This is a genomic window from Stenotrophomonas indicatrix (genome assembly GCF_002750975.1).
Taxonomy (GTDB): Bacteria; Pseudomonadota; Gammaproteobacteria; order Xanthomonadales; family Xanthomonadaceae; genus Stenotrophomonas; species Stenotrophomonas indicatrix.
The window spans coordinates 1,819,717-1,876,675 of sequence record NZ_PEJS01000001.1 but is presented as its reverse complement, the minus strand read 5'-3'; the positions used below and the strand labels follow the sequence as shown (position 1 = coordinate 1,876,675).

Here is a 56,959-nt window from a genome sequence, read left to right as displayed (position 1 = left end):
TCACCGTGGAGACCAACCGTGACTGATGCGCGCCGCATGGAAAGCACCGGGCACACGCTGTCCATCCGGGAGAAGCTCGGCTACAGCCTGGGCGACCTGGCCGCCAACCTGATCTTCCAGACGCTGATCACCTACCTCGCGTTCTTCTACACCGATGTGTACCGGCTGCCGCCCGCCACGGCCGCCACGATCATCTTCGTGATCGGCGTGCTCGGTGCCTTCGTGTTCACCCCGTTGATCGGCATCGCCGCCGATCGCACGGTCAGCCGCTGGGGCAAGTTCCGGCCGTGGATCCTGTGGACGGCGATTCCCTTCGGGCTGCTGTCACTGCTGGCCTTCAGCACCCCCGACCTGGCGCCGCGCGCCAAGGTCGTCTACGCCCTGGCCACGTACGGCCTGTTGATGCTCGTGTATGCGGCCAACAATCTGCCGTACTCGGCACTCAGTGGCGTGCTCACCGGCAGCATGGCCCAGCGCAACAGCCTGTCGGCCTACCGCTTCGTGGCGGTGATGATCGCGCAGTTCATCATCCAGGTCCTGCTGCTGCCGCTGGTGCTGATCCTCGGCGACGGCGACCGGGTGCTGGGCTTCGAGCGGGTCATGACGGTATTTGCGGTGGTGGGAACGGTGTTCTTCCTGATCACCTTCGCCACCACGCGCGAGCGCATCGTACCGGCGAAGGAACAGACTGCCGGGGTGCTGCAGGACCTGTCCGACCTGCTGCGCAACCGCCCGTGGAAGGTGATGCTGGCGCTGACCATCCTGGTCTTCATCAACCTGTCGCTGAAGGGCGGCACCTACGTCTACTACTTCCAGTACTACATGAGCGAGGCCGCCCTGGCGGGCTTTCTCGACACCTCCGGCTTCAACCGCTTCATCGGCGCCGTCAACGCGGCACTCAACGGCCTGGGCCTGGCCGGCTTTGCCTGGCCGAAGGATCCGGCAACATCGGCCTTCAGCCTGTTCAACGCCTGCGGCATCGTCTGCATGATCCTGGGCATCGGCGTATCGCGCCGCCTGGCCGACCGTTTCGGCAAGCGTGATGTCTTTGGCGGTGCCTTGCTGGTGTCCACCGTGTTCCTGCTGGTGTTCTATTTCTTCCCGCCCACGGCGGTTGCCGTGGCCTTCGCTGCCTTCATGCTGCACGGGTTCTGCTACGGCATCACCATCCCGCTGCTGTGGGCGATGATCGCCGACGTCGCCGACTACTCCGAATGGAAGAACCATCGCCGTGCCACCGCCATCGTCTTCTCGGCGATGCTGTGTGGCCTGAAGATCGGGCTCAGCATCGGTGGCGCGCTGGTCGCCGGCATCCTCGCCCATCACGGCTACCAGGCAGGCGCACCGCAACAGCCCGAAGCCGTGGTGGATGGTATCCGCCTGACGGTGAGTGTGTACTGCTCCCTGCCGTTCCTGGCTGCAGTAGCGCTGCTTTTCCTCTACGAGATCAACAAGCGCATGGAGACCCGCATCGAGCAGGACCTGCAGTCGCGGCGCCAGGGCAGCGATCTGCAGCAACTGGCAGCACACGCCATCTCCCAGCCCCTGGTAAGCCACATCTACACGGCCGACCCTTCGGCCCATGTGTTCGAGGGACGGCTGTACATCTATCCATCGCACGACATCGACAGCGGCGCCCCCTTCGACGATGAGGGCGGCCACTTCGGCATGCAGGACTACCACGTGCTGCGGATGGACACACCGGAGGGCGAGGCCACCGACTGCGGCGTGGCGCTGCATGTGCGCGACGTGCCCTGGGCCAGCCAGCAGATGTGGGCACCGGATGCCGCCTCCCGCGATGGCCGCTATTACCTGTACTTCCCGGCCAAGGACGACCACGGCATGTTCCGCATCGGCGTTGCGGCGGCGGATCGGCCGGAGGGCCCGTTCACTCCAGAACCCGAACCCATCAAGGGCGCGTACTCGATCGACCCGGCCGTGTTCGAGGACGACGACGGCACGCACTACCTCTGTTTCGGTGGCATCTGGGGTGGCCAGCTGCAGAAGTACCGCGACAACCGCTACGACCCGGCGCATGAAGAACCTGCCGGCGAGGCGCCGGCACTGGGCCCGCGTATCGGGCGACTGGATGCCGGCATGACCCGGCTTGCCGAACCCACCCGGGAGATCGTCATCCTGGACGAGCACGGGCAGCCGCTGCGCGCCGACGACCATGCCCGTCGCTTCTTCGAAGGACCGTGGCTGCACAAACACCAGGGCCGGTATTACCTGTCGTACTCCACTGGTGATACGCACCTGCTGTGCTATGCCACCAGCGACAGCCCGTACGGGCCGTTCACCTATCGCGGCGTGATCCTCACCCCCGTGGTGGGCTGGACCACCCATCACTCCATCTGTGCGTTCCAGGGGCGGTGGTACTTGTTCTATCACGACGCGTTGCTGTCCGGCGGGGTCACCCACCTGCGTTCGGTCAAGTGCACACCGCTGCACATGGAAGCAGACGGCAGCATCCGGACGATCCATCCCTATGGCACCTGAGCCGACTTTGCCCATGGATGATGCGCAGGCGGCGCTGCCTGCCGGCCCACTGCACTGGTTGCGCGCAGGCAGGCTGGAGGTCGCGCTCGCACCGGAAGCCGGTGGGCGCATCGCCCAACTACGCTGTGACGGTGTGGACTGGCTCGTCAGCGAACATGAAGTAGGGCAGGCGGGCATTGCGTGGGGGTGCTATCCCATGCTGCCCTGGGCCGGGCGCATCCGGCACGGGCGCTTCGCCTTCGACGGCAGGCCCTATCAGTTGCCGGTGAACTTCGGAATGCACGCCATCCATGGCGTCGGCTTCTCACGGCCCTGGCGCATCGACCGCCTTGAACCGGACGGCGCCTCGCTGTCGCTGGACCTGCCTGAGGACGCCTATTGGCCCTTCGGAGGCAAGGCATTGCAGCATCTCCTCGTGCAACCCGACCGCCTGAAGCTGCGCCTCGCAGTGCAGGCCGGTGCCATGGCAATGCCAGCCGTGCTTGGCTGGCATCCCTGGTTCCGCAAGCCGGATCGACTGCTGTTCGCACCCAGCGCGATGTACCCGCGCGACGGGGAGGGCATCGCCACCTTGCCCTGCGTGCAGCCAACGCAGGGGCCGTGGGATGACTGCTTCATCAACCAGGCCGAAGTGACGCTGGTTGCCGCCGGCCAGCGGCTGCGGCTGAGCGCCGACACCGATCACTGGGTGGTCTATGACGGGGCAGCGCACGCCACCTGCGTGGAGCCGCAGACCGGACCACCCGACGGATTCACGCTGGCGCCGACCCGGTTGCAGCCGGGACAACAGCTGGAACTGAACTTCGAACTGCGTTGGGAGATCGGCAACGATGGCGATCTCGCTGGCGTCGACGCCAGCTGATTACCTGTCCACAGCAGAACCCAAGAACTCCCCACGGCTGTTCCACCGCATCGAATGCCTGCCGGCCCTTCTGCTTTTCGCTTTCGCCGGGCATGGCCCGGCGCTACCCATCTTCGCTTTCGCCGGGCATGGCCCGGCGTCACCCATGCGTCGCGTCCGGTAGTGCCGGCCGCTGGCCGGCAACACGCGATCCGGCGCGCGCTTACAGCGCGCTCTGCGGGCGCACCTTCAGCAAGGAGGTACGCCATGTCGCGTGGCACGCACCGTTGGCTTCAATTGGCCGTGCCTACCCGGTCGGATCGGGATCAGGCCGTTCGTAGTCGTCGGGCGTAGCTTTGGGGTCATCACCATCATCGGGCATGTCGTGCTCCTTCCATGTCGCTTTGTCATTCCTGAGCCTGTCCGGGGTATGGCTCTTCGACGCATCGTCCGCGTCGGCGCCAGGGTTGAAAGGCAGGTCATCCCGCAGCTTCTTCTCGTTCACTGGAGTGTGCTCCTCGGGCGTGTTGACCAGCCTCTGCCAGTGAGCGTTAACGCTGCAACACAGACGGATGAAGGGCCGCCGCACGGCCCATCAACCCATGTGTGCAGCCTCGGCATGCGGCTGCGATGCAGCGCGCCTTGCCTCATTGACCTGTCGTTGACGCACAGATGTCAGACTCGCGCACAAAGGGGTGTCCGGGTGAATTGCAGGGGAGTGATCATCAGGAGAGCTGGCAATGCCGTTTCTCACTGACTCAACAGAAGTCGCCGTCGAGGGCGTCGGTGCAGCCCGGCGCATCGGCTGGATGCGCTTCGTGGGGAACGGCTTGGGCGCGCTTCCAATTGCCTCGATCATTCTGGAGCGTCAGGCGGATGCTGCCCCCTGGGTGCTGCTGTTGCTCAACGCCCTCGCATGGCCGGCGCTGGCGATGCTCCTGACACGTCGCGCCCGTGAGCCTGCAGCAGCGCAGTTCCGCTGCATGATCGTCGACTCTCTTTTTGGAGGCGCATGGATCGCCTTCATGGCCCTCAGCACGGTGCCCAGTGCGTTGTTTGCCGCGCTACTGGTGGCCGACAAGATCGCCGCCGGCGGCATCCGCCTGGCAACGAGGGCAACCCTGGCCCTGGTGGTCGGGTTCGCCGCCACCTGGCTTGCCCTGGGCCTGCCTTATCAACCCATCACCTCGCAGCGCACGGTTGTCCTCAGCCTGCCTTTCCTGTTCGTCTACGGCATCGGGTTGAGCGTGCTGAGCTGGCGGCTGGCGCGCCGGGTGAAATCACAGAATCGCCAACTGCAGCGCCTGAGCCGGATGGATCCGTTGGTTGAGCTGGCCAACCGCGGCTTCCTGATCCAGCGCGCCCAGCAGGTGCTGCAGACGGGGCAGCACCACGGCGGCGACGCGTGCCTGCTGATGCTTGATGTTGATGATTTCAAGCGGATCAATGACTCGCATGGCCATCGTGCCGGCGATGAGGTGCTTCGCCGCATCGCGGTAGTGCTGCGTCAGCTAGCCCAGCCGGGTGACATGCCAGCGCGTCTGGGCGGTGATGAGTTCGCCGTCCTGCTGCGCCAGCGGATACCGGCAGAGGCCATGGATGTGGCCGAGCAGATAAGGCACTACCTGCAGGAGCCGGGTGCCCCTGAAACAGCCGATATCCAGTTCAGCGTCAGTATCGGCATCGCCGCAGCGGCTGGCACGGGCAGCGCAGAAGATTGGTTGGCGAAGGCGGACAAGGCGCTCTATCACGCAAAACGGCACGGCAAGAACACCGCCAGCTACGCCGAGTAATCTGCACCGGGGCGGTGTACTGACCAGGTGTCTGTGAGGTAGTTGCCGATCCTGGGCGCTGCGCTGGTCGCGATAGACGCGCCTGGCGTTCCAGCCCGCGCCTGATCAGAGCAGCAGCAACGCCCCGATCAGCGCGGGCGGCATCACCAGCGCGCCGACACGCAGGAAGTCGAGCGCGCTGACATGCTCGCCTTCGCGGCGTAGCGCCACCAGCCACAGCATGGTAGCCAGCGAGCCGGTCACCGACAGGTTCGGGCCCAGGTCCACGCCGATCAGCAACGCCGCGCGCGTCTGCGCCGGCAGTTCGGCCATCTGGCCCAGCGAGCCCGCCGCCAGGCCCACCGGCAGATTGTTGGCCACGTTGCTGAGCAGTGCGGCTGCGCCTCCGGCCAGCCAGCCCGCCTGATGCGGCGAGGTCTGCGCCAACGCCTGCAGGTTGCTGGCCGCTGTCTGGATGACACCGGTCTGCGAAACCGCTTCAACCAGCACGAACAGGCCGGCCACCAGCGGCAGCACGCCCCAGGAGACGTGGCGCAACAGCGGCAGCGGGCTGCGGCGCTGGCGGATCGCCACCACCGCTACGCTCAGCGCGCCCGCACAGAACGTTGTCAGGCCCAATGGGCCGTTCAGTGCGGAGGTCACCAGCAGCACGGTGCCGGTGAACAACACACCCAGCGCACTCAGGCGGCCACCCTCGGTAAGCGGGCGATGCTCGGGCGATGCCGCCAACGGCTGGGCGATCTCGCGGCGATGCACCCAGCGCAGCACCAGATACGTGGCACCGATCGCGGCCAGCGAAGGCAGCGCGAACTGCGCCAGCCACTGCAGCAGCGGCGGCATGTGGTTGCCGTACACCACCAGGTTGGCCGGGTTGGAAATAGGCAGCACGAAGCTCGCCGCATTGGCGATGAACGCGCAGACAAACAGATAGGGCAGGGGGTTGGTGCGGGCCGCCTTGCACGCCGCATAGACCGCGGGCGTCAGCACCACCGCCGTGGCATCGTTGGACAGGAACACCGTCACCACCGTGCCGACCAGGAACACCAGGTCGAACAACCGCCGCCCCGAGCCGCCCGCATGCCGTACCGCATACAGCGCCAGCCAGTCGAACAGGCCCTCGCGCCGCGCCAGCTCGGCCAGCACCATCATGCCGACCAGGAACAGGTAGACATCCCGGCCTTCGGCAACCGCATGCCAGGTCGTGCCGAGCGACACCGCCCCAAGCAGCGGAAGCAGCGCGGCCGCGCCCAGCGCCCACACGTACTCCGGAATGCGGAACGGCCGGAACAGCAGGCCGACGGTGGCAACGGCCACGGCCGCCCAGATGATGAAGGGGGAACAGGAAGCGAGCATGGAGTGGGTGGGGTCTCAGCTGCACCGGCGCGAGCCAACAGCAACGCGCGCTAGAGCGATGGCAAGTGCGAGAAAGTCGGCATCATACCGTGCCGGCTGCAGTGCCGGCCCCGCCAGCAAAGGGCTGTATCAGAACCCGACGTGCGCCCGATTGAAGGCGCATGCCATTGATCGTGACGCGTCACGGTAATATCGATTCCGGACATCCGCATCGCAAGGGTAGTGCCGGCCGCTGGCCGGCAAGACGCCAAGTGGCGCCGCCTCAACTACGGCTCGGTGGCCGCTACAAATGTCGGTGGAACAGGGACGCAGTGGACATGCTCCCGCATCATTCTGTGTCCATTTGATTCAGAGCAAATTCACCCGCAATGCAGCGTAATCCGGCCACCCGCCACCGCTCTTGGCCACCGTCGTATGCAGATGACTTCAGTGATTCACAGGAGATCTTCCGGTGGCTAAATACCTGTGGGCAGGAATACTCCTGACATCACTGCTCCCGGTTTCGGGCGCGGCGTTATCCTCGACTCTTCCTCGTATCGCAGTCTATCGTGGCGATGCGGGATGCGATGACTGCTCTGAGACCGTTCGACGCTCGATCGAAAAATCGGGAAAGTACCAGGTGGAATACGTCGGGTCGGATGAGCCGCTGGATGTTACATCTGAAAATCTGAAGCGCTTCGATCTCTACATTCAACCTGGTGGAGGCCAGAATATTCCAGCTGCTCTTCGTGCTCTAGGCAAGCAGCGTTCGAACGCCATCAGGGAGTACGTCGATCAGGGCGGCCACTACCTTGGCTTATGCATGGGCGCGTATCTGGCGGACGCGAACAATCTAGCGCTGATTGACGAGGAGTTGGATAGTGCCGTCAACCGTCCTGGCTTCCCAGTGCATTCGATTGTCGACGATTCCGTTGCCGTGGAGTGGCTTGGGCATCAAGATCAAATATTCTTCCAGGACGGCCCCTATTTCCCTGAATCTCCCTCTCCTGGGTTCAAGGCGCTTGGGCACTACAAGAATGGCGATGTAAGCGCCGCCGCGTACCGCTATGGTTCGGGAAAAGTTGTTCTGACGGGTCCGCACCCTGAGGCCAGCCGAGCGTGGTTTGAACAAGCCGAAATTCCAGTCAACCAAATGCCAAGATCTGACGTGATGGGCAACATTCTGGCCGAGGCCCTGGCGCGATAGCGCTCATCACTCACACTCACTGCAACACGATGGACGTGCATATATATCCTGCATGCATTGGTCATATGCACTCCCGCGCTTCTTCCAGGATGGCCCGGAGGGTAGATTCCCCTGACAATCTGTCACGGAGTGACCCATGCAGACTCGCACGCGCCTTCGCACTCTGGTGCCCAGCTTCCCCTCCACACTGCTCTGGATAGCGGTCTCCCTCTGCGCCACGACCGCCATGGCCAACGAGCCACTGCAGATCGATTCGCAAGGCAGCTTCCTCGCTGGGGGCACGACCAAGAAGGAGTCTGGCACGTTCGATCCGTTGAAGCCCTCCAATCCGGATGGCCAGAGCTATCACGGCGATCACGTCTATGCCTTCTACCAGAAGCCGGTGAACGCGCGCACGTTGCCCATCGTGATGTGGCACGGTGCGGGCCAGTCTTCCAAGAGCTGGGAGACGACGGCCGATGGGCGTGAGGGCTTCCAGAACCTGTTCCTGCGTCGTCGTTTCGCTACCTACCTGATCGATCAACCACGGCGCGGCAAGGCCGGCCGAAGCATGGTCGAGGCGACGCTGAAGCCCGTGGCAGACGATCAGATGTGGTTCAACCAGTTTCGAATCGGCCTCTGGCCAAACTACTTCGCTGGCAGCCAGTTCCCGAAAGGGGAGGCCGCGCTTGACCAGTTCTTCCGTTCGGTCACGCCCAACACCGGCCCCTTCGACCTCGGCGTAGTGTCGGACGGGGTAGCCGCCGTGCTGCAGAAGACAGGGCCTGCGATCCTGTTTACCCATTCGCAGGCGGGTGGTCCTGGCTGGATGACGGCCATAAAAAGCCCCAACGTCCGCGCGATCGTCGCGTTCGAGCCTGGCAGCAGCTTCGTGTTCGCAAAGGACGATGCGCCGGCACCGATTCCCAGCGCGTTCGATACCGTCGCTCCCGCGCTGGTTTCGCCCGCGGAATTCAAGGCGCTGACCCGGATCCCGATTCTGGTGCTGTATGGCGACAACATCCCTGACAAGCCCGTTGACCTGCCGGCGCAGGACAGTTGGCGGGCCCGGTTGGAAATGGCCCGCGCCTGGCGTGATGCCGTCAATCGGCAGGGCGGTGATGTCACCCTGATCCATCTGCCGGAGATGGGAATCCGTGGCAACAGCCACTTCCTGTTCTCAGACCTCAACAACGTCCAGATCGCCGATCTTGTGAGTGAGTTCCTGCAGAAGAAGCATCTGGATCGTTGAGCCGGACCGCGCCCGTGCATGGATCGCGCCATGGAGTGTGGCGTCCTGGATGCTGCGCCGCTCGCCAATTCGTCATTCATATCATGCATGCATGAGTGATATCCGGCTGATGCTCTGTTTCCATGAGTGCACGGACGTTAGGTTTACTCCTGAACCCCGCCAACGTCGGCCCGCAACACGCGCCGTCAGGGGTAACGTACAAACCCGGAGCACTTGAATGAAGCACATCGTGCACGCCACGCTGTTGGCGATGTCTCTCGGCTTGGCAGCAGGCAACGCCTCCGCTGCCGACTACACGCTCAACCCCTTCCAACTGGCCTACGAAGGTGCGATCACGCGCAATGTGCCCAGTGAGGTCAACATTCACTCGGTGTCCTATCCGCTGAATGGAATCGAGATCGCGGCAAACTTCTACACGCCCGCCAATTTTGATGCCTCGCGGAAGTACCCGACCATCGTGGTTGCCCACCCCAATGGCGGGGTCAAAGAGCAGGTGGCCGGCCTGTACGCGCAACGCCTGGCCCAGCAGGGCTACATCGCCATTACCGCCGATGCGGCCTATCAGGGGGCAAGCGGTGGCCAGCCGCGCAGCGTGGACATGCCTTCCCACCGCATCGAGGACATCCACGGCATGGCGGACTTCATCAGTCGATTCCCCTGGGTGGACACCTCGCGCCTGGGCTTGCTCGGCATCTGTGGTGGCGGCGGCTACTCGCTGGCGGCCGCGCAGACCGACAAGCGCTTCAAGGCCGTCGCCACGATCAGCATGTTCAACTCTGGCCGAGTTCGCCGCAACGGTTATGCCGACTCGCAGCTGGACACCGTCCAGCAGCGCCTGCAGCAGGCTTCGCAGGCGCGCGCACAGCAGGCCGCCGGCGGCGAAGTGCTGTACTCCGGCGATGCCAACCTCAGCGACGAGCAGATCGCCAAGCTCCCCTTCGATCTGTATCGGCAGGGCTATGAGTACTACTGGAAGACGCATGCCCATCCCAATTCCACCTTCCGGTACACGACCAGCAGCCTGCTGGACCTGATGCGCTGGGACGCCACCAACCAGATCGAGCTGATCAACCAACCGCTGCTGATGATTGCCGGCAGCAAGGCGGACAGCCTTTACATGACCCAGGATGCCTTCGCCAAAGCAACCGGTACCATCGACAAGCAGCTGGTGCTGCTGGAGGGGGCCACGCACATCGAGACCTACTGGGTGCCGAAGTACGTGGATGCTGCCGTCGCCTCGCTCACCACGTTCTACACCCGGACGCTTGCACCATGACCACGCCTCGTAAATCACCCGCGCAGACGGCGCTGCTGGGCGCTGCATTGAGCGTGGCGGCACCGTTCGCCGGCGCCGGCGAAATGCCCATGCAGCAGATCACCCGGTCGGGAACACAATCGTCCGTTGCCGGTCCAGCAGAGACCTTCGTTGGCAAAGTACGCGTGGATCCGCTGTTCCCAGCGGACAAGGACGTGCAGGTCTCATCCGCATACGTCAGCTTCGAGCCGGGCGCGCGTTCGGCCTGGCACACCCATCCCGCCGGGCAGCGATTGGTGGTTACCTCCGGCGTTGGGCTGACCCAGGAATGGGGCAAGCCGGTGCAGCAGATACACGCCGGGGATGTGGTGGTGTGTCCGGCCGGGGTCAAGCATTGGCACGGCGCCGCGCCGCACAGCGCGATGACCCATCTCGCGGTAACCGGTGTGACCGATGGAAAATCGGTGGCCTGGCTGGAGCAGGTGAGTGATGACCAGTACCGCCAAGCGTCAGCAGGCATCGAGGCGCCCGTTGCCGGGCCGCTTTCGCCCAGGCAGCAGGCGATCCCGCTGATTGCGGCCGCTGCGGCCAGCAGTGACATGCCCCAGCTCAACGCCGCGTTGGTCCGGGGGCTGGATGCCGGCCTGACCGTGAGCGAGGCAAAGGAAGTGCTCGTGCAGCTGTATGCCTATGCGGGGTTCCCAAAGAGCCTCAACGCCTTGGGCGAACTGATGAACGTGGTGCGCAAACGCGAGGAGCAGGGTATCGCCACCGCACCCGGGAAGCCGCCCGCCGGGAAGGCCCCGGTAGGCGATGCACTGCGCGCCGTGGGTACCGCAAACCAGACGCGGATCTCCGGTGCCCCGGTGGCTGGCCCGGTCATGGACTTCGCGCCCATCATCAACCAGTTCCTGCAGACACATCTGTTCGGCGACATCTTCGAGCGCGACAACCTGGACTGGCAGAGCCGTGAACTTGCGACGGTTGGCGCGCTGGCGGCCATGCCTGGCGTGGAGGCGCAGTTGCGCTCGCACATGGCGGCCAGCCAGCGCGTGGGCCTCAGCCGCGCACAGTTGCAGCACCTGGCCCAGTTGCTCGCACATAGCGGATATGCGGCCGCATCTGACCGCGCAGTGCAGGCACTGGAACAGACCCCGGCACCTTCGCCATGACCGTGCCGCCGTTCAATCCCGATAGCGCAACGCATCACGCAGCACGGTGAACGCAGGCGATGACTGCCTGCGGCTGGGGTAATACAGGTGGTAGCCGGGGAAGGAGGGGCACCAGTCCTGCAGCACGTGGACCAGGGTGCCTGCCTGCACATGGGGGCGCACCAGATCCTCGGGCATGTACGCCAGCCCCAGGCCTTCCAGCGCAGCTCCCAGCCGCAGGGCGATGTTGTTGAACACCAACTGGCCTTCCACGCGTACTTTCAGCTCCTGGCCTTTCTTCTCGAACTCCCACGCGAAAATGCCACCGTGGGTCGGCAGGCGGATGGTGATGCAGTTGTGCCGGGTCAGGTCGTGCGGTGATTTCGGCTTCGGATGGCGCTGGAAATAGACGGGCGATCCGACCACGGCCATGCGCAGGTCGGGCCCAACACGCACGGCAATCATGTCCTTGGCCACCTGCTCACCCATGCGGATACCGGCGTCGAAGCCCTCGGCCACGATGTCGGTCAGCCCGTAGTCGACAATCACCTCGATGTTCAGGTCGGGATTGGCCGGCAGCAGCTTGCCCAGTACCGGCTGCATCACGGTGAGCGCAGCGTGCTCACCTGCAGTGATGCGGAGGCGACCGGCGGGTTTGTCGCGGTACGCGTTGAGCTGGGCAAGCTCGCTATCGATCTCCTCGAAGCGCGGTGCAATCACCCGCAGCAACTGCTCTCCGGCCTCGGTCGGCGAAACGCTGCGGGTGGTCCGCGCAAGCAGGCGTACGCCCAGGCGTTCTTCCAGCTGGCGCATCGATCGGCTGAGGGCGGGTTGGGACATACCCAGCTGGGCAGCAGCCCGGGTAAAACTGCGTTCCCGCGCCACCAGCGCGAACATGGCCAGCTGATCGTAATTCTCGACGCTCATTGATGCGCACCGGATATAAGCGATATCCGATTATGCCTCTGCAAGAATGTGTTTTGGGGGCGTAGATTGGCGCCATGACGATTCCAACCCCCAACCCTGGTCGCCGGGCAGTCGTCGCTGCCTTGGCTTCACTGCCGCTGGGATGTTCGGCCGCAGCGCCGCAGGAAGGCACGGCCGCTGGTCGATCAGGCGCACGGACAGTGGTTGCCTGCTTCTCACGTTCGGGCAACACCCGGGTGGTTGCCGGGCTCATTCATCGCAGCATGCCCAGCGACCTGTTCCAGGTAGCGCCTGCCATCGACTACCCGGCGGACTATCTTGAAACGGTAGCCAAGGCGCGACAGGAGCGCGACGACGGGGTAGAGCCTGCACTGCGCACCCGCATTGTCGACATTGATCGCTATGACACCGTGTACCTGGGCTTTCCAATCTGGGGCGAGACCGCGCCGCCGATCATTCGATCGCTGTTGTCGCAGCACGACATGAGTGGCAAGACCATCGTGCCGTTCATCACCCATGGCGGCTACGGCGTGGGCAGCAGCCTGCGCGTGCTCGCCCGCCATGCGCCCAACGCACGCATCCTGGAGGCATTCGTGATGCAGGCCGACCAGGAGCGCAAAACCATGGAGAGCGTCAACGCCTGGTTGGCCACTCCGCACACTGCCCGATGAGGATTCAACCATGAAGTTCCGTACCCTTGGACAAGGCCTTGAAGTTTCCGCCCTCGGCCTGGGCTGCATGGGCATGAGTTCGGCATATGGCCCGGCCGCCGACAAGCAGGAGATGATCGCGCTGATCCGCACGGCGGTGGAGCGCGGCATCACCCACTTCGACACGGCCGAAGCCTACGGCCCCTTTGCCAACGAAGAACTGGTGGGCGAGGCACTGGCACCCGTTCGCGACCAGGTGGTGATCGCCACCAAGTTCGGCTTCGACATCGACCCGGTCACCGGTGCCCGCGGCGCAGGCACCAACAGCCAGCCTGCACACATCCGGGCAGCTGTCGAAGCCAGCCTGAAGCGGCTGCGCACCGAGCGCATCGACCTGCTGTACCAGCACCGTGTTGACCCGGCGGTGCCCATCGAAGAGGTTGCCGATACCGTGAAGGCGCTCATTGCAGAGGGCAAGGTCGCGCATTTCGGCCTGTCCGAAGCGGGTGCGCAGACAATCCGCAGGGCGCATGCAGTGCAGCCGCTGACGGCTGTGCAGAGCGAGTACTCACTGTTCTGGCGTGAGCCCGAAGCAGAGCTGCTTCCCCTTCTTGAGGAACTGGGCATTGGCTTCGTACCCTTCAGCCCGCTGGGTGCGGGCTTCCTGACGGGAAAGATCGACGAGCACACGCAGTTCGATGCAACGGATTTCCGCAATGCGGTGCCGCGCTTCTCCGCCGAATCACGCCGGGCCAACATGGCGTTGGTGGACGTGGTGAAGGCGATGGCTGCAGGGAAGGGCGCCACGCCGGCCCAGGTCGCTTTGGCTTGGCTGCTGGCACAGCGACCGTGGATTTCGCCGATCCCGGGCACGACCAAGCGCCATCGGCTGGATGAGAATCTGGGCGCAGTGGATCTGGTGCTGGATAAGGACGACCTGGCGAAAATCGATAACGAAATGGCGCAGATCAGCATCAGTGGCGCACGTCTGCCGGAGGCCGCATTGAAGATGACCGGCAAGTAGGCATTCCTGCATCGCCTTGCAGCCGCACAGAGGACAGGGTGCAGGCCGTATCGCTGACACCTGTCACTTGTCCGGGCAATGCGTACCGCCAATAGTGAGCGCCACCGCCGCCTGCATGGCCGGCACTCACCGAAAGGACCTCCCGTGAACCTGCTGCAGCAACTCCTCTGGCAGACCCCCATCTGGGTCTGGGTGCTTCTGGCGTTCCTGGTCTCGCGCGGCATCGCGGCCATGCGGCCGGGGCAGACCTCGCTGCGGAAGCTGGCCATCGTGCCGGCGCTGTTCAGCGCCTGGGGCATCTGGTCGATCAGCCACCGCTATGGCGGCTTGCCGTTGGCGTGGGGCGAATGGCTGGCCGGCATCTGCGCGGGCGCAGCAGTGGGCTGGCTGCTGCTGCGCCGGGCAACGCTGACCGTAGACGCCTCCACGGGCATGCTGTGGCGCAGTGCCGACTACAGCCTGCTGCCACTGCTGCTGGTCACTTTCGTCATCAAGTACGGTTTTGAAACGGCGCTCGCCGTGGCGCCCGGCCTGAGCAGCAACGCGGGTTTCAGCGCCGCCTATCTCCTGCTGTCTGGCGGATTCACCGGCATCTTCATCGGCAAGTACTGTCGCTATCTGGCGGCGTCGCGCCGGGCAACGCCCAGCGGGATGCAGCCTGCGGGCTGAGTCCAGCCCAGGATGAGGGGGCGGTGCACGCGCTTCGGTCGTGCCCTCACCACATTCACCTCGCAGCAGCGAAAATGCAGCCTTGGGCGCGCTCCAGGGCGCACCGCTCACTGCCTGCAGGAACGCAACGATGTCCAACAACCCTTTCGGTGAATCCTCATGCGCTGCCGCAGCCAGCGGTTGCGTGGAGGTGCGCGGCGCGCGCGAGCACAACCTCAAGAATGTCGATGTCTCCATTCCGCGCAATGCACTGGTGGTGTTCTCCGGGGTGTCGGGGTCGGGTAAGTCGTCGTTGGCCTTCGGTACGGTCTTTGCCGAGGCGCAGCGGCGCTACTTCGAGTCCGTAGCGCCATACGCGCGGCGCCTGATCGACCAGGCGGGCGTACCCGATGTGGATGCCATCGACGGCCTGCCGCCGGCGGTGGCGTTGCAGCAGCAGCGCGGCGCCAGCAATGCACGTTCCTCGGTGGGCAGCGTGACCACGCTGTCCAGCCTGGTGCGCATGATGTACTCGCGCGCAGGGGCCTACCCGGCCAACCAGCCCATGCTGTACGCCGAGGACTTCTCGCCCAATACGCCGCAGGGCGCCTGCAGCACCTGCCACGGCCTGGGGCATGTGTACGAGGTGACCGAAGCGCTGATGGTTCCGGATCCGTCGCTGAGCATCCGTGAACGTGCCATCGCCTCCTGGCCGCCGGCATGGCATGGCCAGAACCTGCGCGACATCCTGGTCACGCTGGGCTACGACATCGACGTGCCGTGGAAGAAGCTGCCGAAGAAGGACCGCGACTGGATCCTGTTCACCGAGGAAACGCCAACCGTGCCGGTCTATGCCGGCTTCACGCCCGCAGAGACCCGTGCCGCACTGAAGCGCAAGCTGGAACCCAGCTACATGGGCACCTATACCGGTGCGCGCCGCTACGTGCTGCACACCTTTGCCAACACCCAGAGCGCACTGATGCGCAAGCGCGTTTCACGCTACATGGAAGGCAGGTTGTGCCCGGCCTGCCACGGAAAGCGCCTGAAGCCGGAAGCGCTTTCGGTCACCTTTGCCGGTGTGGATATCGGCGAGTTCATGCGGTTGCCGCTGGACCAGTTGGCGGACCTGCTGGGGCCCATCGCGCAGGGCGATTTCAGCGCGCACAGCCGCGGCGCGCGTACCAGCGGCAGCGCCACGAAACGCGATCGCACGCAGCGGGCTGCAAGCGGCCGCCCTGTCCATGCTGGGGCCCCCGACGTGCGGCTGACCTCGGCCCTGTCAGAAGAGAAGCGCTTGGCCGCGCAGCGGCTGGCAGGCGGCGTCATGGCGCGTGTACACCAGCTGCGAGGCCTGGGCCTGGGGTACCTCTCGCTGGATCGCGCCACGCCAACCCTGTCGGCCGGCGAACTGCAGCGCCTGCGGCTGGCCACGCAGCTCAGCTCGTTGCTGTTTGGCGTGCTGTACGTGCTTGATGAACCCTCGGCCGGCCTGCACCCCGCCGACAGCCAGGCGCTGTACGACGCGCTGGACCGGTTGCGCGACGGCGGAAACTCGGTGTTCGTTGTCGAACACGACCTGGAGCTGATGCGCCGCGCGCAGTGGCTGGTGGATGTTGGCCCGGAGGCGGGTGAGCACGGCGGGCGCGTTCTCTACAGTGGCGAGCCCGACGGCCTGCGAAAGGTCCAGGAGTCGCGCACCGCCCGGTATCTGTTCGACCAGGTGCCCGCGGCCGCCAGTCGGCAGCGCAGCGCCAGCAGCTGGCTGGAGCTGAAGGGCATCCACCGCCATAACCTGCAGGGTGTGGACGCGCAGGTGCCGCTGGGGTTGCTGACCGCAGTGACCGGCATTTCGGGGTCGGGCAAATCCAGCCTGATGGCGCAGGCACTGCCCGAGCTGGTGCTGCTGCACCTGGGGCATGAGCCCGAGGACAACAGCGCCGAGAGTGCGCCCACCGACGCGCCGACCGTGATCGAAGCGACCCGAGGCCGGTTGGCCGGCGATGTGGACGCCATCCAGCGGGTAGTGCAGGTGGACCAGAAGCCCATCGGCCGCACGCCACGCTCCAACCTGGCCACCTATACCGGCCTGTTCGACCACGTGCGCAAGCTGTTCGCCGCCACGCCCGCCGCGCGCCGCCGGCGTTTCGATGCCGGCCGTTTCTCGTTCAACGTGGCCAAGGGCCGATGCGAGACCTGCGAAGGCGAAGGTTTCGTCAGCGTCGAACTGCTGTTCATGCCCAGCGTCTATGCGCCGTGCCCCACCTGCCATGGCGCCCGCTACAACGAGGCGACGCTGAAGGTGCTGTGGAATGAGCGCAACATCGCCGAGGTCCTGCAGATGACGGTGGACCAGGCGCACACGTTCTTCATCGAGGAAGAGGCCATTGCCCGCCCGCTGCAACTGCTGCAGGAGATCGGCCTGGGCTATCTGAGGCTGGGCCAGCCAGCCACGGAGCTCTCAGGCGGCGAAGCACAGCGCATCAAACTGGCGACCGAGCTGCAGCGCAGCCAGCGCGGGCGCACGCTCTACGTACTGGACGAACCCACCACCGGCCTGCATGCATCGGACGCGGACAGGCTGCTGGTGCAGCTGCAGCGACTGGTGGACGCGGGCAATACGGTGGTGATGATCGAGCATGACATGCGCGCGGTCGTGCAGGCGGACTGGGTGATTGACGTTGGGCCTGGCGCAGGTGCTGCGGGCGGCACCATCGTGGCGAAGGGAACGCCGCAGCAGGTGGCGCGCGCCAAGGGCAGCAGGACGGCGCCGTTCCTTGCGCGCGAGCTGGGGCAGGGTGGGTGAGGCGTTGGCGTCGCCGGGGTTGTACTACTACCTCCGCACGCCACACCGCTCATCCTCAGGCACATCGCCAGCAAGCGTCAGTAGCAGCCGATCCTGCAGCGCAGGGTCCTGCACGCCAGACAGGACCTGCTCCAGATAGGTCAACGGCACCAGTGGCCACTGCAGCGTGGCCTGCAGGGGGTAGATCGCAGGCGCCCGATGCTCGGTACCCAGCGCAATCCGGATCAGCAGAAGCGGCGGCTGCCTCTCTACGTGCAGCACCGGCGCACCCTTGCACAGGATCTGGAAGGACGCCGAAGCGGGCGTCCCCTCCAGGAACTCGAAGCCCTCCCGTGCCCGCGCCTCTGCGAATCGAAGCGCGTGGCGTCGCAGCATCCAGAATGTCTCATCGGGTACATCACGGTACGCGAGCACTTCCGGCTCAACAGGCTCTGGCAAATGCATCTGTACGGCAACGACCAGCGCCAGAAAGAGCGCCCACATCACCCCGTGGCGCACCTTCATTTCAGGCCCCACCGAAGTGACCCTTCAGTCTGCAGGCTGCAGCCGTTCGCTTGCGTGGGCTGCGAGCCCCATGCCGGCCATGATCAGCCCTTCCATCACCCGGTCGCCGACGTACTGCTCCGGCTCGCCGTTCTGGCGGGTGCGTTCTGCCGCCAGCAGCACTTCCAGCACCACGCGCAGGCCCGTCAGCGAGCAGTCGGCATCGGCCAGCGCCATCTGCCGGCCGCGCAGCTGATGCCGCTCTGGCCAGGGCTGGCCGTTGGCGGCCACGCCCGAGCCGATGCTGTGCAGCAGCGCGATGAGGGTGTTGGGATCCACGGTAGGCCCGGCCGAGGGCGCCTCGTGGATGGGCTGTGGGGCGGGGGAGTAGGTCATGGCGGGGCTCCTTGCGTGCAGGCAGAAGCCGCCACCGATAAAGGTGGCGGACGATGCGTGGTTCGAAACCCGGCGTACGCTAAACCGGCGGGCACAAGGCCCCCACGCACCGCCCGCCATAGCCGGCAGACGGATTGCCAGCCGGCACCACGCGCGGTGGTGCCGGCTGGCAAGCGTAAACATCAGCGTACAACCGGGGTTTCGAAGCCCGACCACCGGTGTTCGGTGGCATGGCAAGGAATACGCCCGGTTGCGCGCGATGCCAATACAGTAAGGGCAATGCCGTCGCCGTTTTCGACGTTTTCAGAATCGTTGTATGGCGGGGAAGGGCGCTAGAGGCTTGGCCTGCAAGGCCGTCCCCGGCATCAAAAGTGCAGTTCTGCGTGCTGTCGGCATCCGCCTAGTCGGACTGAGGTCGAGGCGAATGCGACAGCGTTGTCCAGGATTTCCAGTCGTCAGTAGCCCTTCAATGCTGCTTTGGTCCGTTCCAGCCATGCGGCATTGTGGGCGCGCGCGTGGTGTGACCAATGCTGGGCATCGTCGATGATGCTGTCCAACAGGTCACGGGCTCGCTCGCGATCAGCGGGCTGCGGTTGTGCCATCAGCCACTCGGCGTACAGGCAGCGGGCGGCCGCATCGTTTCCGCATTCAACCGCACGCTCGAACGCGGCGCGGGTGCCAGTTGCTTGGGCGGCGGCCAGTGCCTGCGCATAGAGCAGGGTCTGTTCCGGCTTGCGGCGCACATCCGGATGGCGGGCGAACAGGCCGTCCAGCGTTTCGACTGCAAGCGCGGCGTGCCCGGACTCGAGGCGGGCACGCGCCAGACCAGTAAGGATGTAGGGGTCGTCACCCAGTGGCGAGCTGACCGCCTGCTCAAGCAGGGTCCTGGCTTCATCCGCTTGGCCTGCATCCAGCAGCGTCATGCCAAGACGAACCCGGTTCTGTACGGTGGGCGTTCGCGACAGCTCAGCGCGTGCGTTACGCAGGTCCTGGCCCGGGTCCATGAGCTGCTTTGCGGAGCGGATTGCCTGCCGCGCGCCGCGCGAATTGCGGGCTTCCGGGAAGTAGATCGCCAGGAAATAGACGACGCTGCCCAGCAGAGGGAACGAGAAGAGCAGGATCAGCCAGTAGAGGCTCTGGCCTGAGCGGATGGCGTGGACCGCGAAGTAGATGGCTGCCAGTACGTGGAGTCCGATTCCGATGTAGGGCATATTGGTGCCTGGTCCTTGTAAGGACTGGCACTATAGGGGGAGTGGGGTGGGGCGCCAATGGGGCGTTGATCGGTCGTGACGCGTCGCGGCACTTGGCTCGGGCCTTATCCGACCCAGAGCAGACCTGCTGGGTCTTGAAGGAGCTGGGTGATTCAAAGGAGGGGAAATGGAGTTTGAGAAGATCCGGTCAGTAGTCAGGCTCGCGGAATACGCGGTCGTCGACCGACCACCGCTTTGGGTGAAGGAAGACGGGCTGCGCGCACTTTCAGAAGAGCTTTTAGTCGGCCCATGGTTAGTCATGAGTGGCTTCGGCATCATCTGGAAACGTCTGCTCTGGATCTTCGTCCTTACGCTCATCTTCGTGATTGGACTCTTCCTTCTCGAGACGGCCTTCGATCCTGTCATGGTCCTCGCCGCGCTCGCGCTGAGCGTTGTTAGCGTCTACTTCGGCCTTCCTACTCGGACGGTCCTTGCTGGTGTCACCGCAAGGTCTATTGGAATGCTTGCAGGCGCTATCGAGGAATTCGTGAAGGATCAGGCGGAGTTGGAGCGTTTGTCCTCCGGGGTGCAACTCGTGAAAACGCAAACGACCGAGCGAATGGCGCGTTTCAACTGGTTTGTTGGCATCCTCTGGGGTGCCTTGTTTTGGCTTGTCACGGCACGCGTGCTTTCCCCGGCTATTTCGCCGGACACTTTGAAGGCGAGCATCTTCCCAGCCATTGCTGCCACAATCTCGTTCGCCGGGCTGTTTGTCGTCGCGGCCGGCCACGCCACTGCGGTACGGGTGGCCTATCAGATATTGGATTTCGCGCTGTTGGAGGTGAAGGGAAGGCTCGCGCACGGCGCCCTGGATCATTAAGCTTACGGTTAGCTGGATTAGCACTTCTTGGCCTACCTGGTCGAACTGCCACCCTGCACCGTCCCTACGACGCTGTTCAAAGCCAGAGCCTTGGGTAATCCCCCGCAGGTTGGCCGCAGCCAGAAGTGGAATTTTCTCGTAACCTAACCCGAGGAGATCCCATGAAGAAGTCGCGATTCATCGACAGTCAGCTTGCATCCACTCAGGTCGTACACGCATCGCCTGGCTCTATGCTGGGTGCAGTCATCTCTGTTAGTGAACGGCCTATGTCTACGTTATGTCGGCATTAGGATTCCTTGATCATCTAAGCCGAACGCAAGGGGAAAGGATGAGCACTTCATCAACCGAGGGGGAGAAGGCGGCCGCGGTCGTAATTTGCAGGGCGGCCGCATTTAGCGTAGCCAAAGAGGCTGGGCAGTTTTCCGCTTGGATTACGGGTGGCTGCGCTGCAGCCTTCGCCCTCGTGCTCTCCAATCCAGACGGCGTGACGCTCGTTGTGGGCAGCGGAGTTCTTCCGCTCTTGAACACCCTTGGCCTCAGCATAATGCTGGGCTTCTGGGTCAAATATCGCCTAATTAGCCACAATGCCGCTCGGGGCGCATACGAACAGGCTATTCAAACATTTGGCGACAAGATGCCGTCACACGTTGACCCTTTGCCACAAGGCGTCCAGCTCGCAATTGTCCATCTATTGCCTTGGCACCTGCGCCGCCGGATAAGGGGCGTCCTTGAGAAGCCTCTCGACATAGCCAGCCGGGATACTTTAATCCGTGCAGTTGAGTGGACTAAAACCCTCTGCATGGTCCAGGCCCTTGCAGTCGTGATCTGCGTCATTGTCACCGCGTGGGGGCCGATTTTTAGAACTGCCGGGGTGTAGGGGCTGCACCTTACGGGTGCGCCTCACACGCGCTGGCGCGACAACCGGCCCAAGGGCCGGTTAGATCTATGCGGTCGTGCGGATCAATCTTGATCATGCTGCGAGCTCGCCCTTGTCGGGGGAACGAACAGGGAGGCAAGAGCCGAGCCAGAGCCGCAGCCATTGCCAAGCAGAGCCAACGAAGCCAACAACGGCAGATATGGCATTTCGCATAATGTATAGACTGCGGCCTTATCGAAGCCCGTAGCAGCGGCCTGAGCTTTCTGGGGTAGGGCAAACCCAACGGCCAGGCACAGCGCCATGGCGGTTGCGGCCAACTTGCGCCATACCGCCTTTTCTTCTCGGCTGATTGCACGCGCCTCGCCGACGATCCCCAGGACACGCGCCAATGGAATTCCGCTTAATCCGGCGATGGTTGCGCAGACCACCGGGTCCGGTAACGCCCTTGCGTGCCTGTAATTGCTGATAGCTGAGCGGCCGACGCCAAGTGCCGCCGCCAGCTGGTTATCGCTACCTACGCCTGCTGCGACCTTGCACGCGTCGAGCAGCGAATTGATGTCCTGCATGTTCATGCCCCTTGACAGGCTCTGTTCAAGGGGAATATACATGCACCCGATGTTCATTGACCTTGAACATCCCCGCCACCGGCACCCCAAGGCCGCTGGCGGGTTCCTTGGGGGGGGGGTAGGGCCACACGATGCGCAATTCACCGATGCAACTACGCGAAGGATGGTACGTCGATCTTCCGAAGCGCCTGGACGTCTGCGATTACCCGTTCCGCGGCGACACGCATGCTCGATGCTGTCTCGATGAGGTTACGAAGGCCGCCACATTTATCCGGGTCGAACCGCGCCGGATCTTCGGCATACATGGCGAGAAAGTCGCCGGCGATGTCGTCAAACTGAATTTGAAGCGATTCCAGCCTACTCAGATCCATGATCGTGGCATCGTCCAGTACCGACTTGTCGAAACTCGCCCAATTATGGCGAGTTCGAAGCTTGGCACTCACATCAAGGGCCATCTTCACGTCGTCGAAGCCCCTACGTGCTGCCGCCGGGTCTCTGAAGCTTATGACGGCCCCCTCAACGCACACGTATGTAATCGCAGCATCGAGTATCAAGGAAAGGCGCGCATTTCGGGCTACTCGATCTCGCGCCTCCTGCCGCGCAACTTCATCGCGACGATGTCGGTTGGCCTCGTAGGCGAACCAGCACGCACCAAGGCCAACAACGCAAGTAGAGATGGCAGCCACCCAGTCGGCGGTGCTGCCGTTATCTGCAACAAGATCTACTCCACGCGGCGCGCCGAATCCGTACCAGCTAGCTGCCGCGCCAGCGGCAAATGTGCACGCGGAGATAAAAACAACGGGTACCACCCCGAATCTACGTTCCATGCCGCCCCCTGTGGCGCCTGTGCAATTGGACGGATTCTGTCATGACCGAGCCCCTTCTTGCATTCGCCTTGCTTGGAGCCATCGTGGCTGTGTCCATCGGCGGCGCAAAGCTCGTTTCGTGGCTGCTCGACCGGCGTGATTACACCGCCTCGCAGCGGTCACGCGAGGCCCAACTCATCGCACTCGCAAAGGTTGAGATTGCCGCCGCAAAGCGTGGCGATCTGCTGGCGGCTGCCCGCTTCGCTGAGCAGCAGGAGACCGTCCATGGCTGATTTCTTGCGCGATCCGCTGGTCGTCTATGTGGTTGGCGGCGTGCTGCTCACGGGGCTGTATTGGTCGCTGGTGTTCGCTCTGCGCCGGAAGGGTGGTTGCAATGGCCGGTGATCGCGCGGTGCTGGCCGGGTCGGGACTCCCCTCGTCTAACAGGGGAGTCAGTGAATTCAGGAACGCACAGGGAACCCTGATGGTCGGCATTGACTGGTTTTCCGCCTCCATCGACCTGCGCGCAGCGCTGGACGAACTCGCGTTCCGTGATGGCGACAGCTTTGAAGAGGTCCGCCAGTGGATTGAGTTCTCCCCGGACAACGCACGCATCGCGGCCCTGCAGGTGTTCTGCTGGTTCTTCGCTGGGCTCGGCCTTGAACTGGATGAAACCGTGGGCGGCGGTCGCTTCTACACGTGGCGAGTCAAGATCATGGACGCGGCTAAGAAGTTCGTCGGCATGATCGAACTCGGTGGCGAAGATTGCCGCCGCGCAGATGGCACGTATACCGCCCGCATTGAGCTAACCGGTGATGGATGCAAGGCGATAGGCGCAGCGCGCTGCGGCCATGCGCAGCGGTGGCTGGAGCTTCGAGCGAAGCTCGAAAGCTGCGGCGGAAGGATCACCCGCGTGGATGTGTGCGCCGATGACCTGGTGGGCAACTACCCCCTGCGCTTGGCACAGAAGTGGTACGCCGCTGGCGAGTTTGACAACCGTGGTCAGCGCCCTAAGGCGCAGCTGGTGGATGACTACGACAGCGGCGATGGCAAAACCTTCTACGTGGGCGGCAAGAAGTCCGAAAAGCAGCTGCGCGTCTATGAGAAGGGCAGGGAGCAGGGCGACAAGAGTTCGCCGTGGGTGCGCTACGAAGCGCAGTTCCGCAACTCCAATCGCAAGGAACTGCCGCTCGATATTCTGCGCGACCCAGCAACGTACCTGCTGGGCGCCTATCCGGTGCTGAGTTTTCTCAACTGCGTCGCCACCCGAATCGAAATCACGAAAGCAGCCGTTGAAGCCACGTGGAAGAGCGCACGTCGTCATCTGCGCCGCCAGTACGGCGCAACCCTGCGTTTCATCGTCAAGCATTGCCCCGACGCTGAGGCGTTGAAGGGCGTTATCGAATCCTGCACCTCGCCAAAGCTGCCGGGGTGGGCAACAGGGGACACAGCAGCGCATTGGCCCGAAATCGCGGCCGTACAACCAACCCAAGAGGGGTAACACATGAGCGTCAAGGTCACCGTCCTGAAGAACGAAATCGATGAACGCGGCGGCAGCTTCAAGAACGATGCTGGCGACAACGTCGAGTACACCACGCGCAAGCAGAAGGCCAAGCTCGAAACCGGTGGTTTCGCCTATCCGTTTGACGTGCGCCTGGACAAGGGCCAACCGGGCTACCCCGAGGGCGAGTACGAGCTCGACATCGAGTCCATGTTGCAGGTCAACAAGGGCGTCGCGTCGCTGAGCAAGTTCACCGTCCTGCGCATGCTGCCCAAGGCTGCACCGCGCGCCGCAGCGCAGGGCTAAGTCATGGCGCGGTACGTCTACGAATGCTTGCAGTTCAACCAGCAGACCGGTGAATGCGTGCAAGCCGCATTCGTGCCGCGCACCGACATTCCCGCCCTGACCACTGCCGAGGTGTCGGGAATCCTGTCCATGGTTGCGGTGTGTTTCGCCGTGGCGTGGGCATACAAGCAACTAGGCAGAACCATCCGCAACTAACGAAAGGGGAACACCATGGATCTCGACGCAACTGCTGCACTGACCGTTCTGGGCGGATTGTCCGCCGTCCTGGGCGCTATCGGCGCCGCCAAGCTGGCACCGGCCGCAATCTCGGTCGGCTTCAAGTGGCTGAAGGGTGCGATCTTCGGTTGATCGTTGTGACACGGGGCCGGGCAATCCGGCCCCTTTTTTCATGGGGGATTCGTGATGCTGGGTCTTTTCGTGCTGTGCGCTGGCACTGCCGCGCTGTACATCGCGTTCGGTGATTAGATGTTCCGCATACTCTTCGCGATCATGCTTGCTGCGCTGTATAGCGCTCCTACGTCGGCTCAGGTTGGCACCTGTTCGCCGAGCGCTGACGTTGCTTCGGATACCTGCCCCGATCAGGGGGCTGCTTACACCGCAGCGTGGGCGGCCGCTACAGATGAGGCTGGCCGTTCGAATGCCCTTGGCGGCCAGAAGTGGTCGCCATTGGTCGAGCCCGATGGCAGCGATAGCTATGTCGGCTTCGTCAGACCGTCTTCCGCTTCGACCGGACGCTATGCCTCTAAGAGGCGTTCTTTCACCGTCAAGTGCAGTGCTAGGCCGGAAGAATTTGGTTGGGAGGGTGGCACCACTGCGGGCTCCGTGAACGCCTGCCATAACGGTTGCATGTACTCCAGCGCTTTGGATCCCCAGGGCGTTGCGGGCGTCAGCTATGCGCCTACGGGCGGCGTTTGCACTAACGCTGATGCGCCAGAGCCCAAGCCTGCTGGCGACGGCGGTGGTGATGATGGCGGTGGTACCGGCGGGGAGACGGGTGGCGGTGACGGGGACGGCGGAGGTGATGGCGGCGGTGATGGAGATGGTGGCGGTGATGGCGGTGGTGGAGACGGCGAGGGCGGTGGTAATGGTGATGGTGACGGCGATAGTGACGGCGGTCAGGATGGCGACGGTGATGGTGATGGTGACGGCGAAAATCCGAGCCTTCCTGAGAACCCCTCGTATCCCGGTGACATTCCGATGCCCTACGCCGACCCGCCTATTCCGAGTAGCTACCTCGGCCAGTGGTCCAGCGGCCTCGGCGGCGGCTCCTGCCCTGCTGCAAAGACCATGACTGTAGGCGTTGGGTCCATCTCCACGCCCATTAGCTTCGAGTTCAAGCCTCTCTGTGATTTTGCACTGATGATCAGGGGGCTAGTCATCGCTTGCGCTGCTATTGCAGCCGCCATCATCGTTTCAGGAGTACGCAAGTAATGCCTTGGCTCGCCGCGTTTCTTACTCAACTCCTGGGCAACTCCCTTGCGCGTGTACTGACCGGCGCGGGTCTTGGTCTTGCCACAGCCGCAGCGCTCCTGCCGCTCGTCAAGGGCGCACTGAACCTCATTACGCAGAAGTGGTCGGGCATTTCAGCGGATCTAGCAAACGTGATGCTCATGGCCGGGGCAGGGGAGGCCATTACCATGATCGGCTCTGCCATCGTGACTAAGGTCGTCATTGATGCAGGCAAGGTCGCCATTCAGAAGGCAGCGTCCAAATGATGTATCTGATTTCGGGTCAGCCCGGCAATGGCAAGACCCTGCGCGCAATGTCCATGGCGCTTGAGTTCTACGAGCAGAACCAGCAGCAGGTGAAGGAAGGCAAGGCGCAGCCGCGCCGCTTCTTTACGAACATCGCGGGCGCAACGACTGAGGAAAGCTCAGATGCCCTCCCATGGATGGAAAAGCTGCCCGAGCACAACGACTGGACGCAGCTGCCGGATGGCTCATTCGTGATCTACGACGAAGCGCATTCCGATGGCAACACACAGGGTCTTGAGCGCTATGGCAGGCTGTTCCCGTCTACGGGCAAGCCGGGCGAATCCGATGACCCGCGCATTCGCGCAATGTCTACGCACCGGCATCGTGGCTTCGATCTTGTGTTCGTCACGCAATGGCCGAACAAGATCCACCACCAGGTGCGCACGCTTATCGGTTCGCACACACACATGAATCGTTCGTTCGGCATGCAGCGTGCTGGCGTGCTCACGTGGTCGCGTGTGCAGAGCGATCCTTACGATGAGAAGGTGCGCGACAAAGCCGAGGAAGAAATCTGGTCCTACCCGAAGGCGCTGTACAGCCGCTATCGCAGCGCTACGCTGCACACGGCCAGTCACAAGTTCAAGGTTCCTAAGAAGGTCTGGCAGGCGCTGTCTGTGACCATCGTGCTTATTCTCGGTGTCTGGATGATCTATGCGTTCATCATCAAGCCTTCTCCGACGCCCAAGAAGGTGGAGGAGGGGGCCGGTGCTTTGCCGGCGGCGGGAGCCCTGGCGCCCTTGGGCGCGGGCGGGCCGGCGGCACGGCCCCTCACCCGCGAAGAGTACGTAGAAAAACACAAGCCACGGATTGAGTTTCAACCGTGGTCCGCACCGGCCTTCGATGACCGTACCGTGCAATCTCAGCCTGAGCTGTACTGCATGGCCTCTGGAACCACCACCGAGGACACGACGTGTACCTGCGTAACAGAGCAGGGCACCAAGGCGAAGATCAGGTTGCCGGTGTGCCTTGCGATTGCACATGATGGTCCGGCCTACAATCCGTATCGCGCACCACGCCAGGAATCGGAGTCGAGTCAGGATCAATCAGCTCGTGGCATCGCTCAGTCCACACCATCGGGCTCGACTGAGCCATCGCCGCATGCACTGGTTGAGGTTGGGAAACGTCCTATGGGCACGTTCCCGGAAGCGCCGCCATATCCAGCCAGTTTCTGACTAGAATCGCTTGTCTGCCCCCGCAATTCCGCATGTTGAATTTGGAGATCTGGAATGAATGCTAGCGAACGGAAGCCAGAGCTATATTACGGAGATCTGGTTGTGGTCAGCAGCATGGTACGAGGAGAAGCTAATGCCTTGAATGGGCTGTCAACTTGGATTAGTGCTGGAAGCGGTGCAGCCTTTGTTGTTGTGCTTGGCTCAATGCCTGCTCTTGAGCGAATGATTGGGTCCGCAGTCAGCCATGTTCTTATTGCTTGTGGGGCAGCGATCCTCTTTGGAGGGCTTCAACGAATGACATTTGCGGCGATTTCATCCGAGCATGAAATGGAGAAATTGGTTCGAGAGAAATTTGGGGCGGATGGGCAGCAGAATCTCGGCGCTCGCAAAGATGAGGATGTGGAGAGGGTTGCTCTTAGGATTGCAGCATGGGCTCCTTTTCCGGAAAGGAAAGGCATTCGGAAATCAGCGGCACATACTTACGGAGCCCGTGCCAGCTGGCAGATGAGGCGGGGAATGGCCCACCGAACTCTGTGTCAACTCCAGGCAGGCTCCGTGTTCGTTGGCATGTCTAGCGCAGCGTTGCACTCGATGCTCTCTCTCGCCCCATAACGTTCCCAGCTTGAGGCGGCTTCAGGGGCACTGATCTTGCGGCGAAAGAACCCAGCCGCCCTCAGCACTCATCCACCGGTAGGGCTTTCCGGCAAAACATTGAACAGTGCTAGCCGGAAGTTCCCCACACCGAGAACCGGGCAGATTCTCCCAGCCACCTTCAATTCGACGGAAGAACATCCCATTGATACAGCGCAGATCCTGCGCCTTCTGGGCTGGTCGGACCTGCTGGCGCTCGGGAGAAGCCGATCGCGCCGAACTGACAGCCATTCGCGGCTCAGCCATCACCGTCGACGACTGCTTAGCGGTCTCGGTGGATTGCCGCACACCCTCGAAACGCTCACTCCAGGCACTGTTAGTGCGGCCAAGCGTAAGCACGCCGATAGTTGCAAGACTCACCAGAGTCAAGAATCCGGTGATCAGCCACGGGAAATTCCAGCGCTTCCGCTCAATCGGCGGAAGGTACTCAGGCCGTTCGCGCTCCATACGCCCCCCAATCACGTCCAGGCTACATTGTACCGGGGGTGTAGGGGCAGCGCCCCTACGGAAACGCCTCACATGCGCTGGCGCGGCCTCGGCCCACGACTCATGTAGACCACATTGGACGGCTCGGCGTCGGGACCGGATACACCCGCGCCCAACCGCCGTTCTCGGCGAATTCTGAGCACTTCGGCAAGGTAGATGACGCTGGATTTCGTTGTGGCACAAGCCTGTCGGGGCCGTACCGATCGGGCGGCCACCTCGGCTCGCTCATCAGCCATCATCAACCGCCATTCCCGTGCAATGTTGCAGGTCAGCGACCACCAGGCCATGTCGCAAGGCTCCAGCTGATGACCTTCGGGGGTGAACATATGGCCGCCCTGAAAGCCGAAACCGGCCCAAAGGCCGGTTAGATCTATGCGGTCGTGGGGATCAATCTTGATCATGCTGCGAGCTCATCCTTGTCGGGGGAACGAACAGGCAGGCAAGAGCCGAGCCAGAGCCGCAGCCATTGCCAAGCTGAGCCAACGAAGGTTGCGGACGACTGATACAGCATTTCGCATAATGTATATTATGTTCAAAGCAGACTGAGCATCGACTCCGCTACCAAGCCCGACCAATGGCACCCCGGACATCACCCGGGCCCCAACCCCTGCCATAGCTTCTCTGCACTCATGGTCGCTGGCGACCCAAAGGCATCCCGCCGCGTCCAGGCGACACATGCCCGCTCAAACAGTCGCACGCTCCAGTCTCCAATAGTCAGGCGTACCTCGCCGGACCAACGTTCAATTCTGAGGGAAACCCAAGCCCTCAGCCCTGCAGAATTCAACGCCGGCGGACCCGCGACCACTGTGACGCGTCACGTTAATTGCGCCCGCCAACCCGTCAATCGCGCCGCTCTGGAACGTCTTGTGATTGGAGCCGCCCTGGACCAGGCCGTGGACGCTGGCATTTCGCCAGCGGAGCCCGCACTCGACATGCGCAGCGCACGCAGTCCGCGCGCTCCTTGCAGACGCGATCCAAAATTCATCAGACGCAACAGGCTACTTCGCTGCACCCACGCTGTGCAGATCCCGACACAAACCTCCAACTTTTCCTACTTCAACTCTAGGAAAAGTCTCAAAAATCGAACGTTTTCGATGCTCGACGCGACAGCGGCGCCAGAATGAGTGCCACGCCACTGGGCGCTGACAACACTCCCGCGCATGAACGGATTCCCTGCACCGCGCCGGCTTCGCCTGGCCCTGCTTGATGACCATGACGTCGTCCGCCGCGGCACGGCCTTCCACCTGGGCAACGACAGCCGCTTCGAGATCGTCGCCAGCCACAGTGACAGCCAGGCGTTCGTGCAGGCGCTGCAGCAGCGTCATGCCGATGTGGCCATCATCGACATCACCCTGGCGCCCGGCGATATCAGCGGCACCGAGCTCGTCGAGCACCTGCGGCAGGCATTGCCGCGGGTAACGCTGCTGGGTTTTGCCGGACAGACCTCGGTGGCGATCATCAACCACCTGTTGGATGCCGGAATCAGCGGTTTTGTCGGCAAATCCGAGCCGTTGATTGAACTGTCCGACGCGGTCGTGCGCGTGGCCCAAGGGCTCTGCCGCATTCCACCGTCGTGCAAGCTGCTGACGCCCTGCGATGCACTTAGCCGCAACGAGCGCGAGGTCATCCGGCTGGTCCTGGATGGGCTGACCGTCTCGGAGATTGCCCTGCATCGGCACCGCAGCATCAAGACCGTCAGCACGCAGAAGATTGCCGCGCTGCGTAAGCTGGGGTTGCGTAATGACGCGGAGATCTTCGCGATACGGCAGCAGTTGGAGGCACTGTGACCGCGCTGTTCAAGCGTGGCCGCAGGTTCATGCTGCTGGCGCTGTTTACCCTGCTTCCCTGTACGTCCGCGGGCGACATCCAGCACGGAAAATGGACAGCGGGGCGCGTGGTCAGGGTGGCCGCGGCCCCCACGCTGCACCCTGCGCCCGAAGATGCTGCCGACCCCGAGGTGCTGCAGACGCTGGCGCATGGCTATGCCGCGCTCGTGGCCCGCCATTCCGGCCTGACCTTCGTCGAAGTCCCTTTTCCCAGCACCCTCGCCGCGATGGCCGCCGTCTGTGAGGGGCGGGCCGATCTTGTGCTGGCGATGGGTGCTGACGATGGGGCACGCCTGCCCTGCCCCAGCCTGGCGCCCTCGCGCAGTTTTCCTGGCGGTGCCAGCGTGCTCGCCGGCCGCATTGGCGAGCGCTTGCCGCGGCGGGTTGCCGATCTCGGCACGCTGCGCATCGCTGCGGTTGAAGGAGGCCCCTACCCTGTGTGGCTCGCACAGCATCACCCTGCACTGCCTGTGCTGCCGCACCCCAGCATGCGGGCGGCATTGGCTGCCGTGGATGCCGGCATTGCCGACGCTGCGATCGGCCTGGAATCCACTGCAGGCGCGATAGCACGACGTCACTTCTCCCACAGCCTGCGGTTGCAGACAGTGGATGCCGATCTTTCGACCCAGCTGCATCTGCTTGCCCGGCGCGAAGACCAGGCGCTGCTCGATCGTATCGAGGCGGCACTGGATGACATCACCATCGAAGAGCATGCCCAGTTGCTGCAGCGCTGGGCACGGCAGACGCTGCCGGCCGCGCTCGGCCAGAAGGTGCGCGAAGGCCTCGATGGCACCGTGCTCTGGCTGTTGCCAGCCGCAGCCCTGCTGCTGGCACTCCCGTTGCTGGCTGCACGCAGGCTGCGCCAGCAGCAGGGTCTTGATCAGAAGCAGGCGCAGATGACGGGCATGATCAGCCATGAGGTGCGTAATTCCGCCCAGGCGGTCATGGCGTCGATCGACCTGCTGGGCCAGGCGCCACTGCCAGCCGGGCAGCGCGAACTGGTAGCCGCTGCGGCCACCGCCAGCCAGACATTGCGCGGATTGCTCAACCGCACGCTGGACTTCTCCCGCCTGGCCAGCGGCACGTTCCGGCCAAAGCGGGTGCCCTGCAACGTCCCTGCGATCTGCACGCAGGCGCTGCAGGCCATTACGCCCCTCGCGCAGAAGAAGGCGCTCAGCCTGCAGCTCTGTGCACCGCAGGCGCCGTTGCCGATGCTGGCAACGGATCCGGACTGCCTGCGCCAGCTGCTCGACAACCTGCTCGGCAATGCCGTCAAGTTCACCGACGTAGGCGGCGTTGAACTGCGTCTGCAGCTGGATGCGTCCTCGAAGAACGCATCACTGTTGATAGAGGTCATCGACAGTGGCATCGGCATCGCGCCAGCGCAGATGAGCGCCCTGTTCGAGCCCTTCCGGCAGGCCGATGCAGGCAGGCAGCGCGGTGGCAGCGGCCTGGGCCTTTCCATCTGTCGCACGTTGGCCGAGGCCATGGGCGGCACCCTGGATGTCCATAGCGTGCATGGCCGTGGCAGCCGCTTCATTCTTCGCCTGCCCGTGCAGCAGGTGCAGGAAGATGCGCCGGCCACTGCCGCTGCGTCCGCCCTGCCCCGGCTGGCCGGCACGCGCATCCTGCTGGTGGAGGATCACGCGCTGACCCGACAGGTCATTGCCGCCCAGCTGCGGCGCTGGGGCGCGACGGTGCAGGAGGCTGCCAATGCCGAAGAGGCCTTGGCGGCCCAGATGCAGGCGCCCTGCCCGCTGGTGATGCTGGACATCGGTCTGCCGGGAATGGATGGGTGCGCGCTGGCCCGGCAATTGCGGCTGCATGAGGCAGAAGGCGCGCCGCGCGCCCGACTGATCGCGCTTTCCGCCTTCACTGGCGACGATCACACGCTGCGCTGCCAGGTTGCCGGCATCGACGCGGTATTGCTCAAGCCGTTGCAGGCCGATGCGCTGCTGCAGGCGCTGGGCCAGGCTGTGCCCCACCGTGCCTTCGAAAGCGCTGCCCGAGAACTGGTGGCCGCCTACGAAGAAGATATCGATCGCGAGCTGCAATGCCTGCACGAAGCGATCGTTCGTTGCGATGCCGCGCAGCTGCGCCATCATGCGCATCGCCTGCAGGGCGTGCTGCAGATGCTCAACGCGGGCGGCATGGATGCCCGTGCCGGCGAGCTATGGGAGCTGGGCGATCGCGTGCCGCCCGGCTGGGACGATGCGCGCCAGCTGCTGGCCGAGCTGCAGACGTGGCGCGGCTCCCGGGGTGCGGGAACCGCGCCGTCGCCCTGAATCAGGCGGCGTTGCGGCCTGCCTGGCGGCGGGTCAGGTCGTTGAAGCGACCCAGCGACATCAGGTGCTGGTGGATCAGCGCCAACCAGCCGTTGCGGTGCCATTCGATGACGGTCGCATCCGGCAGCGCAATGAACTTCTCGACGTCGACCACGAAGAAGCCATTGAGGTTGAACTCGCGACCATCGGGCAGGCGCACGGTTGCATTGCGCTCGACCAGCAGGCCGTTGTCGACCAGTGCCTTGGAGAAGGCCTGGGTCTGTTCGTGCTCGCGGGTGAACTGGCCGCAGAACTCAAGCGCCTGCTGCACCATCTCGGTGGCCTTGCCATCGACGAACAGCGGCTGGCCTTCTTCGCCGCCACGGACGATGCGCGGGCTGTCTTCGTCGATGCCGAGCAGGAAGTCATTGTCCGCGCCGGTGTCGATGAAGATGAAGGGATGGCGGCGCAGGTAGGCCGGGATGTAGGTCTCGTCGTCCCACAGGCCATCGGTGATGAACAGGTTGTCGGTGGTCACACCCACGGCGGCCATCGGCACCGCGCTCGGGCCTGCGAACAGGATCGGGAAGTGGTGCAGCGCCAGCGAGAATTCGCCCAGCACCAGCGGGATGGAGTTGCTGCTGGCAGCGAACTCGAGCTTGCCTGGCAGGATGCGCAGATCGGCGTGCAGGTCTGCCTGCAGCGGCACCGGGCGGGTGTAGAACAGGGGCGCGCTGCTCGGCGCAGCTTCGGTGGTGGTGTCGCTGGTGGTGGTCATCGTGGAAACCATGTCGATCATGCGCGCCTGCCATCCCGGGCGCGCCAGCGGGAACAACCTGAATCCCGCATTATCAACAAGGCAGGTGACAACGGCCACCCTGCGGCCGACTTATTTCAACTGCAACGGGTAGCGCTGCCACAGTACGTGGACCAGGAAGCCGGCCAGTTCGGTGTCGCGCGCACTGACCGCTGCGCGGATCTTGTCCAGCAGGACCATGTCGCTGCAATGCCGCACATCGGCGTGGTTGGCCTGGCCAGCGCGCCGTGCCCGATAGCGTGCAGCCCGCTGTGCGTCGCTCATTGCGTACCCGAACTTGGGCGGCCGACCGCGTTTGCGCGGCAGGGTCAGCTCCAGGGTTCCGGGATCATTGTCATCACGCATGGGCAGGGTGCGGGCGGCGGCAAGCAACGGGGGGTGCGCAATTTATCGTGAGGCATCACTTTAATCCAGCTTTTTCTGCAGTTTTGTTGCAATGCAATGCAGGCACGTGACGCACGGATGGCACCCATCCACGCATGGCGTGGGAAGTAGATCCACGCCATGCGTGGATAGACCCCCGCCAATGCAAAGGTCGGTAGATCCACGCCATGCGTGGATGACCCGCTCGCCAACACAAAAAAAGGGAGCCCGCGAACGGGCTCCCTGCATCCACCTTACGCTGCACGCACCGGCTCGTAGCCATGCAGGTGCGATTCGCTGCTGGCCCGTCCCTGGCTCAGCGAACGCAGCGAGGTCGTATACCCGACCAGCTGCGCCAGCGGCGCGAATCCGCTGACTTCGGCGCGACCGTCCTGGTCGTCGATGCGGGCAACGCGTCCATGGCGGCGATTCAGATCACCCACCACGTCCCCCACCGAGGCGGACGGCGAATGCACCGTCACCGCCATCACCGGCTCCAGCAGCTGCGTACCGCTGGCCGCCAACGCGGCCTTGATGCCCTCGCTGCCGGCCCGATGGAACGCCATCTCCGACGAATCCTTCGCGTGGGTCTGGCCATCCACCAGGCTGACTTCGATGCCGACTACCGGATGGCCCTGCGGGCCTTCCGACAGCGCGGCACGAACGCCCTTCTCCACCGCAGCGATGAAGTTGCGCGGCACCACGCCACCGACGATGCGGTCATTGAACACAACCTCACCGTCGTCGCGCGGCACCACATCCAGCACCACGTGCGCGAACTGGCCCTGGCCACCGGTCTGCTTGACCAGGCGGCCCACAACGCCTTCCACGGCACGCTGCGGCGTTTCCTGGTAAGCCACGCGTGGCGCGCCAATGCCGATGTCCAGCTTCCATTCGCTGCGCAGGCGCTCGACCATCACCTCCAGGTGCAGCTCGCCCATGCCCCAAGCCAGGGTTTCACCGGTCTCGCGATCGGTTTCCACCCGGAACGAGGGATCTTCCTGGGCCAGGCTTGCCAGGCCCTGTGCCAGCCGGATCAGGTCGGCCGCACGTGCCGGCTCCAACCGCCAGGCCAATACCGGGGCCTGTGCCTGGATGCTCTCCAGGCGCAGCGGCTGCCCTCGCCCGCTCAGCGTTTCACCGCTGACCGCATCCTTCCAGCCCAGCACCGCCACGATGTCGCCGGCCACGGCCTGCCCGATGTCCTGGGTCTGGTCGGCCTGCACGCGCACCAGCCGGCTGATGCGACGCCCTTGCGGGTGCTGCGAGCTGGCCACGTTGTCGCCTACCCTCAAGGTGCCCGAGTACAGCCGCACGAAGCTCAACGCACCGTGCTGCTGGTGGGTGATCTTGAACAGCAGGCCAGCCAGCGGACCGTCCGGGTCCGGCGGCAGCAGGACGTCGCCGCCCTCGCCTTCGGCAGTGACCGCAGGACGATCCAGCGGCGACGGCAGGTAATCGACCACCGCATCCAGCAGTGTTTCGATGCCCTTGTCCTTGAAGGCAGCACCCGCCAGCACCGGTACGCCGGCGCCCGCCAGCGTCGCGCGACGGATCGCTGCGCGCAGCGTCGCCGCGTCGATGTCACGGCCTTCCAGCCATGCCGTTGCCAGCACATCATCATGGTCGGCCACGGCTTCGACCAGCGCATTGCGCTGCGGTTGCCACTGCGCGCGCTCGGCCTCGCTCCATGCCGTCACCGTCGCCGCGCCCGCGTCCTGCCACTGCAGTACGCGGCCATCGACCAGGTCGACCCAGCCGTGGAAGTCGCCCTCACTGCCCAGCGGCACGCCCAGCGCCCACGGGCGCGCCCGCAGCTTGTCCTGCAGCTGCTCCAGCACGCGCTCGAACGAGGCACCGATGCGATCCATCTTGTTGACGAACGCAATCAACGGCACGCCATGCCGGCGCGCCTGGCGCCACACGGTTTCCGATTGCGGCTGCACGCCGTCCACGGCCGAGAACACGGCCACGGCACCGTCGAGCACGCGCAGCGAGCGCTCGACCTCGATGGCGAAGTCGATGTGGCCGGGCGTGTCGATCAGGGTCAGCTGGTGCAGCGGCAGATCGCGTGGCGCCCACTGTGCGTGCACGGCGGCCGCGCCGATGGTGATGCCACGTTCGCGCTCGATCGCCGAGAAGTCGGTGGTCGCGTTGCCGTCATGCACTTCGCCGACGCGGTGGATCTCGCCGGTCTTCCACAGAAGGCGTTCGGTAAGGGTGGTTTTGCCAGCGTCGATGTGGGCAATGATGCCGAGGTTGCGAAGACGCGACAGAGTCTGGGTGTTGGTGTTCATGAGAAAGGTTCCTGCTGGGCCAACTTCGGGGGCCGCACACGCTGGTTGGCAACGGCGTGTGCGGCTAGCGTTCGGTCTCGGCGATCTGGTGCATGGCACGTTCTCCTTGCGGTGGAGCGGGTTGAGGGATGGGGACGGAAACGAAAAGAGCGCCCCGGAGGGCGCTCTGTGGATGGTCCAGCGAAGGCCGCGATCAGCGGCCTCGTAGGGCTCCAGGCAGACACGCCCGTTCCGCGCTTGCGCGGGTCAGGGTGAAAAACTTCAGGAGCGGCATCCGGTTCATGCGGCGCATTCTAGACCTGTCAATCTGGCGCGCAAGTGAATATTGCGCACATGGATGGAACGATGAGGCGCAACGGGGCAGCAATCACCCAGGAACGATCATTCGCACCCATTGATCCGCCGCGCCTCACCCACCGTCGCGGCGTGATCCCCCGTCACCGACACCCAGTCCTTCAGCGGGAAGGCGGCATTGATCTCGCCTCGACGGGGCGTGTCGTGGATGGTCACTTCAGTCCAGGCGCCCACCGCACCCAGCTCGCTCAGGCGGGCAGCCTGGTCGTCATCGGTGCTGAAGGTGTCGCCCGGCTTGGACGGCTTTGCGTTGTTCACCGTGGCGGTCTTCAGTGCGCGCACGCGCAGCGCACCACTGGGCATGCGCTGGCTGATCACGTCGTAACGCTCAACGCCGTAGGCCCACGACCGCTCGGCCTGGCGGCGCACTTCACTGCCGTCATCGGCCACCTCGATCTTGCCATCCACCAGTCCACTGATCGAAGCGAGGCTGCCGTAGCCGGCCATCATCGCTTCGTAGCCGATCATCTGCCGCTTCTCCAGCGGCAGTTCGCTGGCCGCAGGCTTCATGCCCGGCAGCTTCAGATACGCCGACTTCTTGCAGAGCAGCAGCACGCTTTGATTGCCCCAGGCCATCAGCATCGCGCCACCGGTGTAGTAGTGCGTGGTGAAAAGATCGGAGGCGGCGCCGGCGCCCTTCGCATGGCGGATTTCGATCGAGGTCGCCTGATCAGCGACCTTGTCCAGCACAACCGTGCGGACGGGAGCGGCGTGCGCCGTGCACGATGCAGCAATGATCGAAGCCAGCAGTGTCGCGCGCGGGAGGATGTAGTTCATGGGGGTCATTCCGTTGAGAAAAACGAACCGACAATGATACGTCGCGCTGCGCAAGGAAGCTTTACTGCATCAGGTCACCACAACCAATGGCACACCGCGTCGCGGATGCTGCAGCACCACCACGTCCTGCTGGTAGACACGCTGCAGGTTGCCCTCGGTCAGCACGTGCGAAGGCGTGCCGTCAGCGGCCACCCTGCCCTGCTCCAGCAATACGATGCGATCGGAGTATCCGGCCGCCAGGTTGAGGTCATGCAGCACCACGATCACGCACGCACCGGCTTCGGCGCAGGCCCGTACGCTGCGCAGAGTGCGCTCCTGGTGGCGCAGATCCAAGGCAGCCGTAGGCTCATCCAGCAGCAGCAACGGCGTGTCCTGTGCCAGCACGCGCGCGAACGTGGTGCGCGCCGATTCGCCGCCGGACAACTGCTGCACTTCGCGCAGGCGCAGCGCCTGCAGTTCGGCAGCATCGATCGCCCGCTCCACCTGAGCCTCATCCACCTGCGGATCCGGCGGGTGCGGCAGGCGCCCCATCGCCACCACTTCCTCCACGCTGAAGGCGAAGCGCACGCCGTGCTCCTGCGGCATCACCGCACGTTCGCGCGCAAGCGGCCCGGCCCTGTAGTCGCGCAGCGGACGTCCATGCAGCTGCACATCGCCACCGTCGGCACGCAGATCGCCAGCCGCCACCCCCAGCAGGGTCGACTTGCCGGCACCGTTGGGCCCCACCAGCGCCGTCACCGTGCCCGGCTCGAATGCGAGGGTGATGCCATGCAGGATCTCGCGCTGCTGGCGACGCACCACCACATCGCGCAGTTGCAGGAAGGCGCTCATGCGGCCGCCTTGCGGCGCTGCTGCAGCACCAGCCAGAGGAAGAACGGCGCGCCCAGCGCGGCGGAGAACAGGCCCAGCGGAATCTCGGCAGGCGGGTCCAGGGTGCGCGCCGCAGTGTCGGCCACCACGATCAGCAGTGCACCCAGCAGCCCCGACAACGGCAGCAGCCAGCGGTGGCCAGGGCCAACCAGCAGGCGCGCCACGTGCGGCACCACCAGGCCGACGAAACTGATCGAGCCGGCGAACGCTACCGCAGCGCCGACCAGCAGCGCACTGAAGGCCACCAGCAGGCGCCGTGTGCGCGCCACGTCCAGCCCCAGATGCTGTGCCTGGCGCTCGCCGAGCGCCAGCATGTCCAGCGGCGTGGCCAGGCGATGCAGTGCGAACGCGCCGATGGCGAACAGCGGCAGCACCGCCACCACGTCGGCCCAGTTCGCGCGCGCCAGCGAGCCCATCTGCCAGAACACCAGCGATTGCAGCTCGCTTTCGTTGGCGATGTAGGTCAGGAAGCCGATCAGTGCCGAACAGAACGCGGCCATCGCAATGCCCACCAGCAACAGCGTGGCATTGCCACTGCCCTTGCCCGGCCGCGCCAGCGCGTAGGTCAGCCCGATCGCGGCGGCACCGCCGCCGAAGGCCGCCACCGGCACCAGCCAGCCGGCTGCACCCGCAGCGCCCAGCACGATCGCCGCCACGGCACCCAGCGCGGCGCCCTGGCTGACACCGACGATGCCCGGATCGGCCAGCGGATTGCCGAACAGTCCCTGCAGGCTGGCACCGGCCATCGCCAGCGCCGCGCCGACCATCGCCCCCAGCAACGCACGCGGAATGCGCAGCTGCCAGACCACGGCCAGGTCACGGCTGCTGACCGATTGCGGATCCAGCAGGCCCAGCTTCACCGCCAGCGCCTGCATCACTTCCAGCGGTGGCAAGCGCAGCGGCCCCACGGCGAACGACGCCAGCACCGCGCCCAGCAGCGCGAGCAGCGCAATCAACAACATCGTCCGCCCGCGACGGCGGCGTCGATCCGCAGGGCTCATGCCTTCGGCAGCGCCGCCAGCGCCTGCGCCAGGGCCAATGCACCCGCACCGGAACCGATGCTGGCGTACTTCAGCTGCGCATCCGGCATCACCCAGACCCGGTTGGCCTGTCCGGCCGGGGTCTGCTTCAGCGTCGGGTAGGCCTTCCACAGGCCTTCAGCGCCACCGAACAGCTGCAGGTCGTGCTCGGTCACCAGGATCACGTCCGGTGCCGCCGCGACCACGCCTTCGTTGCTCAGCTGCGAATAGTTGGCCACGCCGGCCTCGGTGCCGATGTTGAGGCCGCCGGCCAGGGCGATCAGCTTGGCCGATGCGCTGTCGGCACCGGCCACGGTGGGCGAACCGCCCGCTCCCGTCGCCGACACATGGATCACCCGCGGCGCATGCGCCAGGCCCTTGCCGATCGCGGCGGCCTCATCCAGCTGGCGCTGCACCTGCGTGGCCAGGGTCTGCCCTGCGTCGGCCACGCCGAGCACGGCGGCGATCTTGCGCACCTTGTCCGGCGCCGGCTGCAGGTCATCGATCACCACTGCAGGCTCGCCCACTTCGCGCAGCTTCTTTGCCAGTTCGGTGTGGCGACGCAGGCTGTTGCCGATGAACAGCGACCCCTGCAGGCTGAGAACCCCCTCCACGCCGGTCGTGCGGTTGAACAGGAACTGGTGCGGTGCGGCCAGGCCTGCCTCGGTGGTGGTGTTGGTCGGCGCGGCGAACACCTGCTTGCCCAGCCCCAGCGCCTCGATCACCGCGATGATGTCGTCACCGCCAGCAATGATCCGGCTGCTGTCACCCACCTCCACATCGGCGCCATCGTCGGAGTGTACCTTGCTCGGCAGCACCGCCTGCTGCCCCGGCAGTGTCGGCACGTCGCTGCCTGCCACCCGCTGCCAACCTGCGGGAAGTGCTCCCGCCTTGGCGGTGGCGGCCGCCGGTGCTGCTGCATCTGGGTTGCCGGCAGACGGCGGCGCTTTGTCGCCACAGGCGGCCAGCACCAATGAAACGGCAATCGGGAGCGCGCACTGGCGCAGGCGGGAAGCGATGTTCATGCAGATTCTCCTTGCTGGCAGGGCGGCGGGGTGCCGCCCTGCCCTGTGGCTTACGGCTGGCGCAGGCTGATGCGGGTGATGCGGTCACCCTTCGGATCTTCAGCGCCACGCGACTTGTTCACGGCGAAGACATTGCCCTTGCCATCGGCGCGGACGTGATTGGGGAAGGTGCCGCCATCGAGGTTGCCGACCACCTTGCCATCACGGTCGACGGCAGTGACGGTGCCGGCACCGCGATTGGTGACGTAGGCCAGGCCACTCTTCGCATCGAAGGCCACGTTCAGTGCGCCGGCGCCGACCGGCACGTCGTGCACGACCTTGCCGCTGGCCACGTCGACGATCAGCAGGTTGTCGGTGCCCTGCGAGGCCACGTAGAGGCGGTTGCGCTCGGCATCGAAGGCAACGCCCGAAGCGCTGATCGAATTGCCCAGATCGATGACCTTGTCGACCTTGCCGCTGGCCACATCGATCACCGCCGCTTCCGGCGTACCGATGCTGACCGTGAACAGCTTGCCGCTGGGCTCATCCAGCACCAGGCTCATCGGCACGAACTTCTCGTCGTCCACGCCGGAGGCCAGGGTGATCGGCTCCAGTGTCTTCAGCGTCTTCGCATCGAACACCGACAGATGGTCCTCACCGGCGGCCGAGGCGAACACCTTGCCGTGCGTGCTGTCGACCACCACGTCGCGGGCGTGCGGCACGGCGCCGACCGGGAACTGGTGGACCAGCGACAGATCCGCCTGGCGATAGACAGCCACGGTGTCCTGGCGGGTATTGCTGACCCAGACATTGCCATTGGCATCATCGACGCCCACGCCATACACCGCGAACACCGCACCGCTGGTGCTGCCCGGCACCTGCGCCGGGGTGATGGCCTTGGTCACCTTCAGCGACTTCGGGTCCAGTTTCAGCAGCTGCGACTGGGTGACCGGCGGGCGGCCGACGGCCGAGGTCACGAACACGGCATTGCTGGCAGCACTGTAGGCCGACTGGTACAGGCCCGGCACCAGCTTGTTGGACTGGGTGGCGAACTTCGCCTGGCCCGAAAGCGGCAGCTGCGGCGACACACGCAGCTTCAGCACGGCTGCGGCGGCCGGCTGGCTGGCGCGCACCACCACCGGATGGGTACCCGGCACGGCGTCGGCCGGAATGGCCAGCTGGGTCTTGAAGTTGCCATCGGCATCGACCACCACCGGCTGGCTGTTGAGCACGGTATCGCCACGCAGCAGGCTGACCTGCTGGCCCGGCACGAAGCCGCGGCCGGTGACATCGGCGGTGCTGCCGGGAACCACGTTCTCACCGCGTGAGACAACCTGGCCCTTGAAGGTAGCGCTGGCCGGCTGGTCGAACACCGGCTGTGCGCTGGCGGTCACTGCCAGCAGCAGGCCGGCGGCCAGGGAAGTGAGGCGGAAAGACGGACGGAATGACATGGAAGGCTCCTTGCACACGTAGGCCGCGCCTGGTGGCGCGGAATTCATCGGTTGCCTTGGCCGCTGCACATCGACAGTCCGCCTGGGTAGTGGGGTCGCACGGCACTGCCGTGCGAGGGGGTCATTCGGCGGCGTTGTCTCCACCGGCCGGCTGGCCGTCGGCGGCGCTGCGGTCGGTCACGCCATAAAGCTCGTGCAGCGCCGCGTGGAAGGACGCCGGCAGCATCGGGCCATGGCCCAGGCCTGGGAACTCGCGGTACTGCACGCTCAGCCCCGGCACCTTGCCCAAGCGCTCGGACAGCTGCATCGCCGCATCCGGAGTGGCGCCACCAATGCGGCGCAGATGCGCGACCACGCGCGGATTGCTCATGTCGCGCTTGCCACGGTCGCCGACGCGCTCGGCACCGCCCAGCATCAGCCACACCTTTGCTGGCTGGCCATGCACGTTCTGCACGAACTGCTGCTCGATGTCACCCAGCGGCGCACCCTGGCTCCACCACAATGACGGACTGGCACTGAGGTAGTACTGGAAGGCGGCCGGACGGGTGTACAGGCTGCTGAGCACGAACAGGCCGCCCAGCGAATGGCCCCACAGGGCCTGCTGCTGGCGATCGATGTTGACGCGGCGTTCCACTTCGGGCTTGATGCGACGCTCGATCATGTCCAGGAAGGCCGCTGCGCCGCCGCCGACAGCCTGCGTCCTGCCGCTTTCATCATCGGCGCGATCGATCCATGCGGTGTAGTCGCGGGTGCGCGACGCCGAATCAATGCGCAGGTCGTTGTCGTAGCCGATCAGCACCAGCACCGGCGGCGCCTTGCGTGCGGCCAGCTCGGCCAGCAGCGGCTGGTCCAGCACCATCGCCACGGCGTTGCCGTCCAGTGCGTACAGCACCGGCGATGGCGCCTTGGGGGCCTTGGCCGGAATCGCCACATTCACCCGCCAGCGGCGCTGCTGGTCGGGGCTGTCGATCACGAAACGCTCGAAGCGATAGCTGGCCGCCGGTGCATCAAGCACGGTCTGGCCCATCTTCTGCAGCGGATTGCGTTGCTGCGCGTATGCGTACGGGGTAGCCAGGAGCAGGCCCATCATCAAGGCGGCCAGGCCGGACAGCAGCGGGCCGCGGCGCGGAGGCAGGACGGAAGACTTCATCAGTGACGGCGAAAGCGGCACACGGCCACCGGTTCACAAGGGACCGCAGTCTACCTTAAACGCGAATGATTATCACATCGATCAAACGTCACGCTATGTATCACGCGCGCGACAATGCTTAAGCCAGCGCTTGCACCGGAAGTCCGGGTTCCTCTACTTTGCCTGCCATCGGGGCGCAGGAATCGCCCCGCCCTTGCGGGTGCCTGCCTGGCCCCTGCCCATCAGCTCCACAACCGCCATGGGATCGGATCCCATGATTGTGAGAACCCCTTGAAGCACAAAGCACTGATCGCACTCGTCGCCGGCCTTCTCGCCCCGCTGGCCGGCCATGCCGCGCCGAGCCTGGCCGGGCTGTATTCGGCCTATGAAGAGGCCGGCTATTCCTCCCTCGGGCTGGAACAGCTCAACCAGACCGTACAGTTCACGGCGGTGAGCCTGGGCGCCTCCAGCAACCTGCAGGGCGAGCCGGTCCTTGAGGCGGGCGATGAGGATGGCCAGGTGCTGGCCCGCCTGACCGCCTCCAATGACGAGCAGAATGCCAAGCTTGCAGCGATGGAGGACGGCGTCGCCTTCACCGCCAGCTGCACACTGCAGTTCAGTTCGGGCTCGGATTACCTGGCGCTGGGCGACTGCGTTCTGCAGTAATCGGTTCGGCACCGCCGACAGCAGCGCAGAAACGACGAAGCCGGCCCTGGGCCGGCTTCGTTGCATCGGGCCAAAACCCGTTGACTCAGGGGCCGGCGGGCACCGGACCGTACGGGTTGTCCTGCGGCGTACCCGGCAGCAGCGCAAAGATCAGGATCACCACGCCACCGCCCGGCACCAGCGCCAGCAGGTACAGCCACCCTGACTGGTTGCAGTCATGCAGGCGGCGCACGGTCACCGCGATCAGCGGCACGATCGTGGCCAGCCAGAGCGCACCCGCCAGTGCCACCGCGCCGATCGTGATCCCGGCCATCCAGCTGGAATCAGCGTCCAGCACGAGGCCGGCAACGAGCGCCACTGTCAGCGCAATCACGCATACCGCGGCTCCCGCAAGCAGCAGGAACAGCTGGAACATCCAGTACTCGCGGCGGTTGGCGCGGCCTTCGAACTGGGCGTAGCGCTTCAACGGCAGAATCATTTCCTGCACGGCATCGTTCCTTGAAAAACAAGCCGCGCAGTCTGCCAAATGCATGCGGCCGGGGCAATGCGCCGCCTTGCCACACACAGACGACTACGCGCCCTTGGCCGCCCTCGCCGCCTCACGCTCGGCGCGCAGGCGATCCAGTTTTTCCTTCAGCTTGATCTCCAGCCCACGCGGCACCGGGTTGTAATACACCCGCTCGCCCATCGCATCGGGGAAACCGGTCTGGTCCAGCGCGATGCCGCCCTCGGCATCGTGGTCGTACTGGTACTCGGCACCGTAGCCCAGCTCCTTCATCAGCTTGGTCGGTGCATTGCGCAGGTGCAGCGGCACTTCTTCGGTACCACTGTCGCGCACATCGGCCTTGGCCTGGTTGAAGGCGGCATAGCCGGCATTCGACTTGGCGGTGCTGGCCAGGTACAGCACCAGCTGCGCGAAGGCGAGCTCGCCTTCCGGGCTGCCGAGCCGCTCGTAGATGTCCCACGCTTCCAGCGCCATGCTCTGCGCGCGAGGATCGGCCAGGCCGATGTCCTCGATGGCCATGCGGGTCAGCCGGCGCGCCAGATAGGACGGATCGCAGCCACCGTCGAGCATCCGCGTCAGCCAGTACAGCGCGGCATCCGGGTTGGAGCTGCGCACCGACTTGTGTAGCGCCGAGATCTGGTCGTAGAACTGCTCGCCGCCCTTGTCGAAGCGGCGGGTGCGGTCGGCCAGCACCTGGGTCAGCGTCTGCGGGGTGATGCGACCACCCTCCCCGCCCGCCAGCTCGGCGGCGATTTCCAGCAGGGTCAGCGCACGGCGGACGTCGCCATCAGCGGCGGTGGCGATCTCCAGCAGCAGCTCGGGCGCGACTTCGATGCGTTCCTCGCCCAGCCCGCGCTCGCGATCACCGAGCGCACGTTCCAGCGCTTCGACGATGTCGGTTGGCGAAACACCTTCCAGCACGTGCACGCGGCAACGCGATAGCAGCGCCGAGTTCAACTCGAACGACGGGTTCTCGGTGGTTGCACCGACGAACAGGATGGTGCCGCGCTCGATGTGCGGCAGGAACGCATCCTGCTGCGCCTTGTTGAAGCGGTGCACTTCATCGACGAACAGCACGGTGCGACGACCTTCGGCGAAGCGCTGCGCGGCCTCTGCCAGCACCTGGCGCACCTCCGGCAGGCCGGACAGCACGGCGGAAATGGCACGGAATTCGGCGTCGGAGTATTCAGCCAGCAACAGCGCCAGCGTGGTCTTGCCGCAGCCGGGCGGTCCCCACAGGATCATCGAATGCACGCGTCCGGATTCGACGGCGCGGCGCAAAGCGCTCTCTGGCGCGAGCAGACGCTTCTGCCCGACCATCTCATCCAGGGTGCGGGGGCGCATGCGCTCGGCCAGCGGGCGCATGTGTTCCCGATCAACACTCAGCAGATCGGGGCCGGGGAATGAAGTGGAGCGATGTCTTGGCACGCGGTCATTGTACCGCGAGAGCGTGCCAACCAAGGTTGGCACCCACCAAGGACGGTAGCGCCGGGCCATGCCCGACTGACCGGAGATGTGCGGCAATCGGTAGTGCCGGCCGCTGGCCGGCAGATCAAAAGCATGTCAACCAAGGTTGACACCCACCAAGGCGGTGCCGGTTGACACCCACCAGCGCAGGTAGCGCCGGGCCATGCCCGGCGACCGCGATCAGTTGCCGATGACGTCGGTACCGGCCGGCGGGGTGAAGCGGAAGGTGTTGGCGGCGAAGCTGGGGTTGCGCTTCCAGCCGCTGAAATTGATCACGGTGCGCTGGCCCACGGCATCGGTGATCTCCATCTTCGCCAGACCCTGCGCGTTGAAGCCCAGCGCGGCGTACTGGAAGCTGGCTTCGGTCTCGCGCTTCGGCGACAGCGACAGCCACTGCAGGCCATCGCGGGTGGCGGCCTCTTCGCTCACGTCGTACTGCTGCTCCAGCAGTGCCGGGTTGATCAGCGCGGTCAGCGGGCTGTTCTGCTCTTCCTTGCCCTGCTCGCGCACGGTCGCCTGCTCCAGGTCCGGCTCGAACATCCACACCTTCTTGCCGTCAGCCACGATCAGCTGCTCGTGCGGGCGCACGTATTCCCAACGGAACAGGCGCGGTGCCGACAAAGCGACGCGACCACTGGTGGATTCCTTGACCTTGCCACGGCTGTCGAACACCTGCTGGCTGAACTGCCCATCCAGGCCCTTCAGGCCGGTGGTGAAGGTTTTCAGGTCATCACGGGCGCCGGCCCAGGCGCTGCCGGCAGCGGCGCAGGCCACGGCCAGGGTGGTGGTGGCAAGGAAACGGCGGAGGCGAAGGTTCATGCAGGGATCCTGTGGGCGCGCGGCCAGGAAAGTTGGGTGCCAGTGTGCCCGGCGAAAGATGAATGGGCGATCAGGACGCCATTATGACGCCCTGATCGCTGATCGGCGATTCAGCCGCCAGCGGCCGGCAGCTTGCCGTACAGCACCTGGCCACGGAAGCCGCGGCGTACCTCGCGGAACAGCGCGCGGAACGCGGCATAGTCCTGCGGCTGGCACAGCGCCTCGGCGCCGCGCACCGCGTTCTGCTGCAGGCGGTGATGCACGGTCACTTCCTGGCCCTGCCGGCTCCAGTCGACCCGGTACTCGCCGGCCGCATTGGCAAACCGCTGGCTGCGCGGAATCGCGATGATCGGGGCATTGGCCGGGAACTGCAGGCGATAGGTTTCCTCGCGCAGGCTGGCATTGCAGTAGAACGGCGTCTCATTGTCCGGCGCCGAGGCGCTGGCATACAGCCCGCGTACCGATTCACCACCGGGCGGATCGGGCACGGCCATGCCGCCGGCCACATCGAAGTCCACGTAGTCCTCGGCCTGGAAGGCCATGCGATAGCCGAACGGCCGGGTCAGGTCGACCGGCACACCCTGCAGCTGCAGCTGGCCGCGGCCATCGAAACCGGACGCGGCCATGATCGATTCTTCAGCGCGCGCCCGGTTCTGTGCATTGAGCTGGGCGAACTGCGCCCGCATGCCGATCTCGGCGTTGTCGCTCAGCTGCGGCACTGTCTCGCCACGCAGGTTGCCCTGCGCGTCGAAGGTGAAGCGCACATCCATTACCGTGGCGTTGCGCTGCGGATCATTGGCCGGCGTGCGCGCCAGGGTGGCATCACGGGTGTGCAGCACCGGCGCACCGAGGTCGCCATCGGGCAGCTGGCCGAAGCGCGCCCAGGCACTGGTCGAATCCAGGTACAGGTCGAACTCGGGCACGTAGGTGATGGCGTGGTTGAAGCGGCCCAGCAGCGGAATCTTCGGCAGCGTCGGGCCGCCACCGGCACCGATCAGCACCGGCGAACTGGTGATGCCCTTGGCCGCCAGCAGCGCCTCGAGGATCGTTACGTGGTCCTTGCAGTCGCCATAGTGGTTGTCGAGGATGCTCTGCGCACTGTTCGGCTCCAGGCCGCCATTGCCCAGGTACACCGCCACGTAGCGGATGTTCTGCGCCACCCAGCGGTACAGCGCATCGGCCTGCGCGCGACGGTCGCTGACGCCGGCGGTGACTTCATCGGCCAGCGCCTGGATCTCCGGGGTGACCTGTGCGGCCGGCCCTGCTTTCAGTTGGTAGGCGCGACCCATCTGCGCCCAGTCGCGATAGGTGCTGGCCATGATGTTCGGCCCGAACTCCCACACCGCCGCCGACCAGTTCTGCGCCTGCATCGGCTCGCGGCGCTGGTAGCGCCAGCGCCATTGCGCCTGGCCGTTCTTCACCACCGGCCGGTCACTGCCCTGAACGCCACGGCTGTCCACGAACATGGGCAGATTGGCCGGCGCGCTGAGGGTCACTTCGGCATCGTCGTACTGGGTGAACACATTGAAGGTTTCCCACAGGCCGAAGTAGCCCGGGAAATAGGGCGTCAGCTGGGTCCGGCGCACCTGATAGAACAGCCGCGTGCCCGGCGCCAGGTTCGGGAACACGATCACCCGCACCTTGCGGTCGGCATACATCGCCGCCGAGGCACTGGAATAGCTTTCCTGGGTGTAGATGCGGTCGGCCGGCACTTCGCGGCGCTGGCCGTCGGCGGTCAGCGTATAGGCGTTGACCACATCCAGCGTTTCCATCTTCTCGCTGTAGCTCAACCGCACCTGGCTGAACTGCTCCACCGCTGCCTTGGTCTTGAGCAGGATTTCGTAGGTTTCGGTCTGCACGTTGCCGGCATCGGCGCGCACCTGGTAGTCGGCGCGATAACGTACAAAGCTGAAGTTGTTGCTGGCCTCGGCATCGCTGCCGGTGGACGGCGGCGCGACTGCGGGTACAGCCGTCGCGTCGGCGTCGGCCAGCACCGGGCCGGCTGCCAGCAGGCAGGCCAGCGCCAGCGCGCAGGAAACGGGTTGAAGCATGCGTCGGTTCCTTGGACGTCGGGAATGCGGCAGGGCTTGGCTTACTTCGGCGGGGGCGGTGCCAGCACCGTGCGGTCGCCGTTGTGCTCGGGCGGACTGACCACACCGGCCGCTTCCATGGCCTCGATCAGTCGCGCCGCGCGGTTGTAGCCGATCTTCAGGCGACGCTGCACACCGGAAATCGACGCGCGGCGGGTCTCGGTGACCACGCGCAGCGCTTCGTCGTACAGCGGGTCGGACTCATCGCCGCCGCCGGAACTGGTCTCCGGCAGGCCGGTCGCACCGACCACCACGCCATCGCCCATCGTCTGTACTTCGTCCAGCACGCCGTCGACATAGTCGGCCGGCCCCATTGCCTTGAGGTGCTCGACCACGCGATGCACTTCCTCATCGGACACGAAGGCGCCGTGCACACGCTCGGGCATCGCCGTGCCCGGCGGCAGGTACAGCATGTCGCCGTGACCGAGCAGCGTCTCGGCGCCGGACTGGTCGAGGATGGTGCGCGAATCGATCTTCGAGCTGACCTGGAAGGCGATGCGGGTGGGAATGTTGGCCTTGATCAGGCCGGTGATGACGTCCACCGACGGGCGCTGGGTGGCCAGGATCAGGTGGATGCCGGCCGCACGCGCCTTCTGCGCCAGTCGCGCGATCAGCTCTTCGACCTTCTTGCCGACGATCATCATCATGTCGGCGAATTCGTCGATGAAGATGACGATGAACGGCAGCGTCTCCAGCGGGCGCGGCGCCTCGCCCAGCTCCGGGTTCGGCTTGAACAGCGGGTCCATCATCGGCTGACCGGCGTCCTGGGCGTCCTTCACCTTCTTGTTGAAGCCAGCCAGGTTGCGCACGCCCACCGCGCTCATCAGCTTGTAGCGGCGCTCCATCTCGGCCACGCACCAGCGCAGGCCGTTGGCGGCCTCCTTCATGTCGGTGACCACCGGCGCCAGCAGATGCGGAATGCCCTGATAGACGCTCAGTTCGAGCATCTTCGGGTCGATCATCAGCATCCGCAGGTCTTTCGGCGACGCCTTGAACAGCAGGCTCAACACCATCGCGTTGACCGCCACCGACTTGCCCGAACCGGTGGTGCCGGCCACCAGCAGGTGCGGCATGCGCGCCAGGTCGGCCACGGTCGAGCGACCGGCGATGTCCTTGCCCAGCGCGAGGGTCAGCGAACTGGCCGACTTGTCGTACTCCTTCGAACGCAGCAGCTCGGACAGGTAGATCATCTCGCGGGTGACGTTGGGGATTTCCAGGCCGATCACCGACTTGCCCGGGATCACATCGACCACACGCACCGACTTGACCGACAGGCCGCGGGCGATGTCCTTGTCCAGCGAACTGATCTGGCTGACCTTGATGCCCGGCGCCGGCTCGATCTCGAAGCGGGTGATGACCGGGCCGGGGTTGGCGCCGACCACCTGTGCATCGATGCGGAAGTCCTTGAGCTTGAACTCGATCTGCCGCGACAGCGCGTCCAGGGTGTCCTTGTCATAGCCCACGGGTTGCGGCTTGGGATCATCCAGCAGGGCCAGCGGCGGCAGGTCCGAGCCGTCGCCATTGACGCCACGGAACATCGGGATCTGGTTGTCGCGCTTGGCCCGGTCGCTCTTTTCGATCACCGGCTCCGGGCGCGGCTCGATCTTCACCGGCTCGCGCTTGGCGCGCACTTCGGCATCGGCCTTCCGCACTTCCTGGCGTTCCTCGCGCAGGACGCGGGTCTGCTGCCATTCGGTGGCCTGCTCCTTCTTGCGCTCCAGCAACGGTGCCAGCGACATCACGCCGCGGCCGATCTTCTCCATCACCACGAACCAGGACAGGCCCGTGGCCAGGGTGATCGAGGCCAGCAGCAACACCAGCACGAACAGGTTCGCCCCCAGCGCGCCAAAGCCCACGCTGAGCGAATTGCCGACCAGCTTGCCGAGAATGCCGCCTGCATGGGAGACGTCGCCACTGAACAGGCGCACGTGCAGGAAACCGGTGCCGGCGATCAGGAAGCCGACCAGGCCAACCAGCCGCAACGCGGGGTCCAGATCGTTCTCGCCCTTGCTCTCACGCTTGAGGCCGAACATTGCGATCCAGGCCAGCGCGCCCAGCACCACCGGCAGCAGGAAGGCGATGTAGCCGAACAGCTGCAGCAGCACGTCGGCGATCCACGCGCCCGCGCGGCCGCCCATGTTGTGTACCGGCGCAACCACGCTGCCGGTGTGTGACCAGCCCGGGTCCGTCGCTGAATAGGTGAAAAGGCTGGCAGCCAGATACAGCAGCGCCGGCGCGATGGCGATCAGACCCAGGTCGCGCCACAGGCGCTGACGGCGTGGGTTGTCGGTCGTGGCCGCTGCCGCCGAGCGACGCGATGCCTTTTTGTCGTCGGACTTGGAGCGTTCGGGGACCTGCTTCGCCACCTTAGACCATACCTTTGGAATGCGCTGTTAGTGTTTGATAATAAACGAGACGGCGTCAGTTTTCAGTTATCCGTTGCCGCGCAAGCGAGGACAGGGCCTGAAACTGCCCGTGGATGGCGCTGTTCTGTTCATCGGCTTGAATCGCCCTGCCCCAGCCGCCACTCTATGACCAGCCAAGGATGCTGTGCAAACATCGCCGCGCCTTGTCCCATCTACCTTTTCGCGAGTCTACATGAGCACCAGCCTGCCCTCCCGCCACCAGCGTCTTGTCATCCTCGGTTCCGGCCCGGCCGGTTGGACCGCTGCCGTCTACGCTGCCCGCGCCAACCTGAAGCCGGTCGTCATCACCGGCCTGCAGCAGGGTGGCCAGCTGATGACCACCACCGAAGTGGACAACTGGCCGGGTGACGCCCATGGCCTGATGGGCCCGGACCTGATGGCGCGCATGCAGGCGCACGCAGAGCGCTTCGAGACCGAGGTCATCTTCGACCACATCCATACCGCGGACCTGTCGCAGCGCCCGTTCAAGCTGATCGGCGACAGCCACGAGTACACCTGTGACGCCCTGATCATCTCCACCGGCGCGACCGCCAAGTACCTGGGCATCCCGACCGAAGACGAGTTCAAGGGCCGCGGCGTCTCCGCCTGCGCCACCTGCGACGGCTTCTTCTACCGTGACCAGGACGTGGTCGTGGTCGGCGGCGGCAACACCGCCGTGGAAGAAGCGCTGTACCTGTCCAACATCGCCCGCAAGGTCTACCTGGTCCACCGCCGCGACACCCTGAAGGCGGAAAAGATCATGCAGGACAAGCTGTTCGCCAAGGTGGAAGCCGGCAAGATCGAAACCGTCTGGCACCACCAGGTGGAGGAAGTGCTGGGCAACGAGGCCGGCGTGACCGGCGTGCGCGTGAAGTCGACCCTGGACGGCAGCACCCGCGACATCGATGCCCACGGCTTCTTCGTGGCCATCGGCCACCACCCGAATACCCAGCTGTTCGACGGCCAGCTGACCATGAACAACGGCTACCTGGAAATCCGTTCGGGCCTGGGCGGTAACGCCACCCAGACCTCGGTGGAAGGTGTGTTCGCCGCCGGCGACGTGGCCGACCAGCACTATCGCCAAGCGATCACCTCGGCCGGCTTCGGCTGCATGGCCGCACTGGACGCAGAGCGTTACCTGGATGCACAGGGCAAGGCCAGCTGAGGCTGGCCCGGCACTGGGGAGTCGAGCTGCGCTCGACTCGAGACGGGCGCGAAAGCGCCCGTTTTTTTGGGGGCTATTTACCCGCCTCTGTAGGGAACACCAAACCGACGCTCAGACCTGCACACACGCGTGCTGGAATACGACAGGCGGTGTTGCGACACCATCCGCATCCCGGAGCACAACGCTCCAGCGGGCAACCCCTGGGTTGGATCCTTTGCACGTCAGTTCTGCCCTGATCGGCTTGGTGGGATCTTCGAACAGCGTTCTGGTTGGCGTGCACGCGCCGGGTTTGGAACATGATGCGGAGGTGAACTCGATGGTGACCGGATACTGAGGGTTGCCCTGATAGCCAAGCTCGATCTCCCTGGCTGACTGTGTGGGAATCTCAACATCTGCGATGGGCGCCAACGTCAGTGGCTCGCAGGACTTTCCGGTAGCCCACAAGCGATAGCCCTTCTCAACACCCTTCATGGCAGCAGACCGGAAGACCGGGTCCTGCAGTGCGGCAACATCCTCCGGATTGGAGTGATAGGCCGTCTCGACGATCACCGACGGCATCGTGCCAATGCGGTTCTCACCGTGGCCTTCAGCAACCGATTCGGCTCGAACTGGAAAACTCTCGTACCCGGGCTGCGCATGGATCACCTCTCTCATGCCGCACAGGATGCTGTCCGCCAAGGGCTTATCCTGCGGTTTTTCCCGGTGATAGTAGACCTCGGCACCACGCACACTGGCTGAATCGCTGCCATTGGTGTGCAGGCTCAGCATCACGTCCACCCCCAGATGATTGGCGTAGTTGGGGCGAGCCCTTATGTCCTCGTCCTTTTCGCGAGCAGACTCTGGGCTGTTCGGATATTCATTCCACATGTCGGTGCGCTCGGGAAAAAGCGCCTTTAGATGGTAGCGGGATGACATGTGCTCCCATGGCTTTCCGGATTCCGGATGGAGTTCCGTCGAGCGACTCCGTGCCCGGTGTACCGTCAAACCGCTACGCTGTTCGATCAACCCTTGCAGTTCGTCGCCATATGCCGGACTCAGCGTGTCCTCCTGGACGCCGAGAGGCGCCGGTCGCTGGAATTTCCACTCTCTGCTTGGATGGAGGCTGATATAGCCATGACTTGCCGAGATCAGAGCTGAGGTGTGCGTGGACTTCGCCCGTACCTGCGGCGGAACGGCCAGATCTTCGGGGTAATACTCCTCAAGGGCTTTCCCATCAAAGAGGAAATCAATGTCGTTCACATCCAGCCCCGACTTTTCAGCGTAGAACCTCAATGTGGACGCCATCGGAATCAGGAAGAGCTCGTCATAACTACCTTCGGGCCCGGGAAGGTATCCAGGACCGAAGCTGATCTTCATTGATCTTGTCTTCATATCAAGTCGGATGCTCACGCTGACTTGTCGCAGCTCACCCCTCTCCTGCAGATGACGCGTCAGCTGGCTCGCGGCTTCACGTTCCAGCAGCGCGATCACCTCCGCGTACACACCCGGATCCTCAACCACTTTCGTTGACTGAGTTTCAGAAGCGAACACAGGTGACGCGAAGAACAAGCTACACGCGACCACAGTAGACCCAAGCTTCAGTCCCTTCATTATTGATTTCTCCATGTGGTGGGATACACGCCGCTCATGCGGCGCCCCGCCACCCTGCCCAGCCGTGCGCCAGCGATTCCGCACCAGGCGCACACCGATGGACATTTCAAACTTCCCTCATCCCCAACCAGAACAAACCAACCCAGCCCCGCCAACACCGTTCGTGATCCACCTGCCCTATCCTTGCCAACCATGCCCACCGCCCGCTTCCTCGACTCCCTGCAGTCCGTTCCCGCCACCGCCTGGGATGCCCTGCACGATGGCCGCAATCCATTCGTCAGCCACGCCTTCCTGTCCGGCCTGGAAACCTACGGCTGCCTGCGCGAGGACTGGGGCTGGCAGCCGCGGCACTTCACCCTCTGGGACGGTGATGCCCTGGTCGGCGCCATTCCCGGCTACCTGAAGACCAATTCCCACGGTGAGTTCGTGTTCGACCACGCCTGGGCCAATGCCTATGCGCGGCACGGGCGCGACTACTACCCGAAGTGGCTCGGCGCGGTGCCGTACTCGCCGGTGACCGGCCCGCGCCTGCTGGCCCGCGACGATGCGCAGCGCACCGCCCTGCTGACGGCACTGCGCGAACAGTTGCCCGCGCTGGATGTGTCATCAGCACACATCAACTTCCACACAGCGGCTGACGAAACAGTCTTCGATGACGACTGGCTGCTGCGCGAGGACATCCAGTTCCAGTGGCAGAACCCGGGTGACTGGGTGACGTTCGAAGCGTTCCTGGGCGCGATGGACCACAAACACCGCAAGAACATCCGCCAGGAGCGCGCCAAGGTCGGCCGCCAGGGCATCAGCTTCCGGGTGGTGCATGGCGATGAGGCCACCCGCGCCGATCTGCAGGCGATGTACCGCTTCTACCTCCAGACGTTCCTGGAATACGGCAACGCGCCAGCGCTGACCGAAGCGTTCCTGCGCCATCTGGCGGTTTCACTGGGGCGCGGGCTGGTGCTGTTCCTGGCCGAACAGGACGGCGAACCGATTGCCGGCGCGTTGTGCCTGCGCGGTGGCGACACGCTGTACGGCCGCTACTGGGGCGGTGCCACCCTGCCCGGCCTGCACTTCGAGGCCTGCTACTACCAGGGCATCGAGTACTGCCTGCGCGAGGGCGTGGCCCGCTTCGAGCCGGGTGCGCAGGGCGAGCACAAGCTGGCACGCGGCTTCCTGCCCACCATCGTGCGCAGCCGGCACTGGGTGGCCGATGCGGAGTTTGCCGAGGCACTGCGCGACTGGTGCCGACAGGAGCGACGCGATGTGCGGCGCTACCAGCAGGAGCTGCAGGGTCATGGCCCGTTCCGCGCGGAACCGTAGCGCCGGAGAAGCGTGCCAACCAAGGTTGGCACCTACCACGGCAATGGCGGGGATGCTGCGCTCAGGTGCACTGCCAGAAGTGCCCGCTCACCCGGCACTTCGCGCACCAGAAGCTGTACAGCATGCCGCCACTACCCCACAGCAACATGCCTTCATTGGTGGTCGGCAACGTTGAGTCCAGCTGCATCACGAAAGGCATCTGCTCGCCGCAATCGATGCACGCCGGGTAGTGCGCGCTCTGCACCCAGCTCGGTGCGCCACCCACCCGCGACAGGTTCTGCCGGTGATTGGACTGGCCCCAGTCCTGCTGCTGCCAGCGATGGCTGTCCATCGCGGCAAGACCCACCTCGGCCTGCAGCAGGTCGCCGCTGTCGGTGGGATTGATCGGCACCTGGCAATGCTGGCTGGGGTGGCAGCGCGGCATGCCTTGTGCATCGTGCCGATAGAAACGCACGGGTGGGTCTTCCCAGCCACAGCAGTCCAGGCACAGCCCGAGCGTGACCTCACCCTCCGCGTCCGGCTGCAGCGCCGCAGCATCGGTCTGCAGCAGACGCCGCAGCGGCGCATGACAGCTGCCGCACAACGCATCGAGCAGCCCGCCCATGCGCCCGGCGTGACGCACCTGGCCGCTATTCCAGGTGGGGTGCAGACGCCAGATCCGCTTGCGCCAGGCAGGCTCTTCGGCCACCTGCACGCGGCGCTGTTCGCGCCCGAAACGCAGGTGCAGCGGTTGCCGGCCATGCAGATGGCGCAGACGCGGGCCATCGGCCAGGCCCGCCCAGTGCGCCCAGACCTCGGCATCCAGGTCGCTCCAGTCGGCCAGGTAGCCACGGGCGGCGGCGTGGGTCTCCGGCTGGGTGGTCAGCAGCACTGCCTTGGCCCGCTCCAGTTCGCGATCGTCGTCTGCCTCGGTCAACCGATGCGCCCAGTCAGTCGCAACCGACGGCGGCAATGCCTGCCAGACCTGCGAGGCCAGCTGGATGTGATCCTCGATGGCGACCTCCAGCAGCGCCTCCCAATCGTCCTGCAGCGTGTGCGGCGCCTGGTAGCTGGCAAACTCCAGCACGCTGGTCAGCAGCTCGCCACGCTCGCCGTCACGATAGCGCCGCCAAGCGTCAATACAGACCGGGGCGACAGCCTCGTCCGGCAGCAGATCCAAGGCCGTGTCGAGGAAGGTGGAGCTGGGCGAGCGGCGATCCAGCGCCTGCAGCAGAAGCGAGCCAAGCTGGGGGCGGTCTTCGCTGGCCAGAGCCAACAGCATGGCCAGGCTGTCATTGCGTGTGCGCGGCGCATCGTGCGCATCGAGGATGGCGGTGATCGGATCGCTCATGCGGGGCTCCTTGCCGGTAGTGCGTGATGGTGCCAGACATCGCGCATCGTCACGACGAATACAATGCCGGCATGACCCGTCAGTTGCCCTGGCGCCTGGCCGATGCGCCGGATGCCCCCTTCCCGCCGGCAGAGACAGCGCTGCGCCAACCCGATGGCCTGCTTGCGGTGGGCGGCGACCTGCACCCGCTGCGCCTGCTCAATGCCTATGCCGGCGGCATCTTTCCGTGGTTCAGTGAAGGCGAGCCGATCCTGTGGTGGTCGCCGGACCCGCGCATGGTGTTCCGTACCGACGGCGTGCACCTGAGCAGCAGGTTCCGCCGGCAGCTGCGCGGCAACTGCTGGGAAGTGACCGCCGATACCGCCTTCAGCCAGGTGATGCGCGCCTGCGCCAGCGCGCCCCGCCCCGGCCAGGACGGCACCTGGATCAGCCCGGCGATGGTGGATGCCTACAGCCAGCTGCACGACCTGGGTTTCGCACATTCCTTCGAGGTATGGGATCGGCAGACGCTGGTTGGCGGCATCTATGGTGTGGCCATCGGCACGATGTTCTTTGGTGAAAGCATGTTCAGTGGCGAAAGTGGCGGCTCCAAGGTGGCGCTGGCCGCACTGGCACGCACGCTTCACGGCTGGGGTTGGCCACTGATCGATGCGCAGGTGGAAAATCCGCATCTGCTGCGCATGGGCGCCGAGCACCTGCCGCGTGCGCCGTTTCTGCAGCAGGTCCGCAGCGCGGTACAGGCGCCGGGCCGGGAAGGCGCCTGGACCCGGCTCGTCGGGCGCGTGCCAGCAGCGGATTTTGCCGGGGAATAACACAATCTTTGCAAGCTGGGCGTTTGACGCGTAAAATGCTGCGCCTTAGGCCCAGCGTGGCCGTTTTCTGAACCGCACAGGACTACATGTCGAAAGACGATTCCATCGAGTTCGAGGGCACCGTCAGCGAGACGCTGCCGAACACCACTTTCCGCGTTCGTCTGGAAAATGGGCACGAAATCATTGCCCACAT

General features: G+C 64.8%; 54 protein-coding genes and 1 pseudogene (2 of these 55 running past the window's edge). 30 read left to right on the top strand and 25 right to left on the bottom strand.

Annotated elements, in window-relative coordinates; genetic code table 11:
- From CR918_RS08700 to CR918_RS08690, 4 genes and pseudogenes are all read left to right on the top strand, one after another.
- A protein-coding gene (locus tag CR918_RS08700) for a glycoside hydrolase family 3 protein (protein ID WP_099842478.1) crosses the window boundary here: on the top strand, positions 1-26 show its 3' portion. It extends 2,647 nt beyond the left edge of the window; the window shows 26 of its 2,673 coding nt (coding positions 2,648-2,673); its start codon lies beyond the left edge, outside the window; it ends in the stop codon at positions 24-26.
- A 10-nt stretch (positions 27-36) separates the two neighbouring features.
- A pseudogene (locus CR918_RS21295) lies at positions 37-1,509 on the top strand (MFS transporter); the annotation flags it as partial.
- Positions 1,483-2,499, top strand: a complete 1,017-nt coding sequence (locus CR918_RS21290) for a glycoside hydrolase family 43 protein (RefSeq protein ID WP_341476903.1) — start codon at positions 1,483-1,485, stop codon at positions 2,497-2,499. The pseudogene CR918_RS21295 and the gene CR918_RS21290, both read left to right, overlap by 27 nt.
- Positions 2,489-3,361 carry an aldose epimerase family protein gene (locus tag CR918_RS08690; protein WP_099842476.1) on the top strand — a complete coding sequence of 291 codons (873 nt, stop codon included), beginning with the start codon at positions 2,489-2,491 and terminating at the stop codon, positions 3,359-3,361. The genes CR918_RS21290 and CR918_RS08690 overlap by 11 nt, the downstream gene beginning before the upstream one ends.
- 286 nt (positions 3,362-3,647) lie before the next feature.
- Here CR918_RS08690 and CR918_RS08685 read toward each other — a convergent pair whose 3' ends face one another.
- Positions 3,648-3,845: a hypothetical protein gene (locus CR918_RS08685; RefSeq protein ID WP_394195669.1), complete on the bottom strand. Its 198-nt coding sequence runs from the start codon at positions 3,843-3,845 to the stop codon at positions 3,648-3,650.
- Between the two features lie 235 nt (positions 3,846-4,080).
- Between CR918_RS08685 and CR918_RS08680 the strand changes: the two genes are divergently transcribed.
- On the top strand, positions 4,081-5,133 hold the full coding sequence (locus CR918_RS08680) for a sensor domain-containing diguanylate cyclase (protein ID WP_099842475.1): 1,053 nt from the start codon (positions 4,081-4,083) through the stop codon (positions 5,131-5,133).
- A 105-nt stretch (positions 5,134-5,238) separates the two neighbouring features.
- Here the strand turns inward: CR918_RS08680 and CR918_RS08675 are convergent, their stop codons facing one another.
- Complete coding sequence (locus tag CR918_RS08675; RefSeq protein WP_059064178.1) at positions 5,239-6,486, bottom strand: arsenic transporter; 1,248 nt, start codon at positions 6,484-6,486, stop codon at positions 5,239-5,241.
- A 451-nt stretch (positions 6,487-6,937) separates the two neighbouring features.
- Between CR918_RS08675 and CR918_RS08670 the strand changes: the two genes are divergently transcribed.
- The 4 genes from CR918_RS08670 to CR918_RS21285 all read left to right on the top strand — a co-directional run bounded on the left by CR918_RS08670 (position 6,938) and on the right by CR918_RS21285 (position 11,330).
- Positions 6,938-7,672, top strand: coding sequence for a BPL-N domain-containing protein (locus tag CR918_RS08670; RefSeq protein ID WP_165780894.1), 735 nt, complete (start codon positions 6,938-6,940; stop codon positions 7,670-7,672).
- 136 nt (positions 7,673-7,808) lie between these two features.
- A complete protein-coding gene (locus CR918_RS08665) occupies positions 7,809-8,903 on the top strand; it encodes an alpha/beta hydrolase (RefSeq protein WP_099842474.1) in 1,095 nt (364 codons plus the stop codon).
- 217 nt (positions 8,904-9,120) lie between these two features.
- Positions 9,121-10,179, top strand: coding sequence for an alpha/beta hydrolase (locus tag CR918_RS08660; protein WP_099842473.1), 1,059 nt, complete (start codon positions 9,121-9,123; stop codon positions 10,177-10,179).
- Positions 10,176-11,330, top strand: a complete 1,155-nt coding sequence (locus tag CR918_RS21285) for a (R)-mandelonitrile lyase (RefSeq protein ID WP_051562422.1) — start codon at positions 10,176-10,178, stop codon at positions 11,328-11,330. The genes CR918_RS08660 and CR918_RS21285 overlap by 4 nt, the downstream gene beginning before the upstream one ends.
- A 12-nt stretch (positions 11,331-11,342) precedes the next feature.
- Here CR918_RS21285 and CR918_RS08650 read toward each other — a convergent pair whose 3' ends face one another.
- Positions 11,343-12,236: a LysR family transcriptional regulator gene (locus CR918_RS08650; protein ID WP_099842472.1), complete on the bottom strand. Its 894-nt coding sequence runs from the start codon at positions 12,234-12,236 to the stop codon at positions 11,343-11,345.
- Positions 12,237-12,310: 74 nt separating this feature from the next.
- Here CR918_RS08650 and CR918_RS08645 point away from each other — a divergent pair, with 74 nt between their 5' ends.
- From CR918_RS08645 to CR918_RS08630, 4 genes are all read left to right on the top strand, one after another.
- A complete protein-coding gene (locus CR918_RS08645) occupies positions 12,311-12,907 on the top strand; it encodes a flavodoxin (RefSeq protein ID WP_099842471.1) in 597 nt (198 codons plus the stop codon).
- A 10-nt stretch (positions 12,908-12,917) separates the two neighbouring features.
- On the top strand, positions 12,918-13,910 hold the full coding sequence (locus tag CR918_RS08640; protein ID WP_099842470.1) for an aldo/keto reductase: 993 nt from the start codon (positions 12,918-12,920) through the stop codon (positions 13,908-13,910).
- Between the two features lie 144 nt (positions 13,911-14,054).
- Positions 14,055-14,579, top strand: coding sequence for a DUF6622 family protein (locus CR918_RS08635; protein WP_099842469.1), 525 nt, complete (start codon positions 14,055-14,057; stop codon positions 14,577-14,579).
- Between the two features lie 130 nt (positions 14,580-14,709).
- Positions 14,710-17,361, top strand: coding sequence for an excinuclease ABC subunit UvrA (locus tag CR918_RS08630; RefSeq protein ID WP_099842468.1), 2,652 nt, complete (start codon positions 14,710-14,712; stop codon positions 17,359-17,361).
- A 27-nt stretch (positions 17,362-17,388) separates the two neighbouring features.
- On the opposite strand, the gene CR918_RS21280 is transcribed toward CR918_RS08630, so the two are convergent.
- From CR918_RS21280 to CR918_RS08615, 3 genes are all read right to left on the bottom strand, one after another.
- Positions 17,389-17,865 (bottom strand): hypothetical protein, encoded by a 477-nt coding sequence (locus CR918_RS21280; RefSeq protein WP_243379025.1) that lies wholly within the window; start codon positions 17,863-17,865, stop codon positions 17,389-17,391.
- A gap of 24 nt (positions 17,866-17,889) precedes the next feature.
- Entirely contained in the window at positions 17,890-18,240 is a 351-nt protein-coding gene (locus CR918_RS08620; RefSeq protein ID WP_099842467.1) for a hypothetical protein, read from the bottom strand.
- 455 nt (positions 18,241-18,695) lie between these two features.
- Positions 18,696-19,451 (bottom strand): tetratricopeptide repeat protein, encoded by a 756-nt coding sequence (locus tag CR918_RS08615; protein ID WP_099842466.1) that lies wholly within the window; start codon positions 19,449-19,451, stop codon positions 18,696-18,698.
- 166 nt (positions 19,452-19,617) lie between these two features.
- On the opposite strand from CR918_RS08615, the gene CR918_RS08610 reads away from it, so the two are divergent.
- Positions 19,618-20,310 carry a hypothetical protein gene (locus CR918_RS08610; RefSeq protein WP_099842465.1) on the top strand — a complete coding sequence of 231 codons (693 nt, stop codon included), beginning with the start codon at positions 19,618-19,620 and terminating at the stop codon, positions 20,308-20,310.
- Positions 20,311-20,638: 328 nt separating this feature from the next.
- Positions 20,639-21,187, top strand: coding sequence for a hypothetical protein (locus CR918_RS08605; RefSeq protein ID WP_099842464.1), 549 nt, complete (start codon positions 20,639-20,641; stop codon positions 21,185-21,187).
- Positions 21,188-21,270: 83 nt separating this feature from the next.
- Here CR918_RS08605 and CR918_RS08600 read toward each other — a convergent pair whose 3' ends face one another.
- Both CR918_RS08600 and CR918_RS21040 read right to left on the bottom strand, forming a co-directional pair.
- Entirely contained in the window at positions 21,271-21,795 is a 525-nt protein-coding gene (locus CR918_RS08600) for a DUF3693 domain-containing protein (RefSeq protein WP_165780893.1), read from the bottom strand.
- Between the two features lie 110 nt (positions 21,796-21,905).
- Entirely contained in the window at positions 21,906-22,580 is a 675-nt protein-coding gene (locus CR918_RS21040) for a hypothetical protein (RefSeq protein WP_133119677.1), read from the bottom strand.
- Between the two features lie 41 nt (positions 22,581-22,621).
- Here CR918_RS21040 and CR918_RS08590 point away from each other — a divergent pair, with 41 nt between their 5' ends.
- From CR918_RS08590 to CR918_RS08560, 8 genes are all read left to right on the top strand, one after another.
- The gene (locus tag CR918_RS08590) at positions 22,622-22,852 is read left to right on the top strand and encodes a hypothetical protein (protein WP_099842461.1); all 231 of its coding nucleotides are present in this window, start codon (positions 22,622-22,624) and stop codon (positions 22,850-22,852) included.
- A gap of 101 nt (positions 22,853-22,953) precedes the next feature.
- Positions 22,954-24,060 (top strand): replication initiation factor domain-containing protein, encoded by a 1,107-nt coding sequence (locus CR918_RS08585; RefSeq protein WP_099842460.1) that lies wholly within the window; start codon positions 22,954-22,956, stop codon positions 24,058-24,060.
- Positions 24,061-24,063: 3 nt separating this feature from the next.
- On the top strand, positions 24,064-24,366 hold the full coding sequence (locus CR918_RS08580) for a single-stranded DNA-binding protein (protein ID WP_099842459.1): 303 nt from the start codon (positions 24,064-24,066) through the stop codon (positions 24,364-24,366).
- A 3-nt stretch (positions 24,367-24,369) separates the two neighbouring features.
- Positions 24,370-24,561 carry a hypothetical protein gene (locus tag CR918_RS08575; RefSeq protein WP_099842458.1) on the top strand — a complete coding sequence of 64 codons (192 nt, stop codon included), beginning with the start codon at positions 24,370-24,372 and terminating at the stop codon, positions 24,559-24,561.
- A gap of 15 nt (positions 24,562-24,576) precedes the next feature.
- Positions 24,577-24,714 (top strand): major capsid protein, encoded by a 138-nt coding sequence (locus CR918_RS21140; RefSeq protein ID WP_165377125.1) that lies wholly within the window; start codon positions 24,577-24,579, stop codon positions 24,712-24,714.
- A gap of 117 nt (positions 24,715-24,831) precedes the next feature.
- Positions 24,832-25,797: a virulence factor TspB C-terminal domain-related protein gene (locus tag CR918_RS08570; RefSeq protein ID WP_165780880.1), complete on the top strand. Its 966-nt coding sequence runs from the start codon at positions 24,832-24,834 to the stop codon at positions 25,795-25,797.
- Complete coding sequence (locus CR918_RS08565; RefSeq protein WP_099842457.1) at positions 25,797-26,081, top strand: DUF2523 family protein; 285 nt, start codon at positions 25,797-25,799, stop codon at positions 26,079-26,081. The genes CR918_RS08570 and CR918_RS08565 overlap by 1 nt, the downstream gene beginning before the upstream one ends.
- Complete coding sequence (locus tag CR918_RS08560; RefSeq protein ID WP_099842456.1) at positions 26,078-27,292, top strand: zonular occludens toxin domain-containing protein; 1,215 nt, start codon at positions 26,078-26,080, stop codon at positions 27,290-27,292. Before CR918_RS08565 ends, CR918_RS08560 begins: the two co-directional genes overlap by 4 nt.
- 1,166 nt (positions 27,293-28,458) lie before the next feature.
- Here the strand turns inward: CR918_RS08560 and CR918_RS08555 are convergent.
- Positions 28,459-28,827 carry a DUF3653 domain-containing protein gene (locus tag CR918_RS08555; RefSeq protein ID WP_099844293.1) on the bottom strand — a complete coding sequence of 123 codons (369 nt, stop codon included), beginning with the start codon at positions 28,825-28,827 and terminating at the stop codon, positions 28,459-28,461.
- Positions 28,828-29,589: 762 nt separating this feature from the next.
- Here CR918_RS08555 and CR918_RS08550 point away from each other — a divergent pair.
- Entirely contained in the window at positions 29,590-30,216 is a 627-nt protein-coding gene (locus CR918_RS08550; RefSeq protein ID WP_099783964.1) for a response regulator, read from the top strand.
- Positions 30,213-32,540, top strand: coding sequence for an ATP-binding protein (locus CR918_RS08545; protein ID WP_341476887.1), 2,328 nt, complete (start codon positions 30,213-30,215; stop codon positions 32,538-32,540). Before CR918_RS08550 ends, CR918_RS08545 begins: the two co-directional genes overlap by 4 nt.
- Position 32,541: 1 nt before the next feature.
- Here the strand turns inward: CR918_RS08545 and CR918_RS08540 are convergent, their stop codons facing one another.
- From CR918_RS08540 to CR918_RS08500, 9 genes are all read right to left on the bottom strand, one after another.
- Complete coding sequence (locus CR918_RS08540; RefSeq protein ID WP_025877209.1) at positions 32,542-33,297, bottom strand: SapC family protein; 756 nt, start codon at positions 33,295-33,297, stop codon at positions 32,542-32,544.
- A gap of 111 nt (positions 33,298-33,408) precedes the next feature.
- Positions 33,409-33,681 carry a hypothetical protein gene (locus CR918_RS08535; protein WP_025877210.1) on the bottom strand — a complete coding sequence of 91 codons (273 nt, stop codon included), beginning with the start codon at positions 33,679-33,681 and terminating at the stop codon, positions 33,409-33,411.
- A 272-nt stretch (positions 33,682-33,953) separates the two neighbouring features.
- On the bottom strand, positions 33,954-35,996 hold the full coding sequence (gene fusA, locus CR918_RS08530; RefSeq protein WP_099842455.1) for an elongation factor G: 2,043 nt from the start codon (positions 35,994-35,996) through the stop codon (positions 33,954-33,956).
- 381 nt (positions 35,997-36,377) lie between these two features.
- Positions 36,378-37,127, bottom strand: a complete 750-nt coding sequence (locus CR918_RS08525; protein WP_099842454.1) for a hypothetical protein — start codon at positions 37,125-37,127, stop codon at positions 36,378-36,380.
- Between the two features lie 69 nt (positions 37,128-37,196).
- On the bottom strand, positions 37,197-37,958 hold the full coding sequence (locus CR918_RS08520; RefSeq protein ID WP_059064165.1) for a heme ABC transporter ATP-binding protein: 762 nt from the start codon (positions 37,956-37,958) through the stop codon (positions 37,197-37,199).
- The gene (locus tag CR918_RS08515) at positions 37,955-38,998 is read right to left on the bottom strand and encodes a FecCD family ABC transporter permease (protein ID WP_025877218.1); all 1,044 of its coding nucleotides are present in this window, start codon (positions 38,996-38,998) and stop codon (positions 37,955-37,957) included. The genes CR918_RS08520 and CR918_RS08515 overlap by 4 nt, the downstream gene beginning before the upstream one ends.
- Positions 38,995-40,041, bottom strand: coding sequence for a heme/hemin ABC transporter substrate-binding protein (locus CR918_RS08510; protein ID WP_099842453.1), 1,047 nt, complete (start codon positions 40,039-40,041; stop codon positions 38,995-38,997). Before CR918_RS08510 ends, CR918_RS08515 begins: the two co-directional genes overlap by 4 nt.
- 50 nt (positions 40,042-40,091) lie before the next feature.
- Positions 40,092-41,471: a Vgb family protein gene (locus tag CR918_RS08505; protein WP_099842452.1), complete on the bottom strand. Its 1,380-nt coding sequence runs from the start codon at positions 41,469-41,471 to the stop codon at positions 40,092-40,094.
- A gap of 121 nt (positions 41,472-41,592) precedes the next feature.
- A complete protein-coding gene (locus CR918_RS08500) occupies positions 41,593-42,621 on the bottom strand; it encodes an alpha/beta hydrolase (RefSeq protein ID WP_099842451.1) in 1,029 nt (342 codons plus the stop codon).
- A 270-nt stretch (positions 42,622-42,891) separates the two neighbouring features.
- Here CR918_RS08500 and CR918_RS08495 point away from each other — a divergent pair, with 270 nt between their 5' ends.
- The gene (locus CR918_RS08495; RefSeq protein ID WP_059064160.1) at positions 42,892-43,266 is read left to right on the top strand and encodes a hypothetical protein; all 375 of its coding nucleotides are present in this window, start codon (positions 42,892-42,894) and stop codon (positions 43,264-43,266) included.
- Between the two features lie 85 nt (positions 43,267-43,351).
- Here the strand turns inward: CR918_RS08495 and CR918_RS08490 are convergent, their stop codons facing one another.
- From CR918_RS08490 to CR918_RS08470, 5 genes are all read right to left on the bottom strand, one after another.
- Positions 43,352-43,753, bottom strand: a complete 402-nt coding sequence (locus tag CR918_RS08490; RefSeq protein WP_099783954.1) for a DUF805 domain-containing protein — start codon at positions 43,751-43,753, stop codon at positions 43,352-43,354.
- 84 nt (positions 43,754-43,837) lie between these two features.
- Positions 43,838-45,136: a replication-associated recombination protein A gene (locus tag CR918_RS08485; RefSeq protein WP_223485498.1), complete on the bottom strand. Its 1,299-nt coding sequence runs from the start codon at positions 45,134-45,136 to the stop codon at positions 43,838-43,840.
- A gap of 282 nt (positions 45,137-45,418) precedes the next feature.
- Positions 45,419-46,057: an outer membrane lipoprotein periplasmic chaperone LolA gene (lolA, locus tag CR918_RS08480; protein ID WP_099842450.1), complete on the bottom strand. Its 639-nt coding sequence runs from the start codon at positions 46,055-46,057 to the stop codon at positions 45,419-45,421.
- A 110-nt stretch (positions 46,058-46,167) separates the two neighbouring features.
- Positions 46,168-48,108 (bottom strand): DUF3857 domain-containing protein, encoded by a 1,941-nt coding sequence (locus tag CR918_RS08475; protein WP_099842449.1) that lies wholly within the window; start codon positions 48,106-48,108, stop codon positions 46,168-46,170.
- Between the two features lie 41 nt (positions 48,109-48,149).
- Positions 48,150-50,513 (bottom strand): DNA translocase FtsK, encoded by a 2,364-nt coding sequence (locus CR918_RS08470; protein ID WP_033831062.1) that lies wholly within the window; start codon positions 50,511-50,513, stop codon positions 48,150-48,152.
- A 232-nt stretch (positions 50,514-50,745) separates the two neighbouring features.
- Between CR918_RS08470 and trxB the strand changes: the two genes are divergently transcribed.
- Positions 50,746-51,717: a thioredoxin-disulfide reductase gene (gene trxB, locus CR918_RS08465; RefSeq protein WP_025877237.1), complete on the top strand. Its 972-nt coding sequence runs from the start codon at positions 50,746-50,748 to the stop codon at positions 51,715-51,717.
- A 111-nt stretch (positions 51,718-51,828) separates the two neighbouring features.
- Here the strand turns inward: trxB and CR918_RS08460 are convergent, their stop codons facing one another.
- Positions 51,829-53,412 carry an N-acetylmuramoyl-L-alanine amidase family protein gene (locus CR918_RS08460; protein ID WP_243379022.1) on the bottom strand — a complete coding sequence of 528 codons (1,584 nt, stop codon included), beginning with the start codon at positions 53,410-53,412 and terminating at the stop codon, positions 51,829-51,831.
- 87 nt (positions 53,413-53,499) lie between these two features.
- Here CR918_RS08460 and CR918_RS08455 point away from each other — a divergent pair, with 87 nt between their 5' ends.
- Positions 53,500-54,624 carry a GNAT family N-acetyltransferase gene (locus CR918_RS08455; protein ID WP_099842448.1) on the top strand — a complete coding sequence of 375 codons (1,125 nt, stop codon included), beginning with the start codon at positions 53,500-53,502 and terminating at the stop codon, positions 54,622-54,624.
- Between the two features lie 61 nt (positions 54,625-54,685).
- Here the strand turns inward: CR918_RS08455 and CR918_RS08450 are convergent, their stop codons facing one another.
- Positions 54,686-55,954: a hypothetical protein gene (locus CR918_RS08450; protein WP_099842447.1), complete on the bottom strand. Its 1,269-nt coding sequence runs from the start codon at positions 55,952-55,954 to the stop codon at positions 54,686-54,688.
- A gap of 71 nt (positions 55,955-56,025) precedes the next feature.
- Between CR918_RS08450 and aat the strand changes: the two genes are divergently transcribed.
- Complete coding sequence (gene aat / locus CR918_RS08445; protein WP_059064188.1) at positions 56,026-56,766, top strand: leucyl/phenylalanyl-tRNA--protein transferase; 741 nt, start codon at positions 56,026-56,028, stop codon at positions 56,764-56,766.
- Positions 56,767-56,852: 86 nt separating this feature from the next.
- On the top strand, positions 56,853-56,959 hold the start of the coding sequence (gene infA, locus CR918_RS08440) for a translation initiation factor IF-1 (RefSeq protein WP_005409596.1). 112 nt of this gene lie beyond the right edge of the window; 107 of the gene's 219 nt are visible here — the first part of the coding sequence; the start codon lies at positions 56,853-56,855; its stop codon lies beyond the right edge, outside the window.

Bases quoted from the DNA above. Each gene is read 5' to 3' on its own strand.
- CR918_RS08675 (WP_059064178.1), bottom strand. From the start codon at position 6,486: ATGCTCGCTTCCTGTTCCCCCTTCATCATCTGGGCGGCCGTGGCCGTT.
- CR918_RS08520 (WP_059064165.1), bottom strand. From the start codon at position 37,958: ATGAGCGCCTTCCTGCAACTGCGCGATGTGGTGGTGCGTCGCCAGCAG.
- CR918_RS08650 (WP_099842472.1), bottom strand. From the start codon at position 12,236: ATGAGCGTCGAGAATTACGATCAGCTGGCCATGTTCGCGCTGGTGGCG.
- CR918_RS08565 (WP_099842457.1), top strand. From the start codon at position 25,797: ATGCCTTGGCTCGCCGCGTTTCTTACTCAACTCCTGGGCAACTCCCTT.
- CR918_RS08585 (WP_099842460.1), top strand. From the start codon at position 22,954: ATGGCCGGTGATCGCGCGGTGCTGGCCGGGTCGGGACTCCCCTCGTCT.
- CR918_RS08570 (WP_165780880.1), top strand. From the start codon at position 24,832: ATGTTCCGCATACTCTTCGCGATCATGCTTGCTGCGCTGTATAGCGCT.
- CR918_RS21280 (WP_243379025.1), bottom strand. From the start codon at position 17,865: ATGAAGGTGCGCCACGGGGTGATGTGGGCGCTCTTTCTGGCGCTGGTC.
- CR918_RS08610 (WP_099842465.1), top strand. From the start codon at position 19,618: ATGGAGTTTGAGAAGATCCGGTCAGTAGTCAGGCTCGCGGAATACGCG.
- CR918_RS08525 (WP_099842454.1), bottom strand. From the start codon at position 37,127: ATGAACTACATCCTCCCGCGCGCGACACTGCTGGCTTCGATCATTGCT.
- CR918_RS08590 (WP_099842461.1), top strand. From the start codon at position 22,622: ATGACCGAGCCCCTTCTTGCATTCGCCTTGCTTGGAGCCATCGTGGCT.
- CR918_RS08605 (WP_099842464.1), top strand. From the start codon at position 20,639: ATGAGCACTTCATCAACCGAGGGGGAGAAGGCGGCCGCGGTCGTAATT.
- CR918_RS08460 (WP_243379022.1), bottom strand. From the start codon at position 53,412: ATGTCCATCGGTGTGCGCCTGGTGCGGAATCGCTGGCGCACGGCTGGG.
- CR918_RS08600 (WP_165780893.1), bottom strand. From the start codon at position 21,795: ATGTATATTCCCCTTGAACAGAGCCTGTCAAGGGGCATGAACATGCAG.
- CR918_RS08455 (WP_099842448.1), top strand. From the start codon at position 53,500: ATGCCCACCGCCCGCTTCCTCGACTCCCTGCAGTCCGTTCCCGCCACC.
- CR918_RS08475 (WP_099842449.1), bottom strand. From the start codon at position 48,108: ATGCTTCAACCCGTTTCCTGCGCGCTGGCGCTGGCCTGCCTGCTGGCA.
- CR918_RS08500 (WP_099842451.1), bottom strand. From the start codon at position 42,621: ATGAAGTCTTCCGTCCTGCCTCCGCGCCGCGGCCCGCTGCTGTCCGGC.
- CR918_RS08510 (WP_099842453.1), bottom strand. From the start codon at position 40,041: ATGAACATCGCTTCCCGCCTGCGCCAGTGCGCGCTCCCGATTGCCGTT.
- CR918_RS21140 (WP_165377125.1), top strand. From the start codon at position 24,577: ATGGATCTCGACGCAACTGCTGCACTGACCGTTCTGGGCGGATTGTCC.
- CR918_RS08550 (WP_099783964.1), top strand. From the start codon at position 29,590: ATGAACGGATTCCCTGCACCGCGCCGGCTTCGCCTGGCCCTGCTTGAT.
- fusA (WP_099842455.1), bottom strand. From the start codon at position 35,996: ATGAACACCAACACCCAGACTCTGTCGCGTCTTCGCAACCTCGGCATC.
- CR918_RS08690 (WP_099842476.1), top strand. From the start codon at position 2,489: ATGGCACCTGAGCCGACTTTGCCCATGGATGATGCGCAGGCGGCGCTG.
- CR918_RS08540 (WP_025877209.1), bottom strand. From the start codon at position 33,297: ATGACCACCACCAGCGACACCACCACCGAAGCTGCGCCGAGCAGCGCG.
- trxB (WP_025877237.1), top strand. From the start codon at position 50,746: ATGAGCACCAGCCTGCCCTCCCGCCACCAGCGTCTTGTCATCCTCGGT.
- lolA (WP_099842450.1), bottom strand. From the start codon at position 46,057: ATGAACCTTCGCCTCCGCCGTTTCCTTGCCACCACCACCCTGGCCGTG.
- CR918_RS08535 (WP_025877210.1), bottom strand. From the start codon at position 33,681: ATGCGTGATGACAATGATCCCGGAACCCTGGAGCTGACCCTGCCGCGC.
- CR918_RS21285 (WP_051562422.1), top strand. From the start codon at position 10,176: ATGACCACGCCTCGTAAATCACCCGCGCAGACGGCGCTGCTGGGCGCT.
- CR918_RS08450 (WP_099842447.1), bottom strand. From the start codon at position 55,954: ATGAGCGATCCGATCACCGCCATCCTCGATGCGCACGATGCGCCGCGC.
- CR918_RS08560 (WP_099842456.1), top strand. From the start codon at position 26,078: ATGATGTATCTGATTTCGGGTCAGCCCGGCAATGGCAAGACCCTGCGC.
- CR918_RS08515 (WP_025877218.1), bottom strand. From the start codon at position 38,998: ATGAGCCCTGCGGATCGACGCCGCCGTCGCGGGCGGACGATGTTGTTG.
- CR918_RS08645 (WP_099842471.1), top strand. From the start codon at position 12,311: ATGACGATTCCAACCCCCAACCCTGGTCGCCGGGCAGTCGTCGCTGCC.
- CR918_RS08575 (WP_099842458.1), top strand. From the start codon at position 24,370: ATGGCGCGGTACGTCTACGAATGCTTGCAGTTCAACCAGCAGACCGGT.
- aat (WP_059064188.1), top strand. From the start codon at position 56,026: ATGACCCGTCAGTTGCCCTGGCGCCTGGCCGATGCGCCGGATGCCCCC.
- CR918_RS21040 (WP_133119677.1), bottom strand. From the start codon at position 22,580: ATGGAACGTAGATTCGGGGTGGTACCCGTTGTTTTTATCTCCGCGTGC.
- CR918_RS08485 (WP_223485498.1), bottom strand. From the start codon at position 45,136: ATGCGCCCGCTGGCCGAGCGCATGCGCCCCCGCACCCTGGATGAGATG.
- CR918_RS08665 (WP_099842474.1), top strand. From the start codon at position 7,809: ATGCAGACTCGCACGCGCCTTCGCACTCTGGTGCCCAGCTTCCCCTCC.
- CR918_RS08580 (WP_099842459.1), top strand. From the start codon at position 24,064: ATGAGCGTCAAGGTCACCGTCCTGAAGAACGAAATCGATGAACGCGGC.
- CR918_RS08620 (WP_099842467.1), bottom strand. From the start codon at position 18,240: ATGACCTACTCCCCCGCCCCACAGCCCATCCACGAGGCGCCCTCGGCC.
- CR918_RS08505 (WP_099842452.1), bottom strand. From the start codon at position 41,471: ATGTCATTCCGTCCGTCTTTCCGCCTCACTTCCCTGGCCGCCGGCCTG.
- CR918_RS08630 (WP_099842468.1), top strand. From the start codon at position 14,710: ATGTCCAACAACCCTTTCGGTGAATCCTCATGCGCTGCCGCAGCCAGC.
- CR918_RS08640 (WP_099842470.1), top strand. From the start codon at position 12,918: ATGAAGTTCCGTACCCTTGGACAAGGCCTTGAAGTTTCCGCCCTCGGC.
- CR918_RS08660 (WP_099842473.1), top strand. From the start codon at position 9,121: ATGAAGCACATCGTGCACGCCACGCTGTTGGCGATGTCTCTCGGCTTG.
- CR918_RS08615 (WP_099842466.1), bottom strand. From the start codon at position 19,451: ATGCCCTACATCGGAATCGGACTCCACGTACTGGCAGCCATCTACTTC.
- CR918_RS08680 (WP_099842475.1), top strand. From the start codon at position 4,081: ATGCCGTTTCTCACTGACTCAACAGAAGTCGCCGTCGAGGGCGTCGGT.